Source organism: Caulobacter sp. DMC95 (genome assembly GCF_056313785.1).
This window is the reverse complement of record NZ_JBQUZP010000002.1, coordinates 670892-725657: the sequence shown is the minus strand read 5'-3', so window position 1 is coordinate 725657 and position 54766 is coordinate 670892. Positions and strand designations below refer to the sequence as shown.

57 protein-coding genes and 2 pseudogenes are annotated in these 54766 nt (G+C 67.4%); 24 read left to right on the top strand and 35 right to left on the bottom strand.

Annotated elements, in window-relative coordinates; translation table 11 throughout:
* Position 1 precedes the first annotated feature (1 nt).
* The 3 genes from ACT53N_RS07465 to ACT53N_RS07455 form a co-directional block, all read right to left on the bottom strand.
* A complete protein-coding gene (locus ACT53N_RS07465; RefSeq protein WP_476063297.1) occupies positions 2-1003 on the bottom strand; it encodes a glycosyltransferase family 9 protein in 1002 nt (333 codons plus the stop codon).
* A 71-nt stretch (positions 1004-1074) separates the two neighbouring features.
* A complete protein-coding gene (locus ACT53N_RS07460; RefSeq protein ID WP_476063296.1) occupies positions 1075-1998 on the bottom strand; it encodes an alpha/beta fold hydrolase in 924 nt (307 codons plus the stop codon).
* 3 nt (positions 1999-2001) lie between these two features.
* Positions 2002-2475, bottom strand: a complete 474-nt coding sequence (locus tag ACT53N_RS07455; protein WP_096052565.1) for a PaaI family thioesterase — start codon at positions 2473-2475, stop codon at positions 2002-2004.
* Between the two features lie 92 nt (positions 2476-2567).
* On the opposite strand from ACT53N_RS07455, the gene ACT53N_RS07450 reads away from it, so the two are divergent.
* Together ACT53N_RS07450 and ACT53N_RS07445 are read left to right on the top strand one after the other, a co-directional pair.
* Positions 2568-3068, top strand: coding sequence for an RNA polymerase sigma factor (locus ACT53N_RS07450; RefSeq protein WP_476063295.1), 501 nt, complete (start codon positions 2568-2570; stop codon positions 3066-3068).
* The gene (locus ACT53N_RS07445) at positions 3058-3645 is read left to right on the top strand and encodes a hypothetical protein (protein ID WP_476063294.1); all 588 of its coding nucleotides are present in this window, start codon (positions 3058-3060) and stop codon (positions 3643-3645) included. The genes ACT53N_RS07450 and ACT53N_RS07445 overlap by 11 nt, the downstream gene beginning before the upstream one ends.
* A gap of 40 nt (positions 3646-3685) precedes the next feature.
* Here the strand turns inward: ACT53N_RS07445 and ACT53N_RS07440 are convergent, their stop codons facing one another.
* The 3 genes from ACT53N_RS07440 to ACT53N_RS07430 are packed head-to-tail and all read right to left on the bottom strand — an operon-like array spanning position 3686 to position 7544.
* On the bottom strand, positions 3686-5044 hold the full coding sequence (locus ACT53N_RS07440) for an ABC1 kinase family protein (RefSeq protein ID WP_476063293.1): 1359 nt from the start codon (positions 5042-5044) through the stop codon (positions 3686-3688).
* Positions 5045-5050: 6 nt separating this feature from the next.
* Positions 5051-6841 carry a M3 family oligoendopeptidase gene (locus tag ACT53N_RS07435; RefSeq protein ID WP_476063292.1) on the bottom strand — a complete coding sequence of 597 codons (1791 nt, stop codon included), beginning with the start codon at positions 6839-6841 and terminating at the stop codon, positions 5051-5053.
* Between the two features lie 49 nt (positions 6842-6890).
* A complete protein-coding gene (locus ACT53N_RS07430) occupies positions 6891-7544 on the bottom strand; it encodes a hypothetical protein (protein WP_476063291.1) in 654 nt (217 codons plus the stop codon).
* Positions 7545-7841: 297 nt separating this feature from the next.
* Here ACT53N_RS07430 and ACT53N_RS07425 point away from each other — a divergent pair, with 297 nt between their 5' ends.
* Entirely contained in the window at positions 7842-9308 is a 1467-nt protein-coding gene (locus tag ACT53N_RS07425) for a sigma-54-dependent transcriptional regulator (RefSeq protein ID WP_476063290.1), read from the top strand.
* Entirely contained in the window at positions 9308-9409 is a 102-nt protein-coding gene (locus ACT53N_RS07420) for a hypothetical protein (RefSeq protein ID WP_476063289.1), read from the top strand. Before ACT53N_RS07425 ends, ACT53N_RS07420 begins: the two co-directional genes overlap by 1 nt.
* Positions 9410-9437: 28 nt before the next feature.
* On the opposite strand, the gene ACT53N_RS07415 is transcribed toward ACT53N_RS07420, so the two are convergent.
* From ACT53N_RS07415 to ykgO, 5 genes are all read right to left on the bottom strand, one after another.
* On the bottom strand, positions 9438-9902 hold the full coding sequence (locus tag ACT53N_RS07415; RefSeq protein WP_476063288.1) for a hypothetical protein: 465 nt from the start codon (positions 9900-9902) through the stop codon (positions 9438-9440).
* Between the two features lie 300 nt (positions 9903-10202).
* Positions 10203-10538: a hypothetical protein gene (locus tag ACT53N_RS07410; protein ID WP_476063287.1), complete on the bottom strand. Its 336-nt coding sequence runs from the start codon at positions 10536-10538 to the stop codon at positions 10203-10205.
* 47 nt (positions 10539-10585) lie between these two features.
* Complete coding sequence (gapR, locus tag ACT53N_RS07405) at positions 10586-10855, bottom strand: nucleoid-associated protein GapR (RefSeq protein WP_010921151.1); 270 nt, start codon at positions 10853-10855, stop codon at positions 10586-10588.
* Positions 10856-10956: 101 nt separating this feature from the next.
* Positions 10957-11574, bottom strand: coding sequence for an HAD family hydrolase (locus tag ACT53N_RS07400; protein WP_476063286.1), 618 nt, complete (start codon positions 11572-11574; stop codon positions 10957-10959).
* The gene (gene ykgO / locus ACT53N_RS07395; protein ID WP_004616427.1) at positions 11574-11699 is read right to left on the bottom strand and encodes a type B 50S ribosomal protein L36; all 126 of its coding nucleotides are present in this window, start codon (positions 11697-11699) and stop codon (positions 11574-11576) included. The genes ACT53N_RS07400 and ykgO overlap by 1 nt, the downstream gene beginning before the upstream one ends.
* Before the next feature lie 208 nt (positions 11700-11907).
* Here ykgO and ACT53N_RS07390 point away from each other — a divergent pair, with 208 nt between their 5' ends.
* On the top strand, positions 11908-13209 hold the full coding sequence (locus tag ACT53N_RS07390; protein ID WP_476063285.1) for a lytic murein transglycosylase: 1302 nt from the start codon (positions 11908-11910) through the stop codon (positions 13207-13209).
* On the opposite strand, the gene ACT53N_RS07385 is transcribed toward ACT53N_RS07390, so the two are convergent.
* A complete protein-coding gene (locus ACT53N_RS07385) occupies positions 13199-14044 on the bottom strand; it encodes an aldose 1-epimerase (RefSeq protein WP_476063284.1) in 846 nt (281 codons plus the stop codon). The genes ACT53N_RS07390 and ACT53N_RS07385 overlap by 11 nt on opposite strands.
* Before the next feature lie 119 nt (positions 14045-14163).
* On the opposite strand from ACT53N_RS07385, the gene ACT53N_RS07380 reads away from it, so the two are divergent.
* The 4 genes from ACT53N_RS07380 to ACT53N_RS07365 are packed head-to-tail and all read left to right on the top strand — an operon-like array spanning position 14164 to position 19880.
* A complete protein-coding gene (locus ACT53N_RS07380; protein ID WP_476063283.1) occupies positions 14164-15393 on the top strand; it encodes a winged helix-turn-helix domain-containing protein in 1230 nt (409 codons plus the stop codon).
* 55 nt (positions 15394-15448) lie between these two features.
* Positions 15449-16261 carry a response regulator transcription factor gene (locus ACT53N_RS07375; RefSeq protein WP_476063282.1) on the top strand — a complete coding sequence of 271 codons (813 nt, stop codon included), beginning with the start codon at positions 15449-15451 and terminating at the stop codon, positions 16259-16261.
* Positions 16228-17601, top strand: a complete 1374-nt coding sequence (locus tag ACT53N_RS07370; RefSeq protein ID WP_476063281.1) for a FecR family protein — start codon at positions 16228-16230, stop codon at positions 17599-17601. The genes ACT53N_RS07375 and ACT53N_RS07370 overlap by 34 nt, the downstream gene beginning before the upstream one ends.
* Positions 17598-19880: a CHASE2 domain-containing protein gene (locus ACT53N_RS07365; protein ID WP_476063280.1), complete on the top strand. Its 2283-nt coding sequence runs from the start codon at positions 17598-17600 to the stop codon at positions 19878-19880. Before ACT53N_RS07370 ends, ACT53N_RS07365 begins: the two co-directional genes overlap by 4 nt.
* Positions 19881-19950: 70 nt before the next feature.
* Here the strand turns inward: ACT53N_RS07365 and ACT53N_RS07360 are convergent, their stop codons facing one another.
* A complete protein-coding gene (locus ACT53N_RS07360) occupies positions 19951-20337 on the bottom strand; it encodes a hypothetical protein (protein WP_476063279.1) in 387 nt (128 codons plus the stop codon).
* A gap of 638 nt (positions 20338-20975) precedes the next feature.
* Here ACT53N_RS07360 and ACT53N_RS07355 point away from each other — a divergent pair.
* From ACT53N_RS07355 to ACT53N_RS07345, 3 genes are all read left to right on the top strand, one after another.
* Complete coding sequence (locus ACT53N_RS07355; protein WP_476063278.1) at positions 20976-21503, top strand: RNA polymerase sigma factor; 528 nt, start codon at positions 20976-20978, stop codon at positions 21501-21503.
* A gap of 85 nt (positions 21504-21588) precedes the next feature.
* Positions 21589-22566, top strand: a complete 978-nt coding sequence (locus tag ACT53N_RS07350; RefSeq protein WP_476063277.1) for a FecR family protein — start codon at positions 21589-21591, stop codon at positions 22564-22566.
* Positions 22567-22581: 15 nt separating this feature from the next.
* Positions 22582-24978: a TonB-dependent receptor gene (locus ACT53N_RS07345; RefSeq protein ID WP_476063276.1), complete on the top strand. Its 2397-nt coding sequence runs from the start codon at positions 22582-22584 to the stop codon at positions 24976-24978.
* A gap of 91 nt (positions 24979-25069) precedes the next feature.
* Here ACT53N_RS07345 and ACT53N_RS07340 read toward each other — a convergent pair whose 3' ends face one another.
* Both ACT53N_RS07340 and ACT53N_RS07335 read right to left on the bottom strand, forming a co-directional pair.
* Entirely contained in the window at positions 25070-25195 is a 126-nt protein-coding gene (locus ACT53N_RS07340) for a hypothetical protein (RefSeq protein WP_024265941.1), read from the bottom strand.
* A 113-nt stretch (positions 25196-25308) separates the two neighbouring features.
* Positions 25309-26736, bottom strand: coding sequence for a protein adenylyltransferase SelO (locus tag ACT53N_RS07335; protein WP_476063275.1), 1428 nt, complete (start codon positions 26734-26736; stop codon positions 25309-25311).
* 244 nt (positions 26737-26980) lie between these two features.
* Here ACT53N_RS07335 and ACT53N_RS07330 point away from each other — a divergent pair, with 244 nt between their 5' ends.
* Together ACT53N_RS07330 and ACT53N_RS07325 are read left to right on the top strand one after the other, a co-directional pair.
* Positions 26981-29494 carry a TonB-dependent receptor gene (locus tag ACT53N_RS07330; protein WP_476063274.1) on the top strand — a complete coding sequence of 838 codons (2514 nt, stop codon included), beginning with the start codon at positions 26981-26983 and terminating at the stop codon, positions 29492-29494.
* A 170-nt stretch (positions 29495-29664) separates the two neighbouring features.
* Positions 29665-32082: a M20/M25/M40 family metallo-hydrolase gene (locus ACT53N_RS07325; protein WP_476063273.1), complete on the top strand. Its 2418-nt coding sequence runs from the start codon at positions 29665-29667 to the stop codon at positions 32080-32082.
* Positions 32083-32086: 4 nt separating this feature from the next.
* Here the strand turns inward: ACT53N_RS07325 and ACT53N_RS07320 are convergent, their stop codons facing one another.
* From ACT53N_RS07320 to ACT53N_RS07305, 4 genes are all read right to left on the bottom strand, one after another.
* Positions 32087-33952, bottom strand: a complete 1866-nt coding sequence (locus tag ACT53N_RS07320) for an AMP-binding protein (protein ID WP_476063272.1) — start codon at positions 33950-33952, stop codon at positions 32087-32089.
* A gap of 90 nt (positions 33953-34042) precedes the next feature.
* Positions 34043-34318, bottom strand: a complete 276-nt coding sequence (locus ACT53N_RS07315; RefSeq protein WP_476063271.1) for a hypothetical protein — start codon at positions 34316-34318, stop codon at positions 34043-34045.
* A 46-nt stretch (positions 34319-34364) separates the two neighbouring features.
* Entirely contained in the window at positions 34365-35897 is a 1533-nt protein-coding gene (locus ACT53N_RS07310; protein ID WP_476063270.1) for a methyltransferase regulatory domain-containing protein, read from the bottom strand.
* Positions 35898-37021: 1124 nt separating this feature from the next.
* Complete coding sequence (locus tag ACT53N_RS07305; RefSeq protein WP_476063269.1) at positions 37022-38461, bottom strand: aldehyde dehydrogenase family protein; 1440 nt, start codon at positions 38459-38461, stop codon at positions 37022-37024.
* A gap of 88 nt (positions 38462-38549) precedes the next feature.
* Between ACT53N_RS07305 and ACT53N_RS07300 the strand changes: the two are divergent.
* Positions 38550-38697, top strand: a pseudogene (locus ACT53N_RS07300) (hypothetical protein); the annotation flags it as partial.
* Between the two features lie 6 nt (positions 38698-38703).
* On the opposite strand, the gene ACT53N_RS07295 reads toward ACT53N_RS07300, so the two are convergent.
* Together ACT53N_RS07295 and ACT53N_RS07290 are read right to left on the bottom strand one after the other, a co-directional pair.
* On the bottom strand, positions 38704-39174 hold the full coding sequence (locus ACT53N_RS07295; RefSeq protein ID WP_476063268.1) for an NUDIX domain-containing protein: 471 nt from the start codon (positions 39172-39174) through the stop codon (positions 38704-38706).
* Between the two features lie 56 nt (positions 39175-39230).
* A pseudogene (locus tag ACT53N_RS07290) lies at positions 39231-39318 on the bottom strand (hypothetical protein); the annotation flags it as partial.
* Between the two features lie 90 nt (positions 39319-39408).
* Here ACT53N_RS07290 and ACT53N_RS07285 point away from each other — a divergent pair.
* The 4 genes from ACT53N_RS07285 to ACT53N_RS07270 are packed head-to-tail and all read left to right on the top strand — an operon-like array spanning position 39409 to position 41237.
* Positions 39409-39489 (top strand): hypothetical protein, encoded by an 81-nt coding sequence (locus tag ACT53N_RS07285; protein WP_268068897.1) that lies wholly within the window; start codon positions 39409-39411, stop codon positions 39487-39489.
* 1 nt (position 39490) lies between these two features.
* On the top strand, positions 39491-40243 hold the full coding sequence (locus ACT53N_RS07280) for an SDR family oxidoreductase (RefSeq protein WP_476063267.1): 753 nt from the start codon (positions 39491-39493) through the stop codon (positions 40241-40243).
* Positions 40244-40284: 41 nt separating this feature from the next.
* Complete coding sequence (folB, locus tag ACT53N_RS07275) at positions 40285-40689, top strand: dihydroneopterin aldolase (RefSeq protein WP_310215175.1); 405 nt, start codon at positions 40285-40287, stop codon at positions 40687-40689.
* On the top strand, positions 40686-41237 hold the full coding sequence (locus ACT53N_RS07270) for a hypothetical protein (RefSeq protein ID WP_476063266.1): 552 nt from the start codon (positions 40686-40688) through the stop codon (positions 41235-41237). Before folB ends, ACT53N_RS07270 begins: the two co-directional genes overlap by 4 nt.
* Before the next feature lie 63 nt (positions 41238-41300).
* On the opposite strand, the gene ACT53N_RS07265 is transcribed toward ACT53N_RS07270, so the two are convergent.
* Positions 41301-41837, bottom strand: a complete 537-nt coding sequence (locus tag ACT53N_RS07265; RefSeq protein WP_310215181.1) for a fasciclin domain-containing protein — start codon at positions 41835-41837, stop codon at positions 41301-41303.
* A 234-nt stretch (positions 41838-42071) separates the two neighbouring features.
* Here ACT53N_RS07265 and ACT53N_RS07260 point away from each other — a divergent pair, with 234 nt between their 5' ends.
* The 3 genes from ACT53N_RS07260 to ACT53N_RS07250 all read left to right on the top strand — a co-directional run bounded on the left by ACT53N_RS07260 (position 42072) and on the right by ACT53N_RS07250 (position 43975).
* The gene (locus tag ACT53N_RS07260; RefSeq protein ID WP_476063265.1) at positions 42072-42443 is read left to right on the top strand and encodes a DUF4870 family protein; all 372 of its coding nucleotides are present in this window, start codon (positions 42072-42074) and stop codon (positions 42441-42443) included.
* Positions 42444-42446: 3 nt separating this feature from the next.
* A complete protein-coding gene (locus ACT53N_RS07255; RefSeq protein WP_476063264.1) occupies positions 42447-42845 on the top strand; it encodes a DUF4870 family protein in 399 nt (132 codons plus the stop codon).
* A gap of 152 nt (positions 42846-42997) precedes the next feature.
* Positions 42998-43975 (top strand): tetratricopeptide repeat protein, encoded by a 978-nt coding sequence (locus tag ACT53N_RS07250; RefSeq protein ID WP_476063407.1) that lies wholly within the window; start codon positions 42998-43000, stop codon positions 43973-43975.
* 31 nt (positions 43976-44006) lie between these two features.
* Here ACT53N_RS07250 and ACT53N_RS07245 read toward each other — a convergent pair whose 3' ends face one another.
* The 7 genes from ACT53N_RS07245 to ACT53N_RS07215 all read right to left on the bottom strand — a co-directional run bounded on the left by ACT53N_RS07245 (position 44007) and on the right by ACT53N_RS07215 (position 48640).
* Positions 44007-44648: an Isoquinoline 1-oxidoreductase subunit gene (locus ACT53N_RS07245; RefSeq protein WP_476063263.1), complete on the bottom strand. Its 642-nt coding sequence runs from the start codon at positions 44646-44648 to the stop codon at positions 44007-44009.
* A 40-nt stretch (positions 44649-44688) separates the two neighbouring features.
* Positions 44689-45393: a glutamine amidotransferase-related protein gene (locus ACT53N_RS07240; RefSeq protein ID WP_476063406.1), complete on the bottom strand. Its 705-nt coding sequence runs from the start codon at positions 45391-45393 to the stop codon at positions 44689-44691.
* A 20-nt stretch (positions 45394-45413) separates the two neighbouring features.
* Positions 45414-46667 (bottom strand): CCA tRNA nucleotidyltransferase, encoded by a 1254-nt coding sequence (locus ACT53N_RS07235; protein WP_476063262.1) that lies wholly within the window; start codon positions 46665-46667, stop codon positions 45414-45416.
* Between the two features lie 92 nt (positions 46668-46759).
* Positions 46760-47410, bottom strand: a complete 651-nt coding sequence (locus ACT53N_RS07230; protein WP_476063261.1) for a CoA pyrophosphatase — start codon at positions 47408-47410, stop codon at positions 46760-46762.
* A complete protein-coding gene (locus tag ACT53N_RS07225) occupies positions 47407-47970 on the bottom strand; it encodes a DUF1285 domain-containing protein (RefSeq protein WP_476063260.1) in 564 nt (187 codons plus the stop codon). Before ACT53N_RS07225 ends, ACT53N_RS07230 begins: the two co-directional genes overlap by 4 nt.
* 32 nt (positions 47971-48002) lie before the next feature.
* Positions 48003-48533, bottom strand: a complete 531-nt coding sequence (locus ACT53N_RS07220) for a GNAT family N-acetyltransferase (RefSeq protein ID WP_476063259.1) — start codon at positions 48531-48533, stop codon at positions 48003-48005.
* Positions 48534-48595: 62 nt separating this feature from the next.
* The gene (locus ACT53N_RS07215; protein ID WP_476063405.1) at positions 48596-48640 is read right to left on the bottom strand and encodes a hypothetical protein; all 45 of its coding nucleotides are present in this window, start codon (positions 48638-48640) and stop codon (positions 48596-48598) included.
* A gap of 97 nt (positions 48641-48737) precedes the next feature.
* On the opposite strand from ACT53N_RS07215, the gene ACT53N_RS07210 reads away from it, so the two are divergent.
* On the top strand, positions 48738-50006 hold the full coding sequence (locus tag ACT53N_RS07210; protein ID WP_476063258.1) for an MFS transporter: 1269 nt from the start codon (positions 48738-48740) through the stop codon (positions 50004-50006).
* 143 nt (positions 50007-50149) lie between these two features.
* On the opposite strand, the gene ACT53N_RS07205 is transcribed toward ACT53N_RS07210, so the two are convergent.
* Entirely contained in the window at positions 50150-50629 is a 480-nt protein-coding gene (locus ACT53N_RS07205) for an N-acetyltransferase family protein (RefSeq protein ID WP_476063257.1), read from the bottom strand.
* On the opposite strand from ACT53N_RS07205, the gene ACT53N_RS07200 reads away from it, so the two are divergent.
* A complete protein-coding gene (locus ACT53N_RS07200) occupies positions 50619-50966 on the top strand; it encodes a TfoX/Sxy family protein (RefSeq protein WP_476063256.1) in 348 nt (115 codons plus the stop codon). The genes ACT53N_RS07205 and ACT53N_RS07200 overlap by 11 nt on opposite strands.
* Before the next feature lie 116 nt (positions 50967-51082).
* Here the strand turns inward: ACT53N_RS07200 and ACT53N_RS07195 are convergent, their stop codons facing one another.
* The 5 genes from ACT53N_RS07195 to ACT53N_RS07175 all read right to left on the bottom strand — a co-directional run bounded on the left by ACT53N_RS07195 (position 51083) and on the right by ACT53N_RS07175 (position 54728).
* Positions 51083-51940 (bottom strand): SDR family oxidoreductase, encoded by an 858-nt coding sequence (locus ACT53N_RS07195; protein ID WP_476063255.1) that lies wholly within the window; start codon positions 51938-51940, stop codon positions 51083-51085.
* Positions 51937-52452 (bottom strand): hypothetical protein, encoded by a 516-nt coding sequence (locus tag ACT53N_RS07190; protein ID WP_476063254.1) that lies wholly within the window; start codon positions 52450-52452, stop codon positions 51937-51939. The genes ACT53N_RS07195 and ACT53N_RS07190 overlap by 4 nt, the downstream gene beginning before the upstream one ends.
* Positions 52452-53423: an SDR family NAD(P)-dependent oxidoreductase gene (locus ACT53N_RS07185; protein WP_476063253.1), complete on the bottom strand. Its 972-nt coding sequence runs from the start codon at positions 53421-53423 to the stop codon at positions 52452-52454. Before ACT53N_RS07185 ends, ACT53N_RS07190 begins: the two co-directional genes overlap by 1 nt.
* 94 nt (positions 53424-53517) lie before the next feature.
* Positions 53518-54288 (bottom strand): enoyl-CoA hydratase-related protein, encoded by a 771-nt coding sequence (locus ACT53N_RS07180; RefSeq protein ID WP_476063252.1) that lies wholly within the window; start codon positions 54286-54288, stop codon positions 53518-53520.
* Positions 54285-54728, bottom strand: coding sequence for a MarR family winged helix-turn-helix transcriptional regulator (locus ACT53N_RS07175; RefSeq protein ID WP_476063251.1), 444 nt, complete (start codon positions 54726-54728; stop codon positions 54285-54287). The genes ACT53N_RS07180 and ACT53N_RS07175 overlap by 4 nt, the downstream gene beginning before the upstream one ends.
* Positions 54729-54766: the final 38 nt, after the last annotated feature.

The following is a 54766-nucleotide window of genomic DNA, read 5'->3' as shown; positions in this document are numbered from 1 at the left end:
CTCAAGCGCGCGCATCGCCCCAGCGCTCGGCGACGAAGCGCGCGCGCACGGCCGCGACCGCTTCGTCGACGGTAATATCCGAAATCCGGCCCTGCCCGCCATCCAGACGCGACAGCCAGCGCGAGTAGGCCGGAACGGGCGCCGTGCCCATCAATCCGACGCAAGGCACGCCCACCGCAGCCGCCACGTTCAACGCGCCTGAGTCGTTGCCCAGGAAGCCGGCGGACAGCGAGATCAGCGCCGCCGACTGGTCGAGAGGCAGATCGCAAGCCACCACGTTTCCAGTCATGTCGCCGACAGCCGCCTTCGCCGCTTCCGCCTCGTGCGGACCGCCAATCCAGAACACCGTGCCGAAGAGGTCGGAGAGCCTTTGAGCCGTCTCGGCGAAGCGCAACGCCGGCCAGGTTCGGGCCGGTTCGCTGGCGCCGATCCCGAGGCACAACCACGGCCCGGGGCGGTCGGCGTACTTGGCTTTCACAGCCGCCAGGGCTTCGGGGTCAAGCTTCAGCGCCGGCTCCCGGCTGGCGACCACGAGACCATGCGCCTTCTCGAACGCCTCGAGCTTGTCGATCCGGTGCGCGGGCCGCATGACCTTGGGGAGGAAGGGCCCGGTCGTCAGAAAGCGCTCCTGGCCATGACCGAGGCCAAAGCCACGTCGCTCAGGCACCCTCGCAAGGGCCGCAGCGATTGCCGGGCGGTCGATCTTTTCCAAGATCCAGACCGCGCGCGGCTTTTGCGCCCGGCAAATCCGATAGAAGTCGAGCGTCTCACGGACGCCCTTCAGGCGATCCTTGTAGTGCGGTGCGTAGAGCACCCGTTCGACCGACGGCTCGACCTTCAGCACCTCGGCGGCCCGGCTCGACGGGCGCGCGACCAAGACCACCTTGTCTTCAGGCGTTGTGGCCGCGATCGCGCGGATCGTCGGCAAGTGCCACATCAGGTCGCCGATTCCGCGATCGGGCGCGTAGACGAGGACGGGGCCCTGGAACGGCGATACGGACAAGTCGGTTAGTCTCTCGGCGGCCTGCTCCGCGATTACCGGTCGCAGATCGCCTTGTCACCCGTCGCGAGACCTCAGGGCCAATTGGCCAGCAGACCGCGCAATCCTGCGACACAGGCGAGAGGCTGGTCCACCATGACGTGATGGTCGGCGTCCGGAATGGCGAGCTTCAGCACGGTCTCCGGCATGCGCCCCACCATGTAGGCGAGCGTCTCCTCGGTCATCAGGTTTGACCGCTCGCCCCAGGCCAAGGCGGTCGGGCAGGCGATCTGGGGCAACAGGTCGCCCAGGTCCGGCATCTTGAAATTGCGCCAGAGATCCGGATCGAACTTCCAGGTCCATCCCTCAGCAGTTTCCTTGAGCGAGCGCCTCGCGATGAAGTCCGCGATATAGAGGTTCTCACACCCCTGAGGCGGCGCCAGGCGAAAGCGCGTCAGGGCCTCTTCCAAGGTCTCATAGGCTGGCGCGCCCTTGCCCGAACGCGGCGGAGGCCCCTTCCAGCGCTTTTCGGGCGGCTGGATCGTGGTGTCGAGCAGGATGGCCCCGCGCAGGCGGTCGGCGTGCCGCGCGGCGCAATACAGCGTCGGGAAGCCGCCGAACGAATGGCCCACCACGATCGGCTTGACGCCGCCGGCCTCAAGACCCGCGGCTTCCACAGCCGCGAAGATCTCAGCGGCGAAGAGTTCGGCGGTGTAGGCCTCTCGCCAGTCGCTGCCCCCCATGCCCGACCACGAGATCGCCGCCACGCGCCAGTCCTTGGCGAAGAACGGCGCGATGAAGCTCCACCAGTCAGCGTGTGCGCCATTGCCATGCAAGAGCAGCAGACCCGGCTTGCCGACCTCGCCCCAGGTCAGAAGCTCGATATTCGCCCCCTCGACCGGGATCATCGTACGCTCAGGCGTTTGGTCGATCGCAGCGTCGAACCATGAGGGAGCCGGAGGCGGCGCGCCCATGAACGGCGCGAGCAGAGAGGCTGGCGCGGATTGGTCGTCGGCCATCGGTTAAGCCTCTTCCTTATAAGCCAGTTCGCCGGGCCGCGGCTTTCGCGGACTCAGCGCCTTGAAGACGCCGGTGCCGGTGATCAGGGTTCGATCGCCCGACCAGATCCGGCCGCGAACCGTGAACAGCAAGTCCTCCTCGCCGATCAATTCGCCCTCGCCCTCCACCCAGTCGCCGAGCTTCGCGCCGGAAAGAAAGTCGCACATCAGCCGCACGGTGACCCAGCTGTAGGACTTCTGCAGCGAGATGATCCGCCCCCAGGCCATGTCGGCGAAGCTCATCAGCATGCCGCCATGGCAGTTGCCCAGGCCGTTGGTGTGGTGCTCCTCCACGCGGAAGGCCAAGCGCGCCTGGCCGGGCCCCTCGCGATGCTCGAACAACGGCCCGATCTGTCGGCCAAAGCCGCGCGACCAATTGAGTTGAGAGAAGCCGTCCGGAATCGCGGCTGTCTGGGCGTCTGTCAGATCATCGGACATGCCGTCAGGCTAACAAGCGTTTGAAAAAAGGAAAGCCTTCCGTAAGGACGACGCTCCGGCCGGCGTCTAACCTTTCGAAACAGGGGGATGGCTTGGGCCGAGACCACGACAATTTCGCCGACTGGCTGGCGCCGCATCTGCCGATGCTGCACCGGACGGCGAGGGCGTTTGCCGAAGCGGCGGATCAGCACGATCTGCTGCAGGAGCTCACCGTGGCGCTCTGGCGGGCCCGTCCCCGCTTCCGCGCGGAGAGCGCGACCGGAACCTTCGCCCACCGGGTGGCGCACAACGCCGCCCTGACCTGGAAGCGAGGCGAGGTCCGCCGGCGGCTGCGCGGCGTGACGGTCGAGGCCGAACTGCTGGTCCGCGACGCCGGCGAGGATCCGCAAGGTCCGCTCCTGGAGCGGCTCTATGCGGCGATCCGCACCCTGGCCCCGGTCGAGCGGTCGCTGGTCCTGCTGTCGCTGGACGGCTTGCCCTATGCCGAGATCGCCCGGCTGCACGGGCTTTCGGAGAGCAATGTCGGCGCGCGGCTGACCCGCCTGCGCCAGCGGCTCTCGACCTTGGTGAAGGAGGACGCCGATGGACTTTGAGCGCCTCGAACAGGCCTGGCGGTCGGAGGCCAACCGCCCGACCGAAGACCAGCAGGCCCGATTGATGGAGGAACTGATGACGATGCTGAACGCCCGCCGCAGAACGGAATTCATGCTGGCGGCCATCCCCTTTGGGGCGATGATCGTGTTCACGGTCGTGGCCGGGGTGGCCGCCTCTCGAGGCGACGCCTTCGCGCATGATTGGCCGGGACTGGCGATGCTGGGCGTCTGCTGGGCGGCGCTGATCGGCGTATTCTGGAACGGCTTCCGAGCCCGCCGCCGCCACACCGGCCAGCCCATGCGCGACACCCTCGAAAGCCTTCTGGCCCGAAACCAGGCGGCGCGGCGAAACTTCAAGACCTTCTGCGCTTTGACGCCCGTGTTTCTGTTCCCGTTGTGGATAGCCCTCGATCACCTCAAGGACGACGGTCGTATGAGCGCCGCCGCAGGCTTCCAGGCCATGGCGCTTTGCGTCTTCGCCCTGGCGGCCAGCTATGGCTGGAACACCCTGCGCTTCTATTGGGTGATGAAGCCCGAGCAGCGGCGACTGGAGGAGCTTCTCCGGGCGTATGAGTAACCCTACTCCGCTCTCCCCGGCGAAAACCGCGGAGAGCGGATTATTGTATGCCAACTCTGGAAAGCGCCATCCGCTGCCTTTCGGCGACTGCCTCTTCGGAGAAGCCTTCCAGAGAGGCCTCGAACAGCTGCTTCCAGTTATGGCTGGCGCCCAGGTGCAGGAAGGCCGCCCCGAGACCGATGGCGGCGCGGTCCATGAACACGAACTCTCGCGGGATCGTAACGCCGCCGACGGCCTTGAGCGCCTGACGCACCTTGAAGGCCTCGCGGCGGCCGTATTCACCAGGGGGCACGTCATCGGCCACGGTGCGGACCCGGTCGTCCAGCAGAGGCCCATAGATGAACCGCGCCCAGACGTTCAGCGCGTCGACCAGAGGATCGCTGAGCCCCTGGAAGCCCCAGCTGCGATAGGCCTCGACCTGCTCGGCGCGATCATCGTTGGCCAGGGCGCGATAGAGCCTCACCACCCCAGCCACGAACTTCGGCGGAAAAATGCGGATGCAGCCGAAATCGAGAAGGTTCAAGTGCGCCGCCCCCTCGCCGCCGAAGGTGTAGTTCCCCAGGTGCGGGTCGCCATGGATGATCCCCAGATGAGTCATCGGGCTCCACCAGGCCTCGAACAAGAGCGCGGCGATGCGGTCGCGAACCTCTTGCGGCGCGGTCTTGAAGGTCAGCAGCCCATGACCCTCCAGCCAGGTCATAGACAGCAGCCGTCCGGTCGAAAGCTCCGGCACGGGCGACGGCGTCCGGATATCTGCGCGATCGGCGAAGAAGTTGGCGTAGACCGCCATCAGCTTGGCTTCGCGGGCGTAGTCCAGCTCCTCACGCAGGCGATCGCCGATCTCGACAATAGCCTCGGACGGGTCGAGCGCGCCATCCATTCGCTTGATGAGGGCGATCAAGGCGCGCAGTTGGCCAAGATCGCTTTCGACCGCGCTCTGCATGTCTGGATACTGCAGCTTCACCGCCAGGGCGCGACCGTCATGCGTCGTAGCGCGATGAACCTGACCCAGCGAGGCGGCGGCGGCGGCCTCGTGCTCGAAACTGGCGAACCGCGCCTGCCAATCCGCGCCGAGTTCGGCCGCCATGCGCCGGCGGACGAACGGCCATCCCATGGCAGGCGCATTGGTCTGCAGCTCGGCCAGCTCCTTGGCGAACTCGGGCGGCAGCAGGTCAGGCACCGTGGCGAACATCTGGGCCGCCTTCATCAGTGGCCCCTTCAAGCCGCCAAGCGCCGCCTTGAGCGCCTTGGCGTTACGCGCGTCGGCCTCATCGCCGCCGAACATCCGGTTGGCGCCGTATGACACAGCCGCGCCCGACAAGCCCGCGCCCACTTTGGCGAAGCGGGAAAGCCGGCCGGTCAGTCGGTCACGTTCGGGGTCGCGGGCGTCGTCGGCCATGTCACCTCACACCAGGGTTTCGAACTCGTCGACCAACCGCTCGAGTTGGGCGCAGCCGGCGGCCCAGAAAGCCTTGTCCCGCGGGTTCAAGCCAAAGGGCTTCAGCGCCTCCACATAGGTGCGCGTGCCGCCCGCCGCGAGGAGATCCTCGTAGAGCGGCGCGAAGGTTGCGGGATCCTCACGGCGCTTTTCCATCAGGCCTCGAACCAGGAGATCACCGAAGGCATAGGCGTAGACATAGAACGGGGCGTGGCAGAAGTGGCTGACATAGGCCCAGTAGTGCTCATAGCCGGCGTTCAGCTTCACCGCCGGCCCCAGGCTCTCGCCCATGACGTCCAGCCAGAGCGCGCCGATCTGGTCCGGTGAGAGCTCGCCGTCCTGACGGGCCTCGTGGAAGCGGCGCTCGAACCGATGGAAGGCGATCTGGCGGACGACGGTGTTGAGGCCGTCCTCAATCTTGCCCGCCAGCAGACCCTTGCGGTCCTCCGGCGTAGCTTCGGCCAGCAGGCGATCGAACACCAGGCCCTCGCCGAAAATGGATGCGGTCTCGGCCAAGGTCAGCGGCGTGTCGGCCAGCAGCGTCCCCAGAGGCTGGCACAGGGTCTGATGGACAGCGTGGCCCAGCTCGTGCGCCAGGGTCAGGACATCCCGGCGCTCGCCCATGTAGTTCATGAACACGAATGGGTGCCGATCGGCCGTCACAGGGTGCGCGAAGGCGCCCGATTGCTTACCCGGGCGCGGCCGGGCGTCGATCCAGGGCTTGTCGAAGAACACCCGGGCGGCGTCGGCGAACTTGGGCGCCAGGTCCTGGAAGCTGTCCAGCACCATGTCCTTGGCCTCGTCCCAGGCGTAGGCGCGCGGGGCGGCGGTGGTGAGGGGCGCGTTGCGGTCCCAGTAGTCCAGCGCCTGAACGCCCATGACCTTGGCCTTCAGCGCATAGTAGCGATGCGACAGGCGCGGATAGGCTTCAACCACCGCCTGCTCCAGGGCGTCCACAGCATCGGCGTCGACCTCGTTGGCGAGGTGGCGCGACTGGGCGGGCGTCTCGTAACGCCGCCAGCGGTCCTCGACCTGCTTTTCGAACGCCAGGGTGTTCAGCACCAGCGCTTGGGTCGACGCACGAGCCTCCAGCGCCGCAGCCAGACCGTCGGCGGCGGCCTTGCGACGCTCGACGCTGGGATCGGAGAGGCGATTGAGGGCTTCGGCGAGCGTGAGGGTCTCGTCACCGACGGTGGCGGTCAGCTTGGCCAGGGTCTCGTCGTACAGCCGCACCCAGTTGGCGACCGCTGGGGCCTTGTCGACGATGAAGCGCTCAAGCTCCGGCGACAGCTCGTGCGGCCGCGACAAGCGCACGCGGCGCAGCCACGGCGCCCAGCGCGCCGCCTCAGGATGCGCCACCAGCGCCTTGGCGATCTCGCTGTCTTCGAGCTGGTTCAACTCCAACGTGAAGAACAGGCTCTCGGCGGCGATCTGGGAGGAACGGGCCCGCAAGTCCGCCTCGAACTTGGCCCAGGCCGGATCGTCCCGCGCGACAGAGGCCGCCAAGCCCGCATAGGCGCCCACGCTCCACAGGCCGTTGGTCGCCTGTTCGTAGAGTGTGATCCCGCGATCCAGCAGTACGCCTAGCCGTTGAGGCTCCTTACGCGCCTCCAGGAACAGCCCCTCCAAAGACGCCAGCTCATCATTGGCGGCCTTGGCCGCGGCGAGGTCGGTCTCGATCCTCGGATCGTCACGGCCGCAGTAGAGGTCGGTCAGAGTCCATTCGGGCGGGGCGTCGGGTTTGAAGGGCGCGTTCATAGGTCAGCAGATAGGGCTCTCGCCCCCCAAGGCGCAATGCTTCGGCGCCCTAGGTTCGGTCTTTGCGCGCTCTGAACTCCGCGAGGAACGCCACGAGGCCCACGGCCAGATAGGTCGCGAGGGCCGAAGATCCGAGGCCGACCGGATCGTCGGCCAACGGCTTCAGCAGCGGGACGACCTGCAAGACAAGCAGAAAGCCCAGGAAGACCACGGCGCCGCCCCAGCCAAGCCCGTCCTTGCCACGCCGCCAGGCCCAGGCCGCGCCCGCTATCCCCAGGAGCCCCATCTCGACAGCCTGCTCCAGAACCGCGTGGTCCCAGAGGCCAAGCCCAACCTTGGGCCCGCTCCACAGAAGCGGCAGGTCAGGACGGTGGACCAGGAAGTCGAGCAGCCAATGCGAGAGCACAGCCAGGCCGATGAACAGGCCTGCGCGTCGGGGCAGTTTCAGGAGCAGGGCGAGCACCGTCGCCACGCCCACGGACCAGAGGACGGCGGCCGGAAGGCTATGGCTATACGGCATATGGGAAAGCACCAGCGCGCTCCCCGGCAGGCTGTGATCCACAGACACCTTCTCGACGCCTGCGATGATCAGGCCGCCCCAAGCGATGTCGACGGCCTGACAGGCGAGAACGTAGCTCCAGAGCGGCGCCCGGGGCTCGATCGCCTTGGCCACGAGCGCGCCTGCATAGTGTCCAACGAACATGCCTTCCCCCGCCCCTGGTTTGAGGCCCTGCGCTCCGGCAGGCCCAGCCCCACGATCCTCGTCGGCGCCCAGGAAGTCCAGCCGAGCCACGGCCCCGCCAGACGCAAGGCGCAGTCGTCACCCGCCCCTCCGTCACCGGGTCGTCAGCAGCATCGCCCCCGGAAGTCACTCTTAACTATAAGATTTAAGGTTCGCGACACCTCTGCGAAAGCCGGTGTTTACCCACGACCTGTATCACTCTGAACCAACAAGAGCCCTGCTCCATGTGGGCATGGCCGGTTCTGGTGGATGTGCCCAATGACCAAAACGGTCCTTGTCGTCGATGACGACCCGACACAACGTCGGCTGATTCAAGCGGTGCTCGAGCGCGATGGGTTCGCGGTCTCGCACGCTGAAGGCGGTGATGCGGCGATCGCGCACCTGACGTCGGGCGCCCCCGCTGACGTGATCCTGCTAGACCTCGTCATGCCCGGCCTGAACGGTCAGGACACGCTGAAGGAAATGCGCGCGCGCGGCTTCCAGCAGCCTGTGATCGTCCTGACGGCCAGCGGCGGCGTCGACACCGTGGTCAAGGCGATGCAGGCCGGCGCCTGCGACTTCTTCATCAAACCCGCCTCGCCCGAACGGATCACCGTGTCGATCCGCAACGCCCTGTCGATGGGCGACCTGAAGGGTGAGGTCGAGCGGCTGACCAAGCGCGCAGGCGGCAAGACCACCTTCGCCGACCTGATCGGCGCGTCGCCGGTGATGACCATGGTCAAGCGCATGGGCGAACGGGCCGCCAAGAGCGCCATTCCCGTGCTGATCACCGGCGAAAGCGGCGTCGGCAAGGAGTTGATCGCGCGCGCCGTGCATGGCTCGTCAGATCGCGCCGGCAAGCCGTTCGTGGCCGTCAATTGCGGCGCGATCCCCGAAAACCTCGTCGAGTCGATCCTGTTCGGCCACGAGAAGGGCAGCTTCACCGGCGCTACCGACAAGCACCTGGGCAAGTTCAAGGAAGCCGACGGCGGCACCCTGTTCCTCGATGAGGTGGGCGAGCTGCCGCTGGACATGCAGGTCAAGCTGCTGCGGGCCCTTCAGGAGGGCGAGATCGACCCCATCGGTTCGAAGCGCTCGATCAAGGTCGACGTCCGTATCGTCTCGGCCACCAACCGCGATCTGCAGCAGGCGGTCTCAGCCGGCCGCTTCCGCGAGGACCTCTTCTATCGGCTGAATGTCTTCCCGATCGAGGCGCCGTCGCTGCGCGAGCGTCGTGAGGACATTCCGGCCCTCGTCGAGGCCTTCATTCGCCGTTTCAATGTCGAGGAAGGCAAGCGCGTCATCGGCGCCTCGCCCGAGACGATTCAACTGCTGACCGCCTTCGATTGGCCGGGCAATGTCCGCCAGCTGGAGAACACGGTGTACCGCGCCATCGTTCTGGCAGATGCGCCCTACCTGCAGCCCTTCGACTTCCCGGCCATCTCGGGCCTCGCCGCGCCGATCGAGGCGGTCTCGGTTGCGCCTGCGCCGCCGCCAGCGGCCCTGCTGCAAGCTACTCACGCCGCCATGGCCGCATCCATCGGCGATGCGCCCGTACGCATTCTCGATGATCGCGGCCATCTGCGGACGCTGGAAGAGATCGAGCGCGACCTGATCCAGCACGCGATCGATGTATACGCCGGCCATATGAGTGAGGTGGCGCGCCGCCTCGGCATTGGTCGCTCGACCCTCTATCGCAAGGTTCGCGAGCAGGGCATCGAGGTCGACATGAAGGAGGCGGGCTGATGAGCCCGCTGATCCTTCGGCCGCTATCGCGCGAACAGCGCCTGAAGGCGCTGCTGAAACCTGCGCGCGCGAACCCCAAACAGGTTTCAGCCAAGACCTGAGAGGCCGGGGGTCCCGGCCTCCGCGATCTCAGTGGCCTGACGCGGCGAGAAAACTCTCCCCAGCTTCGTCACGGTCGGTCGGCTCTTCGACCCTGACCCACCCCGCACCGGAGCGCCTCACCAACCCTTCGATCTCAAGGGGTTCGAGTTCGCGTCCCACCAAAGCGGGCGTAATCGGGCGGCTCCAGCGGTGATCCAGCTGGCGGGCGATCTCCGTCTCGTTGAGACCTGGCGCCTGGGCCAACGTCATCAAGATCATGTCACGGGTCGAGCGACCGCGACGGCCGCGCTTGCCCGGCGTCGGCGGCGCGAAGGCGGGCGTCTCGCCGGTCGTCAGGCGCTCGGCCATGCCGGCCTGTCGCAGCGCGTCGAGCGCCAAGAGGATGGCTCTCAGTTCGCTTTCAAACGGGGCTTGAGCCCGCCGCTGAGCTTCAACCATGCGGGATTCCAGCTCCGCCTTGCGGCGCAGCAGATATTGATATGTGGTCGCCATTGTCCTTAGTTCCGAGACGTCGTGAGGACACGCAGCGCCCGCCGCTGGGGAACGCCCCGCGCGCTTCGATCCTGGAACCGCGTACCGCCCGCAGCCCAGAGCCTCACAACAAGAAAACCATTAACTCTTTACAATTGTTCACATTTTCCCCCCGAGCGGTTACCAATACCTTAACGCGGTTCAACGAACGGCAGTTTTTGGTAAGCCTTTGGGACGAAAATTCCAGATTGTGGGGACCGGCGTGTCGCACGGGTAAATTGCGCGCCGTGACACGCCGCCTAACGCCCGGAGGACGGCAGATCAATCGTCGTCTTGAGAGGTCGTGGCCGAAGCGCGGCCCGACTGTCCAAAGCCCTTGCCGCGCCTCATGGGCTTCTTCTCGCCCTTGGCCTTCCGGACGATTTCCTTGAGCTTGATCGTCTGGTTGCCAGAGAGGGCCTGGCCTCGAGCGCCCTTCTCCGGATCAGCGAAGGCGCGTCCGTAGGTCTCCACCCGCTGCGCGACGCTGCTCAGGAACTCGCCCTCCCACTCGGAGAGCTCTACGCCTGACTTTTCAGCCGCGCGGCGCGCACGCTTCAGGGCGTTCAGCGCGGCGCGTTTGGCTTGTTCCTTGGGGTCAGGCGGCTTGGCGCGCATGGCCGGAGACTATCCCGCACCCCGCACGCCAAAGCACGCTGAAAAATCTAGATTTCGCCGATGGCCGACAGATAGAGGTCCAGGATGGCGTCCTCTTCCTGGCGCTTGGCCCGGTCCTGCTTGCGTATACGAACGACCTTCTTCAGCACCTTGACGTCGAAGCCGTTGCCCTTGGCTTCGGCGTAGACCTCCTTGATCTGCTCCATGATCTCGGCCTTCTCGACTTCGAGACGCTCGACGCGCTCGATGATCGACTTCAGCTGGCCCTGGGCGGTCGAGTTCAGGACGTCGGTGTGGGGAATGGCGTCGTCGGCCATGGGAGCGTCTCGCGAAAGTCAGGAATTCAGGAGGCGCGGAACCTAGTGCGAAGGCGGCCTGCTGGGAAGCGCGATTCCGTCCAAGGCGGGACCGATTGCGCCTAGAGCAGGCCGTGGCCGGCGACCGCGTCACGCAAGGCGCCGGGCTCGGTGAAGTGATGGGTGTGAAAGCCCATGTCACGGGCTGAGGCGATGTTGGCTGCGCTGTCGTCGATGAACAGAAGATCATGCGCCGACAGGCCTGTGCGCTCGAGAACGATCTCGTAAATTCTGGCGTCGGGCTTGATCACCCCCTCGTCACCCGAAACCACAGCGTCCCGGAAGCGTCCGAAGTGCGCGGGCGAAATCGCCTGAACGATTGGCCACTTGCTTTGCGGCATGTTGGTGAGGGCGAACTGCGGCACGTCGCGAGCGGCCAACGCCTCGATGACCGCAGCCGTCTCGGGGATGGGCCCAGACAGCATCTCGTGGAAGCGCTCATCCCAGGCGCGGATGTGCTCGACATGTTCGGGGAAACGGTCGATCAGCGGCGCAGCGTTGTCGACGAACGAGACGCCGCGATCGTGCTCGACATGCCAATCCAGCGTGCAGACATGCGAAAGGAACCGGTCGAGATCGGCCGGCTCCTTGAAGATCTTCGCATACAGTGCGCGGGGGTCCCAGCGCACGATGACGTTGCCGACATCCCAGAGAACGGCTCTGGGACGAGGGCGCGTCATCAGCCTTGCTTGGCCTTGAAGCGCGGGTCGGTCTTGTTGATGATGTAGATCACGCCCTTGCGGCGGACCATCTTGCAGTCGCGGTGGCGACCCTTGAGCGATTTCAGCGAGCTGCGAACCTTCATGACCGTCTCTGTCTGTACTCAGCGGAGAGGTTCGGGCGCGCACAAGACGACGGCCGGAACGTCCGGGTGTTTCGGAGGCGGTGCGTATAGTCAGGACGCGGGCCCGAGTCAATGCGCTCTGGGTCTTTCGCGGCGTCGGACGGGAACTTCACGCGTCTGGCGCGCTTGTGATTGAAGCTTTCATACGAACCCCGGTAGCTTCCAGTCCATGGCCATGGATCGTCGCGTCTTTCTCGTTCTCCTGCTCGCTGGCTGCGCGGACACCTCTCCGCAAGGACCGCTGACCGCAATCAGCCCTCCGCCGCCGCCCGCGCCCAAGGCCGAGGCGGCCGCCGCCACCGCGCCGACGCCGCAGACGCCGGTCCCGGCCGGCGAACTGGCCTTCGACACCTGGATGCAGGACTTCCGCGGCCGCGCCCTAGCCGCTGGGCTGTCGGCGGATCTCCTCGACCGCGAGCTGGGCGGCGTGATTCCCGACCCCCGGGTGATCAGCCTCGACAGCCGCCAGCCCGAGTTCTCCAAACCTGTCGGCGACTACATCCGCGGCGTGATCAGCGAAGACCGCGTCGCTCTCGGCCGCAACAAGCGTGAACAGCTACCCTTCCTGGCGGAGATCGAGGCTCGATACGGCGTGCCGCGCGACATTCTCCTGGCGGTCTGGGCCATGGAGTCGGCGTTCGGACAGCTCCAGGGAAATTTCGACGTCGTGCGCTCGATGGTGAGCCTTTCGGCCGACGGCCGCCGGCGCGCGTGGGCCGAAGGTGAGCTGATCGCGGCACTCAAGATCATCGACTCGGGCGAGGTGACACGCGCTCAGCTTAAGGGGTCGTGGGCTGGGGCCATGGGCCAGACCCAGTTCATTCCGACCAGCTTCAGGGCTACGGCCGTTGACTTCGACGGCGATGGACGACGCGACATCTGGGGTTCAGACGCCGACGCCCTGGCCTCCGCCGCCAACCTTCTGACCCGTGGCGGCTGGAAGCGGAACGTGGGCTGGGCCAAGGAAGTGATCCTGCCGCCTGGCTTCGACTACTCCGTCACCGAAGGCCCTCGGGAGATTCCGGCCTGGTGGGAAGCCCGCGGCGTGCGGCGCGCCGACGGCCTGCCCTGGACGGCGCAGGACGCGGCCTCCCCGGCCATGCTGATCCTGCCGGCCGGCGCGGCGGGGCCGGCGTTCCTGGCCCTGCCCAACCACTTCGCGATCCGGACTTATAACAACTCCACGTCCTACGCCCTGGGCATCGGTCTGCTGGCCGACCGGTTCGCTGGCGGCGCGCCGCCCATCACGCCTTGGCCGGTGGAGACGCCGCTGTCGATGTCGGATCGGATGGCCGCCCAGATCGCCCTGGCGCGGGTGGGTTTCAACCCAGGCCCCGCCGACGGCGTGATCGGCGCAGGCACCCGCCGCGCTCTACGTGCGTGGCAGCAAAGCCAGCAGCTGCCCGCTGACGGCTACCTGTCCAACGATATGGTCGCCCGCCTTAAGGCGCAGGCGGGGATCAGCCCGTAACGATCTCCATCCAGATCGAGCGCCGCTCGCCGGGGCGCAGCGCCATCATGCCGGTCTCGCCCTCTCCGAATGGATTGGGGCGGCTGGCGCACGGCTCCACGCAGTAGTAGCCCTCGCCCGGCGGCACATAGATGTGCAGCCAAGCGCAGTCCGCCGAAGCCGTGATGATCGTGTCTGGCTGGCCCGGCGCGCTGAGCACCGCGCGCTGGTCCCAGCCGGTGTAGCAGTGATCGATCAGCGCGTGACCAGCCACAGGCGCACTGGCGGCCCAGTCGGGTCCCCACGGCCCCTCCTGGCGCATAGTCGGCAAGATGTCAGCGTCGATCAGCCAGACCCCGTCGTTGAGCGCCGCCAGGCGCTCGCCCGGCCTCGCAGGAAAATAGGGATGGAAACCCAGGCCCGCAGGCATGGCTTTCTCACCGGTGTTGATGACCGTTAGGGTGGCCCGAAAACCTGCTTCGCGCAGTTCAAAGACCTGCTCGGCGCGATACGACCAAGGCCAATCGCCGGCGATATGCTCAAGGGACAGGACAGCCTCTCCGTCCTCAGCCCTTTCAACGGCCCAGGGCGCGCGCCAGCCTTGGCCATGCAGCGGGTGCGGATGCCCCTGAAGGTTCGGCTGCAGGACCACTGTCCGGCCATCAAACACGAACTGGCCGTTCGGAATGCGATTGCAGAACGGAACCAGCGGGAAGCTCGCCGTCAGCAAGGCGTCTCTAGCCCCCGCCGCCATCGGCCGCAGTATGTTGCGCCCCTCGACTGTAAACGCCGCCACCGCGCCGCCGACCTGCGGCGCGAGCACCAGGCGTGCTCCGCCCTTCTCGATGGCGACCATTCTGCGCTCTCCCGGGAATTGATCATCGCATCGGTAGGGGGGTTTGGCGTTCAGGCCAAGCTTCATGGTAGCGGTCTCATCGCCTTGCGCCCCGGTAAGCGCCAAGCTCAACTGGCGCCATGGTCGAAACCCTCTCTCCTCAAGACGCGCGACGCATCGCGCTGGCGGCGCAAGGCTTCGGGCGCGCTCGCCCGAGCAAGCCAGGAAGGCGTCACCTTCTATCGACGATCGAGGCCCTCGGGGTGGTGCAGATCGACTCGGTCAACGTCGTCTCGCGATCGCACTATCTGCCGTTCTTCTCTCGCCTGGGGGCCTATGATCGCGCCCTGCTCGAAGACCTCGCCTGGGGCCGCAACCCTGCTCTCGCCGAGTACTGGGCCCACGAAGCATCTCTGACCCCGCTCGCCACCCACCCCTTGTTGCGCTGGCGGATGCAGGACGCGCGCGACGGCGCAGGCGTCTGGAAGAACGTGGCGAGCTTCCTGCGCAGCCACGCGGACTTCATCGACGAGGCCCTGCGAGCCGTCGACCAGCGCGGTCCGCTCGCCGCATCAGACCTGGAGCTTGGCGCGAAAGGCGCGGGCGGCTGGTGGGGCTGGAGCGAGGGCAAGCGCGCGATGGAGTGCCTGTTCTGGACCGGACGCCTGACCACCGCCACACGGCGCGGCGCCTTCGAGCGCGTCTACGACCTCCCTGAGCGGGTCTTGCCCAAGGCCATCCACGAAACTCCGACGCCTGAACGCGGCGAGGCTTGCCGCGCGCTGCTCAAGATCGCCGCCCGGGCGATGGGCGTGGCGACGGAACGCGACCTGCGCGACTATTTCCGCTTGAATCTGACCGATGCGCGCGAGGGCGTCGCCGCCCTAGCCGCCGAACGCGCCCTCGTCCCGGTTGAGGTGAAGGGCTGGGATCAGCCCGCCTATCTCTGGCCGGAAGCCCGTCGCCCGCGGTCGATCAAGGCCACCGCCCTGCTCTCGCCGTTCGACAACCTGATCTGGTTTCGCGAGCGCGCCGAGCGCCTATTCGACGTACGCGTGCGCCTTGAAATCTACACGCCGGCCCACAAGCGCACCCACGGCTACTATGTCCTGCCCTTCCTTCAGGATGAGCGGATCACGGCGCGCGTGGACCTCAAGGCCGATCGCAAAGCGGGACGGCTGTTGGTGCTTGCGGCCCATGCTGAGCCCCATGCCGACGAGGAGACACCCAGAGCGCTGGCGGCGGAACTGGCGCTCATGGCCCAGTGGCTCGGCCTTCGCACGGTCGAGGTCAGGCCTGTCGGCGACCTCGCCCCCGCCGTGGGTTTGGTCGTCGGCTCGCATGCCGAAGGTGGCTCGACCGGACTGTAAACCATTGTAAAAATGCCGCCTCAGGTCGAGCGTACAGGGGCGGAGCAAGGTACAGATGAAGAGCTGGACGCCTGCTTGTCGCCCCACCGACGGCGAGTCGCCCGCGGCGCGTTCCGCTCCCCCGCGGGACGCGCCACTTCCCAGCTTAAGTGAGCTTATGAAAGTCGCCCTGCTCGACGACGACCAAAGTCACAATTCGCTCGTGGCTTCGGTTCTGGACCCCGCCGGCTTTGTCTGCACCAGCTTCACCTCGCCGTCGCGCCTGCTGGCAGAACTACGCAAGCAGACCTTCGATCTGATCATCCTGGATTGGAACATGCCCGAGCTGTCGGGCGTGGAGACGCTGAAGCTTCTCCGCGAAGATCCCTTGACCGCACCGCCGGTCTTGCTGCTGACCAGCCGCTCGGTGGAGGCTGACCTTGTGGAGGGCCTGAACGCCGGCGCGGACGACTACATCGTCAAGCCCTTGCAGCCGCAGGTGCTGCTGGCGCGTGTGAACGCCGTGGTTCGCCGCATCCATCGCCCGCCGTCCCAACCCCAGGCCGAACAGTATGGTCAGTATCGCCTAGACCCCGGCGCTCAAACCGCCAGTTGGAACGGCCATGTCGAAGCCCTGACGCCCAAGGAGTTTCAACTGGCCTCGCTGCTGTTCAGCAATTTGTCGCGCCCCCTGTCGCGCGAATACCTGTTGCGGCGGATCTGGGGACAGAGGCCTGACCTCGAAACACGCACCCTCGACGCCCACGTGTCACGACTGCGCTCAAAGCTGCATCTGCGCCCCAGCAACGGATTCCGGCTGAGCACAGTCTACGGTTTCGGCTATCGTCTTGAGGCATGCGACCCGGATACGGTGGGCGGGGGAGACTGAGCATGATCAAGGCCGCAGGCGCGAGTCTCCTGGTTCTGGCGCTGTTGGGCGCGACGAACGCCTGGGCGCAGGTCCCGCCGGCCGAACCGCCCGTCTCCTATGTAGTCAAGCCCGGCGACACCTTGATAGGCCTGGGTCAGGCCTACCTGAACCGGCCCAGCGACTATCGGCGGGTTCAGAAAGCCAATGGCGTCCAGGAGCCGCGGCGACTGCGGCCAGGCTCGCGGCTGAACATCGACCCCAACCTCCTGAAGTCGACGCCGATCGCCGCGACGCTATCGGCCTTCACTGGCCCTGTGCAGATCGAGACGAACGGCCAGAGAGCCCCGGCGCGGGTCGGCATGCCTCTGTCGGAAGGTCAGTGGATCATCACCGGTCCCGGCGCCTTCGCCACCTTTGAATTAGAAGACGCCTCCCGCGTCACCTTGCCCTCGAATACGCGGGTGCGGATCGCCAAGCTGCGCCAAGTGCTGATCAACAACGCCCCCCAGCGGGTGTTCCAGCTGGAGCAAGGCAAAGGCGTCATCTCAGCGACCCCGACACCCACGCCGGGCGCACGCTTCGAGGTCCGCACCCCGGTGTCAGTCTCGGCGGTCCGCGGCACAGAGTTCCGCGTTGGCGCCGCCGCCGACAGGGCGCAGACCGAGGTCTTGAAAGGCGCCGTCGGCGTCGATGCGGGCGTCACCGCAACAGAGGGCGCGCCCATCGAGGCCGGCTTCGGCGTCAGCGCCTCAACCGACGGCGTCAGCGCGCCGGTCGAGCTTCTGCCGGCGCCGAAGCTGGGCGCCGGCGGCCAAACCCAGAACGACGCCCTTGTCCGTTTCAGCCTGGAGCCCGTAGAGGGCGCGGCGTCGTACCGCTTGCTGCTGGCCCGCGACGCCGGCTTCATCGACATCTTCGCCGAGGCGACGACCCAGACCACCTCTCAGCGGAATCCGGTCGCCGACTTCGGTCAGGTGGCGAATGGCACCTACTTCGTGCGCCTGACCGCCATTGATCTAGGCGGCCTGGAAGGTTTCCCGGCCGACTACAGCTTTGATCGCGACCTGAACACGCTGGACGCCGCGCCGCCCAGCGACAGCCGCGACGGCAAGCACCGCAAGTTCCTGTTCCGTTGGAGCGCCTCGGGCGACGGCGTCAGAAACTACAGGTTCCAGATGTTCGCCGCTGGCGACGAGAAAACCCCGGTGGTCGATCAGCCTGGCCTGACCGAGCCGCTCCTCACGCTCACCGATCTGCCGCCCGGCGCCTATGCGTGGCGGGTGACCGCGCTGCGCTTCAAGGACGGCGTGATGACCGAGAAGCAGGGGCCGCTGCAACAGCTGCAGATCGGGAGGTGAAGCCGTTCGCCTCCCGGCCGTCGCCCCCCAACAAGCGTCGGCTGTCTTGGCTCTGGCTGGCGATCGCCGCCAGTCTGGTGTTCGCCTTGCTGGCGGTCAGTCCGCCCAGTCGGGTCGACAACGTCCTCTATGACGTCCTGGCGCGCGCCAATACACGGCCTGCCGACGACTCCATCCTCATCGTCGATATCGATGATCGCAGCCTCGCCCGAATGGGGGCCTGGCCCTGGGCGCGCGACACCCATGCGCGAATGATCGACCAACTGAGCCAGGCGGACGCGCGCGCCATCGTCTATGACGTGCTGTTCAGCCAGCCCGCGCAGGATCCTGCGCAGGACCGCGCCCTGGGCGAGGCCATCGCCCGGTCCGGACGCGTGTATCTCCCGGAATTCCTGATTGATGAGGGTCAGGACGCGCCATCGCGCATCGTCGGTTCGATCCCCGAGATTGCGCGGGGCGCCGCTGGCGTAGGCTTGGCGCACGTTCGCTTCGACGACGACGGCGTCGTCCGCCGGGTGGCGCCATTCGAGGCCAACGGGCCGAATCTAAAGCCCGACCTGATGACCGTGGTTCACCGGGCTACACGTCCGACGGGCTCACCAGACGTGACACGGAGCGACGACCAGACGCTTCTGATCTCGTTCGCTGGCCCGCCGTCGATCTACCGCCATGTCAGCTTCGCGAGCGTGCTCGACGGCGAGGTCCCTCGCGAGCTGATCGCCGGGCGCACGGTGTTCGTCGGCTTGACCGCGCCGGGCCTTGGCCCAGCCTTCCCCACGCCGGTCACACCGGACGCCGCCAGCATGACCGGCGTGCAGTTGCAGGCCAGTATTCTGGACGCGCTGCGCCATGGCCGGATGATCAAGCCCGCCGGCCCATGGAGCCGAGCGGCCTTCAGCCTGACGCTGCTCTGGCTGCTGATGATCGGCTTTCTGGCTCTGCCGCCGCGCGCCAACCTCCTGCTGACCATCGGCCTTTGCCTGGTGGGCCTAGGCTACTGCGCCGCCCTTTTTTGGCTGGGCCATATCTGGCTTTCGCCCATCGCCACGGTCATCGGGCTCAAGCTTGTCGCTTTGCTATGGGGCTGGGGCCAACTGGGGCGGGTCAACGACTTGATCGGGCGCGAGCTCGCGCGCGTCCGGTCCGTCGTGCGCGGACGGGGCGCCCCCTCCCCCGCTTTCACCGACGACGTCGTCACGCGCCAGGCCTCCAGCCTTGGTGAGGCCATCACGCATATGGACGACCTGCGCCGCTTTTCCGCAGACGCCCTGTTCAGCCTGCCGGACGCGACGCTTGTCGCGGATGAGCGGGGCCGGGTCATCGCGGCGAACGCTGCGGCCCAGACGCTGTTCAGGCCCCAACAAACAGCCCTGAATGGGGCGTCTATGGCGGACCTGATCAATCTTCTGGACCCTCTTGGTCGGCGCTTTGAGCTGGATTGGCCCCACGCCACGGATCGTCATGACCCGATCGACCTTCACCTGCCCGACGGACGAGCCTTCCAGCTGCAGACGGTGTTTCGGCGCGACGAGCGGGGCGCGCCGGCGGGATGGATCGTACGCCTCGCCGACATATCGATCCTCACCGCCGCGATGCGCCAGCGCGAACAGGCGCTGCAGTTGCTGACCCACGACATGCGCTCGCCGCAAACCTCGATCCTGGCCCTGCTGGCGACGACGCCCGACTTGCCCCAAGAAACGGCCGATCGCATCGCCGCCTACGCCCGCCGCACGCTCGCCCTGGCCGACGGCTTCGTGCAACTCGCGCGCGCCGAAGTGACGCCGGTGTCGCTGGAGCCGCTGGATCTGGCGGATGTGGCGGTCGAGGCGATCGACGAGGTATGGCCCCAATCTCTGCAGCGAAAAATCCGGATCGAACAGATTGGCGGCGAGGCCCCCCTGATGGTCCTGGGGGATCGGAGCGTCCTGGCGCGAACCCTGGTGAACCTGCTCGGCAACGCGGTGAAATATAGCCCGGCGGAATCGACGATCACTGTCACCCTGTCCGAGCAGCCTTCTCCCAGCGGCCCTCTCGTCAGCGTCGCCATCGCCGACCAGGGACCAGGGTTCTCGCGTGAGGAGGCCGCTACGGCCTTCCGCCCCTTCCAGCGCTTCGAGCGCCCGGGCCACGCGCTGACAGGCAATGGCGTCGGCCTGGGCTTGGCGTTCGTGCAGGCGGCTGTCGCTCGACATGGCGGCGAGGTGTCATGCCGCAGCGAACCGGGCGTTGGCGCGGAGTTCACGGTGCGGCTGCCACGGCACGGCGCGCCCGCCTCCTAAATCCGCCAAACAGATCGACGGTCGAAAGGCCCGTCAGCTGCTTACCGTCCAGCGCTGGATTCGAATGTCCCTAGAGCTTGGGAGCGCTAGCCAGGGCTTTGAGCAGACGCTCGGCGATGATCTCGGGCGGCTCGTCACGGACCTCTGCGGAAGACCACGCGATGGTCTTGCCATTTCGCGTATCGACCACAGCCATCGTGACGGCGCGCTTGCTTTCTGGCCTCACCCAGAAGCGCCACCAGGGGTCGGTGTCACCCGCGCTACGCCAAGCCTGAAGGTCCGATACGTCAGCAGCGCTGGATACGCCGACCCCGGGAAGCGAACGGGCGACGCCGACTTGCACAAGAAAAGGAGCCGCGCCATGGGTTTGGGCCGCGCCTAGCTGATCTAGAACACCCTTCTCGACTGCGCGCGCATAGGCGTCCTCCGGGCTCGTGGCGAGACCGCCGTGGGCCATCGCGGACGCTCCCATTACGGCCGTCAAATCCCCTCGCCCAATCGCGCGCGGCGAGGCGCAGCCGCCTAACAAACCTGCGCATAGAAGCAAAAGAACGATCGGTTCACGCATTGTCTCTCGCCCCATCATGCGGGCTGGACGATAGCACAGTTGCGAGATCACCTCAGCAGCAGCCTCAACACCGACCAACCCCAAGCGATACCACCCCAAAGCGCCAGAGACGCAACCACGCTGACAAGCGCCAAGCCGCGGCGGGAGAGATCATACCCTGGCCGGCCATCAACGGAGGGGGATCTAGAGGGTCCTCGCCGGGCGATCTTGCCGCTCGTCGAGCTCATTTCCTGGCGCGCCATTAGCGCCAGTAAGAGCGGCCGGGCGCTTATCCTGCTCCGCGTCATGGCGTTCTCCCAAAACCCGAGCCATGGTTAAAGGACAGGAACACTCGCCCGACCAGGGATCGCGACGTCCATTTTACAATACATTACATTGCTCCAGCGCTGGCCGCCCTGAGCGCCGGAGGCTTAAGACGCCGAGCGAGGCATGCGCTCGCGCGCAAGTTTGTATCTTCTTTCGGCCAAAAAGATGGATATTGCTGCGCTTCGAGGGGATGGCGATGGTTGCCGAACGTGAGTGATCTCTTGAGCGACACGGACGCGCCCAAGGCCGTGTTGCTAAGTCTGTATGCGGAAAAGCGCGCCAATCTGGTGCGCTTCTTCACCGCGCGCCTGAACTCGCGTGCGGAGGCCGAGGATCTGGTCCAGGACCTCTATCTTCGCATCAGCGGAATGGAGATCGCCGGTCCAATCGAAAGTCCGGCCGCCCTGCTTCATCGCATTGGCTCGAACCTCATGCTGGACCGGCTGCGCAGCCAGAAACGCGCCGGCGCTCGCGACACCGACTGGCGCGACGCCAATATCACGGTCCTGGCGGGACAGGACGTCGCCGACCAGCCCGCAGCGGACGAGGTCGTCGACAGCCGTCAGCGGCTGCGCGATCTTGTCGAAGCCGTTGCGGACCTTCCGGAGAAAACGCGGTGGGCGTTCACCTTGCACAAGCTGGAAGGGCTTGGGCACGCGGAAACAGCCCGCCGAATGAACATCACCGTCAGTACGGTCGAAAAGCATATCAGTTCGGCCCTAGCGACGCTGACGAGGCGACTGCGTTGATTTATGCACTGTCACATGGGGGACGGGCCTCTTTGGCGACGTCGAGCCTTTTGGGGATGATGGATCCTCGTTGGAGCCACACCGGATGAGCCGGTCAGCGCAACATCTGCAAGAGGCGGCCGACTGGTTGATCCGATTGCAGCGCCCGGAGGCAGGGGAGGCCGACTGGCTTGCGTTCGACACCTGGCTCAGCGAGCCCGGCGCTCAGGCGGCGTATGACGCTGTTCAGGCTGTCGACGAGGAAATCTTCCAGCGAGGCGCGGCGGTGCGGGGGGCGCTGTCCGAGCCAAGGCGCGCCGCAGCCAAGCGGCCGTTCCGGATCGACTGGCGCTGGCTGGGCGGTCTGGGAACGGTTGCGGCTGCGGCCGCCGTCGCGTTGGTCCTGGCGCCCTGGGGGGAGCTCTTGCCCCAGCCAGACACGCTCTACACCACGGCTAAGGGCGAAAGCCGGACCATCCAGCTCGCGGACGGCAGTCGGATCGACCTCAACACGAACTCTCATCTTTCCGTACGTTTGGAAGAGGACGCTCGCCGGGTGACCGTTCACGACGGCCAGGCCCTGTTCGAGGTGGCGCGCGATCCAAACCGCCCGTTCCTGATCTCCGCCGGGGACGACACTGTTAAGGTCATCGGCACGAAGTTCGATGTCCGGCGGCGCGACGGCCAGCTGTCGGTCACGGTTCTGCGCGGCTTGGTGGAGGTGTCCGCTGAAGGCGCGGATAAGCCGGTCCAGGTGCGGCCTGGCCAGATGCTCGAACATCGTGAGGGCGCCAAAGGCGTCGTCGTACGCGCCGTGTCAGCCGAGGATCAGTTAGGTTGGCGCTCGGGGCGTCTAGTCTATCGCGACCAGCCTCTCGGACGGATTGTCAGCGACCTAAACCAGTATTTCGACCGCCCCCTGCGCCTGGAAGGCGAAGGCGCGTCCCGTCTGAGATTCTCCGGCGTATTGATCGTCGACGACCAGGATGCCATGGTCCGCCGCCTCTCTAGCCTCCTGCCGATTTCGGCGACGCCGACTGATGACTCGATTGTTCTGCGCGGAAGGCCGTCTCCGACAAACTAGCGCCCAGCGCTCGGTTTGATCCTGCGAGGCGTCGGCTTCCTCTTCGCCGCCAGCGTTCTGGGTCTGGGCGTAAGCACATCCGCGACGGCGGCGGAGCCGCGCGCGCGGCTCGACATCCGCAAGCCAACCACTGCTGAAACCTTGATTGAGCTGGGCCTTAGCATGGGCGTCAGCATCGGGGGCGTTGAAGCCTGCGCGGGGCCAGGCATTCCCCTCGTCGGGACTTTCGCGCTGCATGAGGCGTTGGATCGGGCGATCGCGGGAAGGCGCTGCGCCTATACCTTCGTCGACGCCCGAACCGTAAGGTTCTCGCCGCGCCCCTCGACGACGGTTCTGCGGCCGCGATCACCAGACCCCACGCGATTGGCCGAGTCGGTCGCCTTGCTCGCCCCCCTGACCGTCAACGCCGGCAAGCGACCGCCACGCCTGGGTAGCCTGCCCGGCGGCGTTAGCGTCATCGAAGCGACGCGACTGCAGGACTCGGGCGCAACCGACACCAGCGCGGTGGCCCGTCAAACGGCAGGCTTCATAACGACAAATCTCGGGGCGGCCCGAAACAAGATCCTGCTGCGCGGGCTGTCCGACGGGACATTTACGGGACGGACCCAATCGACCGTCGGCACCTATCTCGACGACATACCCGTCAACTACAACGCGCCTGACCCGGACCTGCGACTGATTGATGTGGACCGGGTCGAGGTCCTGCGCGGCCCCCAAGGCGCGCTCTACGGGGGCGGTTCGCTGAGCGGAATCTATCGGATCGTGACCCGCGCCCCTGAACTTGGGGTGTTCTCCGCATCAGCAGGCGCTACGGCCGCCAGCACAGAGTCCGGCTCGCCCAGCTATCGCTTCGAAGGCGTAGTCAATGCGCCAACCAGCAAAGCCTCGGCCGCCCGAGTGGTGATCTATAACGACAGGGACGGGGGCTATCTCGACGACGTCAACCTGCGCCTGTCCAATGTCGACACGACCGCGCGACGGGGCGCTAGGGTGGCTTGGCGACTGGATCAGGGAGACTGGCGGATCAAGCTGGGGGCCGCTCGGCAAAGCGTTTCCTCGAAGGACACTCAGTACGTCACGCTCGCGGCTGGGGGGCCGCGCCGGGCCAATCAGGTCCGCGAAACCCACCGAAATCAGTTGGGGCAAATCTCACTGAAGATCAGCGGCTCGGGCGATTGGGGCTATTTCGAGTCGGTGACCGGCTATGTCAGCCACAACTACGCCAGCCGCTATGACGCCACGCTTTCCCTGAGCCAGTTCTCGGAAGGGGCCCTGGAACTCGGGCTTTACGATGAGAGCGCACGGCTTCGCATGGCGGTCGAAGACCTGTTCTACACGGGTCCGGCGATCGGCCGGCTCCGCTGGATGCTGGGCGCGTTCACCGCGACCACCGTCGAGGAGAGCGCATCCGAACTGCGCGCGCGCGCCGGCGCCGTGTCCCTCGGGCTCTACAACGAAGACCGCAAGGACCGCCTGAACGAGTACGCGCTTTACGGCGAAACCACGTTCGATCTGGGCGACGGATGGAAGGCTGCGCTGGGCGGTCGCGCGTTCAAGACGACCGCTCACACCCGCTCAGGCGTGCTCGTGCCTCCCCCAGGGCAATCGCGCGATCTGGATCAACGGGCTTCCTTCAGCGGCTTCTCGCCAAAACTCTCCCTGCAGCGAGACCTCGAGGGGGGCGGGCTAATCTACGTCCTGACCTCGGAAGGATACAGGGCGGGCGGCTTCAACTCGGGCGGCTTGCTGAAGCCGAGCGAGGCGCGCCGGATGTTTAGGCCGGATCACTTGCGCAACTACGAGATCGGACTGTCGCTGGATCCTTGGCGCGGCCGCGTGAACGTTCGAACCGCTCTCTTCCTGGTGGACTGGCGCGACATCCAGACAGACCAGTACTTCGGGTCCGGCCTTTCCTACACCGCTAACATTGGCGATGGTCGCAACCGCGGCGTCGAGGTGGAAGCCTCATGGCGGATCACGCCGCGCCTCACAATCAGTGGCAACGCGCTGTTCAACAGGCCGAAGCTCACGCGTATCGAACCCGGCTACGGAATTAGCGACACCGCCCGGCTCCCCGGCGTACCGGACGTGTCGTTCGGCGGTCTCGCCATCTACCAAAGACCGCTGTCGCCCTGGACCTCGCTGATGCTGACGGCCGAGACGGGCTATGTCGGAAAGTCGCAGCTGACCTTTGATCCGAGGTACTCGCCCTCGATGGGCGGCTACTACACCGGCAAGCTATCGGCGCAGATCCTGGCCCAGGGCTGGAGGGCCGCGCTTTTCGTCAGCAACCCCTGGAATAGCTCCAGCGACACCTTCGCCTACGGCAACCCCTTCAGTTTCGGCCAAGTTCGCCAGGTCACGCCTCAGCGCCCCCGCACCTGGAGCCTTAGTCTGACGGCGGAATTCTGACGCGGATCGCGAAAGCCCTCGGATCGAACTCCAGAGCGCGAGATCCCAGGTCCGCCCGGAGCCTTCGTCACCTACCCATAGCGGGCTTGCTTTAAGCCGGCTCCGCCCGATCACGGAGGCATTCGCCGATCGCCCGCGCGCACCCTGGAATGCCCAGAGCGCCGACGAACGACATGGCTACGGCGCAAACCAGCATGATCGGTTGGAAGATGCGCATCGGGTTGGTCTCCACGCGGCGTTCGTCTGGAGGCAGTGTGCCGCAGTTGTAAGACGGAACCTTGACGGTTGTTCCGCGCTCGAACGAAAAAAGTTCCGAATACGTCGGCGCACCTAACTCAACCCAAGCCCATAGGCCTGTCTCGTCGCTTCGATCCGGGCAAGCTTAGCGTAGAGCGGCGCCCAGTCATCCGCTTCGGCGATGGGCGACCAGAGAGCCTCGACCTCGTCGATGATCAGCTCCTCCGGGTCGTCGCGTTCGAAGGCGGCATGCGCCAGACGCTCCGGTCGATCGGGCTCAAAAGCTGCCAGCTTTCTGCGCAGGTCGACGAAGGTCTCGCGCCCGTAGAGCGCCGCACGAGGCCCTCGCAGGGCTCGCGCCTCCGACGCCGCGCCGCCGAACCAATCAAAGAAGAACGGCTCCCAGCGTAGCGTCTCGCCACCGTCCGCCAAGGCGCGGAAGGCGGCGTTGACAAGGTCGACATCGGCTTCGACGTCGCGGCTTTTCACCCCGAGGCGATCCAACATCGCGTCGCGCAGCGTCGCGCGATAGAGATCGGAGAAGCTGTTCAGGGCGTTGAGCAGCGCGGCTTGGTCCGTGACAAGGCTGAGACAGCCCGCCAGCTGCTGGAGGTTCCAGAAGACCGCCTCAGGCTGCCGCCCGAAGCTGTAGAGGCCAGAATGGTCGAAATAGGCCGCCACGAAGTTCGGATCGTTTCGCGGTAGAAAACGCCAGGGGCCGTAGTCGAAGCTTTCGCCCGTAACCACCATGTTGTCGGTGTTGAGCACGCCGTGCACAAAGCCGGCCGTCATCCAGCGTGAAAGCAGGCGCGCACTGGCCTCTACCACCGCCTGCATCAGGATGGCCGGACGATCGGCATGGTCGGCGAGGCCGGGAAAGTATGTCTCGACGACATGGTCGACCAGCTGAAGCATCAGGTCTCTGCGATCGAAATAGGCGAGACGCTGGAAGGTCCCAAACCGGATATGACTGTGCGAAAGCCGCGTCAGGACCGCTGATCGCGTGGGGCTTGGCTCGTCGCCCCGGACCAGGGCCTCGCCCGTTTCCACGAGGGAAAAAGCCCGAGACGTGGAAGTTCCCAAGGCCTCGAGGAAGCTTGCGGCGAGGATTTCGCGAACCCCGCCCTTCAGGGTCAGGCGTCCATCGCCGGCGCGCGACCAGGGGGTCTGGCCGGACCCCTTGGTCGCAAGGTCCAGAAGCCGGTTGGATCCCGCCTCCCGCACCTGGGCGAACAGGAACCCACGTCCGTCGCCGAGGTCGGGATTGTACACGCGAAACTGATGCCCGTGATAGCGCATCGCCAGGGGAACGGACTGGTTCTCCGGCAAGGGCTCGAAGCGTCCGAAGCACCGCAGCCACTCGTCGTCGCTCAAGGTCTCCAACCCGATCGTGGCCGCAGCCCGGTCGTTCCGGAAGCGCAGAAGCGTCTCGGGAAAGGCGGCCGGCTCCACCCGATCGGCGAACGCGTCACCCAAGGCCTGGAAACGAGGATCGGGGCGGTAGGCGGGCGAGAGGCTCATGCACGCCACATGAGTCCGGCGCTCGTACGGCGCAAGCCCCTTTCGAATATCGATGACGGCGCTTCAACGCTGTCGCTTCCCAGCAACAGAGCGTCCCGGAACCCTTCATTACAAGGGATTTCACTTGCCGACGCCGGGGATGGCGCCTAACCCTTGGCTATCCATTCGAACAGTCGTTCGACGGAACAACGAAAAACAAGCCGGAGGCGGGCAAGCGCTTTCGGCCAATGAACCGAGGTAGGAAATGCGCTTTTCCCAGGTGCTTTGCGGCACTGCGTCCGCTGTTGTCCTCGCCGGTCTTGGCGTCACGAGCGCCGCGCAGGCGCAAGAAGCCGATGCCCAGACCGTCGACAGCATCATCGTCACTGCCCAGAAGCGGGAACAGAACCTGCAGGACGTGCCGGTTGTGGTCACCGCCGTTGGCGCCAAGCTGCTGCAAGACACCGGCGTAAAGGACATCAAGGATCTGACGATCCTGACCCCCGGCCTGACCGTCACCTCCACCTCGTCGGAAGCTTCGACCACCGCCCGCGTGCGCGGCGTCGGGACGGTGGGTGACAACCCCGGCCTGGAAAGCTCGGTCGGCGTGGTGATCGACGGCGTCTATCGGCCCCGCAACGGCGTCGGCTTCGGCGACCTGGGCGAAATGGAGCGCATCGAAGTGCTGAAGGGGCCGCAAGGGACCCTGTTCGGCAAGAACACCTCGGCTGGCGTGATCAACGTCGTCACCAAGGAGCCCGAGTTCGGCTTCGGGGCCAACGCCGAAGTCACGATGGGCAACTACGACGCCAAGGGCGTGGCCGCTTCGGTCACCGGCCCCCTGATGGGCGACAAGCTGGCCGGTCGCCTGTACGTCGCCGCTCGCGAGCGTGACGGCTACAACGATGTGATCGTCGGCAACGGCCCGTCCAGCCGCAAGCAGGACGCGGACCAGAACTTCTACACCGTGCGCGGCCAACTGCTCTTCGTTCCGGATGACCAGGCGACCTTCCGCGTCATCGCCGACTACAGCCGCCGCGACGAAAACTGCTGCGGCGCCGTGCAGATCCGCACCGGCCCGACGGCTGGCATCCTCGGCCTCGTCTCGGGCGGGACCGCGCTAGCTCCGACCGCCAACCCCTTCGACCGCGTCGCCTACTCGAACCGCGGCGCGCCGGCCAAGATCGAAGACAAGGGCGTCTCGCTGCAAGGCGACATCGACCTGCCGATCGGCACCCTGACCAGCATCTCGGCCATTCGCCAATGGCGCACCGACAACGGTCAGGACGGCGACTTCACGACCGCCGACATCACCTATCGCAACAAGGACGGCAGCAACTACTCGCAGTTCACGACCTACAGCCAAGAACTGCGTCTGGCCGGCAAGTCGGACAAGTTCGACTGGATGTTCGGCGCGTTCCTGGCCGACGAGCGCCTTGAGAACCGGTCCAACTTCCTGTTCGGCAATCAGTACGAACAGTATCTGGGCCGCCTTCTGTCCCGCTCGGCCGCCAACCCGGCCGGCGTCTCGAACTTCATCGCTCTTCTGCTGAACCGCGCGCCGAACACCTCGTTCACGCCGGGCCAGGGCCTGTATGACCGCTATGACCAGCGCGCCACGACCGTGGCCCTGTTCACCAATGACACTTGGCACGTGACCGACGCGTTCGAAATCACGGCGGGTCTGCGCTACACGGCGGAAAAGAAGGAACTCGACACCTTCCAGACCAACAGCGACGGCGGCGTCGGCTGCGGCACGGCCCTGTCGGCCGCCGGTCAGGCCCGCATCGCCGGCATTGTCGGCGCGGCCCTGACCCCGACCATCATCGGCAACCTCTGCCTGCCCTGGGCCAACCCGCTGTTCAACGGCCGCGGCACCAACCAGGAGCGCACCGACAAGGAGTGGAGCGGCACCATCAAGGCGTCGTACCGCTTCTCGCCGGAAGTGTTCACCTACGCCTCGTTCGCCCGCGGCTATAAGGGCGGCGGCTTCAACCTGGACCGCACCCAGTCGTCGAACGGCTTGCCCTCGGGCGGCTCGGGCGTGACGCCGATCTATGACACCTCGTTCCCGGCCGAGTTCGTCGACAGCTACGAACTGGGCATGAAGAACACGCTCTTCAACCGGACCGTTCTGTTCAACGTCAGCCTCTTCCAGCAGAAGTTCACGGACTTCCAGCTGAACACCTTCCTGGGCACGTCGTTCGTCGTGCGCTCGATCCCCGAGGTGACCTCGAAGGGCGTCGACGCCGACTTCATGTGGTTCACGCCGGTGCGCGGCCTGGTCGTCCAGAGCGGCTTCACCTACGCCGACACCAAGTACGGCAAGCAGCCGATCCCCAACGATCCGGGCAACGCCCTGGCGCTTCTGCCCGGCAGCAACCTGTCGCTGGCGCCGAAGTACTCCGGCTCGGCTTCGGTGACCTATGAAACCCCGGTGGGCGACAACCTGAAGGCGCGCTTCAACATCGGCGCGAAGTACTCCTCGGAGTACAACACGGGCTCCGACCTGTTCCCGCCGAAGGTTCAGAAGGCCTACACGGTGGTCAACGGCCGCGTGGCCCTGGGTCGCGACGACGACCGCTGGACCGTCGAACTCTGGGGTCAAAACCTCCTGAACGAGAAGTACATGCAGGTGGCCTTCAACGGCCCGCTGCAAGGCTCCTCGGGCCTGAGCGCCACCCAGAAGACCTACAACGCCGCGCTGGACACCATCACGTACAACGCGTTCCTCGGCGCTCCGCGCACCTACGGTGTGACCCTGCGCTCGAAGTTCTAGTTCTGCCGGGAGGGGGACCGGCGGCGCCAGCCGCACCGCCGGCTTTCGGAAGAAGGAAGGGCGATCCGCGTGGCGGGTCGCCCTTTTTCATTGTCCGGAGGGGTTTCGGATCGTCGCGTCTCGCCGCAGCATGCCTCAGGGGATTCGCTTTCCAGCCCGGAGACACGCCGATGAAGACCATTCGCTTCTTCGGATTCTGGATCTGTCTGGCGCTCGGGCTCGTTCTCGGCGCCCTGAGCCAGCGACCTCCCGCGCCAGTTCCCGTCAGCGCGCCTGAGACCCTGTTCTCGGCGGATCGCGCCATGGCGGACGTTGCGGCCATCGCCCAGAGGCCTCACCCCACGGGCTCGGCGGAGATCGCCAAGGTCCGCGACCATCTGCTGTCTCGGATCAACGCGTTGCGTCTAGAAGTCTCGGTCCGCCCCGGCGAAGGATTCTCCCAGCATGGTCAGGAGGGGCGCGCGCTGAGCGCCGCCGCAGTCCAGAACCTTGTCGGCGTGCTGCCAGGACAAGACCGGACGCTGCCGGCGATCCTGATCATGAGCCACTATGACTCGGTGCATAACTCCCCCGGCGCCGCCGACGACGCCTCCGGAACCGCTGCGGCCCTCGAGATCGCCCGCGCCCTGAAGGCCAGCGGCCCGCACCTGCGTGATGTGATCTTCCTGTTCACCGACGCCGAAGAGGCCGGCCTCCTGGGCGCGGACGCCTTCTTTTCCCGCGACCCCAGCCTTTCGCGCGTCGGGCTCGTGGTGAACATGGAGGCGCGCGGCGACGCCGGTCGTGCGGCGATGTTCCAGACCGGACCCGGCAACGGCGCGCTGATCGGCGTCTTCGGTCGCGATGCCAAGGGCGCATCCGGCAATTCGATGGCCTCGACCGTTTACGAGAAAATGCCCAACGACACCGATTTCACCCACGCGGTGAACAAGGGCCTGCCCGGACTGAATCTGGCCTTCATCGACAATCAGCTCGCCTATCACACGCCACTGTCGCGGCCGGATCACCTGCAGCGGGGCAGCCTGCAGCACATGGGCGATCAGGTCCTGCCGACCGTGCGGGCGCTGGCGAACGCAGCAGAACTGCCGGCCAAGGCGGAGAACGCGATCTATTCGGACGTGCTAGGCCTGTTCATGATCCGCTACCCGCCGGCCGTCGGCTGGGCGCTGCTGGCGCTCGCCGCCGCCCTGGTCGGCTTTTCGGCCTGGCGCGCCCTGGCCGGACGCGGCGCGACAGGCTGGGAGATCGCCCGCGGCGCGGCGGGGCTGCTGCTGACCGCCGCCAGCGCCGGCTTGGTGCTGCATCTGCTGGGCCGGCTCCTGATGATCGACGGCGTCCAGCGCTACTACGGCTTGCTGACGCGCTTTGACTTTCTGCTGTGGGGCGCGGGCCTGCTGGCGGCGGCGGCGGGTCTCGGCGTGGCCACGGCTCAGGCGCGGGGCGCCCGACGGATCATCCCGTGCGCGATCGCCTTGGCGCTGGGCGGCGCCTGCAGTCTGGTCGGAGGTTTTGATCCTGTGGGCTTGGGTCTGGGTCTGGCGGCCTGCGTTTTCGCGGCGCTCGCTCTGGGCTTCCGCACCGAGGTGCTCGGCGCGTGGATCGGCGGCATGATCGTGGTCCTGCTGCTGGCGATCGCCGCCCAGGTCCTGGCCCCCGGCGCGACGGTGATGCTGACTTGGCCGCTGCTGGTCGCCGCCGTCGGCGCGGCGCTGGTCATCGGGATCGGTGGGACACGGGACAAGCGGGTCGCCATGGCCTTGACCGCCGTCGTCGGCGTTCTGGCGATTCTGTCGACGGCCCAGCTGGCCGCTTGGGGAGCCTGGACCTTTGCCGGCGTCGGCCTGATGGAGCCGGCCGTGCTGGCGCTCTTCGCCATGCTGGCCGCGCCAGCCCTGTCCCCGCTGGCCCATGACTTCGCCGCGACCCGCTGGGCCTGGCGCGCCGCGGGAATCATGGCGCTGGTCGGCCTGGGGCTCACGGCCAACGCCGCGCGACTCGGCGGAGAGCCCGCCCGTCCGGCGATCACCCAGGCCCTGCATCTGGCCGACCTTTCCACCGGCAAGGCCTGGCGCGTAGCCGGCCTGACCAAGCTGGACGCCTGGACGCGGGCCACGCTGCCGGACGACGGCGGATCTGAACCGCGCCAGCAGGCCTTGGCCCCGTTCTGGAAAAACCCGGTCTGGATGTCTGAGACCCGGGTCACGCCCGTCGCCAGCCCGCAGCTGACCGTCGACCGCGCCGAGGATCGCCTGCTGGTCCGCCTGATCCCCGCGCCTGGCGCTGAAATGGTGAGCCTGCGCGTTCGGCCCAGCGCTGCGCTGAGCCAGCCCCGCCTCAACGGCCGCCCGATCACCCTGGCGACCAAGGCCGGCGAGTGGTCCAGCCTGACCTATCATGCGCCGGATCCCAACGGGATCACGCTGAGCTTCACAACCGCCGGCTCCGGCCAGGTCGAGGTCGCCGCGCTCGAGCACCACGACGGCTGGCCCGCCCTGGCCAAGGCCCCACCGCCCAAACCGGCCGACCTGATGGCCTTCGGCATGTCGGACAAGACCGCCGTTCTGGTGCGCGCCGGCCTGTCCTGGTGAGCGTCTAGACTGTGAAGACCCCCTCGCCCGGCGTCTTGGCGTAGAGCGCCTCGACGCGATCGGCGCGGCGCTCGAGCACGCAGCGCTGGTTGACGTAGCCCTTGTCGGTGATCTCGCCAGCGTCGATCGACGGCGGCTCGGTCAGCAGGGTAAAGCGGGCCACGCGGCGTGAGGAGCCCCCAGCGGCGGCGTTGAACGCGGCCAGCCGGTCCTTGAGGATCGCGACGAGCTTCTCCAGCGGTGTCCCCGGGCCCGGATCGGCCACCAGGGTCGCGAGCCCCGTCGGCGAGGGCCAGAGCATGGCGCCGATGAACGGCTTGTCCTGGCCGGTGATCACTGCGTCGTGGATGTAAGGGCTGCAGGCCGCCACCAGATCGGGCCGCAGCACCCCGACGCTGACCCAGGTGCCGCTGTCGAGCTTGAAGTCTTCGGTCACCCGGCCGTCGAAGACGAGGCCCTTGGCCGGGTCCTCCGGATCGACGAACCGCGCCGCGTCGCCCAGCTTGTAGAAGCCCTCCTCGTCGAAGGCCGCCGCCGTGCGTTCCGGGTCCTTGTGATAGCCGGCCGCCACGGTCGGGCCCTTCACGCGGACCTCGTACTTCGACCCGCTGGGCGACAGCTTCAGCTGGACGCCCGGCAGCGGCAGGCCCACCAGCCCGACCCGCTCGGTGATCCAGTGGGTGACGGTGATGCCTTGCGTCTCGGTCGCGCCGTACATGGTGGTCAGCGGGATGCGGTGACCGGTTTCGGCCACGGCCAGGGCCTGGATGCGCTCATAGACGTCGTTGCTGAGCGTCGCGCCGCCATAGCCCATGTAGCGCAGGTTCTTGAAGAACGCGCGCCGCAACACCGGGTCGTTCTCCATCGCCTCGGCCAGCATCGAGAAGGCGATCGGGGCAGAGCCGAACACGATCGGCGAGACCTCGTAGAGGTTCTTGATCGTGGTCTCGAACATCCCCGGCAGCGGCTTGCCCTCGTCGATGTGCAGGGTGCCGCCCCCCCAGATCACGGCGTTGAAGCCGATATTGCCCGCCGAGATATGGCTCCAGGGCATCCATTCCAGGCTCTGGGGGACGTCTTCGGTCGGCGTGTCGGTGCGCAGGCCCTCCTGGCCCGCGATCACCCCGGCCATCATGCCATGGGTCTGGGGCACGGCCTTGGGCAGGCCTGTCGAACCGGACGTGAAGAGATACTTGGCCACGGTGGTGGGACCGACAGCCTCGCGCGCCGCCGCAACGGCGTCGGTGGGCGCGGTGGCGGCCACCTCGGCGAAGGCGATTGCGCCCTCGCCGGCCCCATCGGCGGTGACCACCAGCAGGCTAGGATCCAGCGCCCTCAGCGTCGCGAGCGCCCCGGCGAACATCGCGCCGCTCTGGGCGAAGACGACGCGCGGCGCGACCTTTTCGAAGCAGTGCTTGAGCTTGGCGTGGTCGGTGGAGATCAGGCTGTAGGCCGGACTGATCGGCGCGGCCGGCACGCCGGCGGTGTAGGCGCCCAGGGTCATCAGGGCGTGTTCGATCGAGTTGCCCGACAGGATCATGACGCTGTCGTGGGGGGCAAGCTTCTGGTCGATTAGCCACTGGGCGATCCCCTCGACCGCCCGCAGCGCCTCGCCGTAGGTGACGCCGCGCCAGGGGCCGTGGCCCGGCTCACGCTGCTTCAGGTAGGGCCGCTCGGGATGCTCGGCGGCCTTGGCGGCGATCAGGTGGGCGATCGAGCGCGGTCCCTCGCCCGGCGCATGGTTGGAGGTGATGACGATCGAGCCGTCCGGTCGCCGGTCGACCGAGACCTCGGGGCCTTTCATGGCCAGCGGCTTGAACGGAGCGCTGGAGACGTCGCGCGGAGGCGACGCGCCATCGGGCGGCGTCATGGTCTCACTCCCTAGGTTATCATTGTTCTGTTGGGAGCGACGTTAGCTGAACCCCGCCGCGCGGCAAGGTTGATGTTGCGAAATCGCCCTTCAGGCGCGCGGTCGTCGTCGCGCCGCGCGGGCTGCCGTCTCGGCGGCGGTGACCTGGGCGGCGAAGGTCGCGAGGTCGACCCCGAAGCGTTCGCCGCAGTCGCAGTCGATAACGGGCAGCATCCGCACCGCTGCGATCCGGGCCGGCGCCTGGCCGCCGCAGTGCGGGCAGGTGAAGCCCAGTTCAACGCCACCCACGTCCAGACCAGCCATGTCGGTCGCTCGCGCTTTCGGTCCCGACTCAGAGGAGACCACGAGGACGATGACAGTCGCCACCTAGGCTGCGCCATGCGGCGCTTTGTCCGAGGGGGCGCCCGGCCGATCACGCGATCCCCAGGCCCCGCCAGCAGGGCAGCACGGTGTCGGCGAAGCTCACGGCTTGGCCTTGCAGCGCCGCGATCGCCGCCTCGCCGCCCAGCGGCGCGCCATCGACGACCAGGGCCTGGCCCTGCTGCGCCAGCGTGTTCGCCGCGAAGCTGGCCCACTCGCGCGGCCCGCCGCCCTCCTGCATCGCCAGCCAGAACATCTGGTGGAAGCGCGAGGCGCCGACCGAGCCGCCGGTGGCGGGCGCGGCCAGAAAGCCCAGATCCGTCGCCTCGGCCGCGCGGCGGGCCAGCTCGCGATTCAGGGCCCGGGCGGTCCCGGCGGCGCGGGCTGTGGCGTCGGCCGACTGGGCCGGCTGCACGGCGCCCTGGCTCATCAAGAGGATCAGGGCCGTGGTCAGCTGCGGCAGGGTCGAGCCCTCGGGCAGCGCCGCCTCGAGATCGCCGATCGTCCGGGGCTGACCGTCGGCCAGGAGGTCGCGGATCGCCTCGTGGGCCGGCCCGCCCATGACCATCTCGGCATAGGTTCCGCGCGCCTTGTCCGGCCACTCCGCCGCCGGACGGGCCAGAGCCACGCGCTGGTCGCGGATCGCCCGGCGCTGGTCGGCGGCGGCCAGCATCGAGGCCCCCCGCAGCCAGTAGTCGCGGCGAAACTGCGCCTGCACCGCAAAATCGCGGAACGTCTCGCGCAGCGACGGATCGGGCAACTCGCGCAGGAAGCCGATCATATCGGGCGAAAGGTTCAGCTCGTCGACGTGGTCCGACGCATAGGCCGAGGCGGCGAACGACAGCTTGGCCGTCGACAGCCGCCCCTCGACCTCGGCGAACCACATCGGGACCCAGTCGCGGTTCATGTATTCGTGGACCAGATAGGCGCGGTCCTGGCGCATCACCGCCGCCAGCCGGTCGGTGACCCCCGAATTGATCCGCGAATAGACCGGATCGAGGTCGAAGAACCGCTTCATCGTCGTCAGCGCCGCGTCGAGATTGGCGGCCGGGCCCAGGCCCGGTGCGCCCAGGGTCTCGGCGTGGCGCTTCATCAGGTGGCGCAGCGGCCCGGCCAGGGCCCAGCCCGGCTGGGTGTTGTAGGAGATGTAGACGAGGCCACCGGGCTTCAGTCGCCGGCGCAGGAAAGCGACGATCTTCTCCCGCGCCGCGTCATTGACCCAGCTCCACACCCCATGCAGCGCCACAAAGTCGAACTCGGGCAGGCCCGGCCGCTCGGCGAACTCGTCAAAGGCGTCGTCGAAGAAATTGGCCCTAGCCCCGCTGGCGGCCACCAGGTCGCGGGCGAACACCGCCTGGGCCGGGGCGAAGTCGCAGCCCCACCATTCGATGTCGGCCTGCGTCGCCGCATGCACCGCCGCCGAACAGCCCTGGCCAAAGCCCAGCTCGCAGGCCGTCTCGATCTTCGGCGCCCGAAAGCCCTTGGTCAGCAGCGGCAGCGCCGCCCGCACCGGGTTCAGCTCGGGATAGCAGCCAAAGGTGTAGCCGGTCTCGACCACATAGCCGGCGCTCCAGTCCTCGTTCATGCGTGCTCCCCCGAGTCGTTAGGCGACGGTGAGCCGGGCGGGCGGTGGGGGCAAGGGGACTTTCATTTGCCCCCTTCCCCTCGATGGGGAAGGGTCGGGGATGGGGTGACTGCTGAGGCGTCATTGCAGCGCCCCCTCCGTCACGAGGCTACGCCTCGCGCCACCTCCCCCGTTGCACGGGTGAGGAGGAGGCCGTCATCCTCCCCCGCGTGCGGGGGAGGTGGATCGGCGCGGATACGCGACGAGACGGAGGGGGCGCTCTGGGCGTGACTGGGCGACCTCACGCGATCACTCGCTGAAGGTGCTGGGGAGGCGACGGAGCGGCCGGGCGAACCCGGAGTACCGTGAGGTTTGATTTGCGTTTCGGCTCGACTGTCCGCTCCGCCAGGTTGTTCTTGCCCGTGAGGATGGGGGGCGTGAGCGTCTTTCAGCTCGGGACCCCAGGAGCCCCCGGACGGGCGCGGACCAACTGGAGCGGCGACTTCCGTGTCCAGCCCGACGATCCACGATAGGCGGCTTGTACGATCACCGCCCTGTCGCTCCGCGCTCGCCCCTCCACGGTCCCTTCCGGGATCCCGGATCTATCCAACGAACAGACCCCGGTCGAAACCGCTTCGAGACCACGCGGCCCCGCTCAACCTAGCCCCGCCGCCGTATTGGGCCGGATCCAAACGCCCTCCCCCGCGACGGAGATGGCTATGATTGTGCGGGAGGATTTAGCGCCGGGGATAAGTTGGCGCGCAAAAGTGAGAAGCGATTGATTTCGTTGGGGTCGTCTTCGCCAGTTCCGAGCGTTCACGCCCGCCAATCCCCGTAAAATCCTCCCCCCAGCGGGGGAGGTGTCCGCGCAGCGGACGGAGGGGGAAGTCCTGCCGACCCCGCCTCTTCCCCCTCCGTCGTCTCTTCGAGCCGACACCTCCCCCGCTCGGGGGAGGATTTCTGAGCCGATCGCCCCACGGCCTAGCCGGGGGAACCAAAAGGCCGGTTCCCTCTCCCCATGGGAGAGGGTGTGCGCGAGCCTTGACTGACCTGGTCAGTCCGGCACGCTGTGCAAATATCACTTAATCAAAAAGGCGGAGCCTCTCGGCCCCGCCCTCTCCAAATCCAGCTAGCTCAGCGCAAACCTACTCTGCCGCCACCTTCGGCGCGTAGCCGAGGATCGCCTTGGTCTCCAGGAACTCGCCGAAGGCGTGGTCGCCCCATTCGCGGCCGTTGCCGCTCATCTTGTAGCCGCCGAACGGGGCCATCATGTCGGGGCTGGCGCCGTTGAGGTTCACCTGGCCGGCGCGCAGCTTCGACGCCACCTTGCGGACCGCGTCCTGGTCGCCGCCCGAGACATAGGCCGCCAGGCCGTACTCGGTGTCGTTGCCGACGGTGACGGCTTCCTCGACGGTGTCGTAGCCGAGGATCGAGACGACCGGGCCGAAGATCTCTTCCTTGGCGATGGTCATGTCGTTGGTGACATTGGCGAAGACGGTCGGCTTCACATAGTAGCCCTTGTCCAAGCCTTCGGGACGCCCCGTCCCGCCAGTGACCAGGGTGGCGCCCTCGTCGATGCCCTTCTGGATCAGGCCCTGGATCTTGTTCCACTGGGTCTCGGAGACCACCGGGCCCATCTTGTGGTTGCCGTTCGGGTCGCCGACCGTGTGGGCTTCGGCGGCGGCCTTGGCGATGGCGATCACTTCGTCCATGCGCTGGCCCGGCACCAGCATGCGGGTGGGGGCGTTGCACGACTGGCCCGAGTTCATCATCACCGAGGCCACGCCGCCGGCGACGGCCTTCTGGAAGTCGGCGTCGTCAAGGATGATGTTGGGGCTCTTGCCGCCCAGCTCCTGGTGGACGCGCTTGACGGTCGGGGCGGCGTTCTTGGCCACCTCGATACCGGCGCGGGTCGAGCCGGTGAACGACACCATGTCGACTTCCGGATGGCTCGACATCGCCGCGCCGACCGTGGGGCCGTCACCGTTGACGAGGTTGAACACCCCGGCCGGAACCCCGGCGGCGTGCAGGATCTCGGTCCAGATATAGCCGCTGAACGGCGCGATTTCCGAGGGCTTGAGCACCATGGTGCAGCCGGTGGCGATGGCCGGACCGACCTTGCAGGCGATCTGGTTCACCGGCCAGTTCCACGGCGTGATGAAGGCGCAGACGCCGATCGGCTCTTTGACGATCCGGGTCGTGCCGCGGTCTTCCTCGAACTTGTAGCTCTGGAGCACGGCGGCGGCGGTCTGGACGTGGCCGATGCCCATGGCGGCCTGGGCGCGCTGGGCCAGCCACGCAGGGGCGCCCATCTCCTCGGTGATGGCCTTGGCCATGTCCTCGAAGCGCTTCTGGTACTCGGCGATGATGCGCTCGAGGATGTCGATGCGCTCTTCGCGGCTGGTTTGGCTGAAGCTGGCGAAGGCCTTGCGGGCGGCGCGGACGGCCTTGTCGACGTCGGCTTCCGAGCCCATCGAGATGACGCCGCAAACCTCTTCGTTGGCCGGGTTGATGACGTCCAGCGTCTTGGGCGCGACCGGGTCGACCCAGGCGCCGTCGATATAGAACTTCGTGTACTCGCGCATGCCTTCGCTCCTGCCCTGGGGGTCCGCTCTTAGTTGGGAGACGCGGCGGACGGTTTCAAACAGCCATTTAATGTGATCGGCGTTCAGGTGGGAAGGGGGAACAAGCGCCCCCTCCGTCTCGTCGCGTATTCGCGCCGATCCACCTCCCCCGCGCGCGGGGGAGGAAGGGCCTATCCTCCTCACCCGTGAAACGGGGGAGGTGGCGCGATGCAAAGCATCGTGACGGAGGGGGCGCTAAGCCCTCACCACATCGGATCTGTCTCATCCCCGTGCAGCGCCTCGGCGATGCGCTTGCGGGTCGCGCGGGTGGTCTCTTCGGGCAGGTCGAGGGGATCAAACCAGCCAACGGCGTGGATCTCGCCGGCGGCGTCCGAGGGACAGGGCTCCCAGGCCTCGACGCGGTAAAGCAGCACGTGGTCGCCCGGATGCAGCACCTCGTTGCTGTGGGCCGAGACGAGGCGCGGCCGCGAGAGGGCGCGCACGCCGGCCTCCTCGGCCAGCTCACGGATGACGGCGGTCTCGGCCGTCTCGCCGCGCTCGACCCCGCCGCCGGGCAGGTACCAGCCCTTGATATAGGTGTGCTGGATCAGGAGGACCTTGCCGGCCTCGTCGGCGACCACGGCCCGCACCCCCAGTGTCAGCCCCCGCGCCAGGCGGAACCAGGCGTAGACCAGCGGGCGGGTGAACGGTTCGATGCGGCGGCGCCAGAGCATGGGGAGGTTTAAATCCTGCCTCAGCCATCGTGTCATCCCGGAAGCCTCGTAGAGGCTATCCGGGACCCAGGGGCCGCTCGCACGGCGCTCCGTCACACCCTGGGTCCCGGCGCTGCGCGCTACGCGCTCCGGCCGGGATGACACCGTGAGAAAATACGCGGACTCCCGTGCTTGCGGTCGGCGGCCTGCGCCTTTAAAGGCCAAGCATCTGCTTTCTCTTTCCGGAGCCGCGCCATGATCGCGATCGGTGTCATCGCCCTCTTCCTGGCCGTCGTCATGGGCCTGAACCTGACCGAGTTCGGCCGCATCGACTAAGATGACCTCGCGCGGCGCGGCCCTGGTCACCGGCGCGGGACGCCGGATCGGCCAGGTCCTGGCCCTTGAGGCCGCGCGCGCCGGCTACGACGTCGCCATCCACTACCGCGCCTCGGCTGACGAGGCCGAAGAGACCGCGCGCGCCATCCAGGACCTGGGCCGCAGCGCCGTGCTGGTCCGCGCCGACCTGTCGGACGAGGACGAGACCCGCAGCCTCATCGCACAGGCCGCGCCGCTCGGCCCGCTCACCCTCCTGATCAACAACGCCTCGGCCTTCGAGGACGATCGCGTCGGCGGCCTGTCGCGGACGACCTGGGACCGCCACCTCGAAACCAACCTGCGCGCGCCGATCGTGCTGGCCGAGGCGATGGCGGGGGCGCTGCCGGCGGACCGTCAGGGGCTGGTGGTCAACCTGATCGACCAGCGCGTCTGGCGGCCCAATCCGCAGTTCTTCAGCTACACGCTCAGCAAGGCGGGCCTGTGGTGGGCCACCCAGACCCTGGCCCAGGCCCTGGCGCCGCGTATCCGCGTCAACGCCATCGGTCCGGGTCCGACCCTGCCGTCGGTGCACCAGGCGCCGGGCGAGTTCGAGGCCGAGGCGGCCGGCGTGCTGTTGCAGCGACGCGCCAGCCCCGAGGAGGTCGCCGCAGCGTTACGCTATCTGATTGACGCGTCCTCGGTCACGGGACAGATGATCGCCGTGGACGGCGGCCAGCACCTGGGCTGGAAGACGCCCGATATCGTTGCTCCGTAGGGCCTCCGCAGGCCCGACCAAGTTCAAAGAAAGGCCGCGCCTTGGCCGCTTCGCCCCTCGCCGACCCCGCGCCCGCCGCCGACATCGCCCGCATCATCGTGACCAAGGTATTCGTGCGCGGCCTCAAGGTCGACGCCCAGATCGGCGTCTATGACCACGAGCATGGCCGCCTGCAGCCACTGGTCGTCGATGTGGAGCTGGACGTCGCGGCCAGCCACTGCGAACGCCTGGGCGACACCGTGAACTACGAGACCATCGGCGAGGCCGCCCGCGCGATCGTCGGCGAAGGCCATATCGATCTCGTCGAGACCTTCGCCGAACGCCTGGCTCAGGCCTGCTTCGCCGATCCCCGCGTCACCCGCGCCCGGGTCCGGGTGGAAAAGCCCTTGGCCCTGGCCCCGCACGCCGCCGCCGCCGGCGTCGAGATCACCGCCGTCCGCGCGTGACCAAGATCACCTTCAGCGCCCGGCTCGCCCCCTTCCAGCCCGAAACGGTCTGGACCCTGGAGGCCGGAACGCTGATCGAGACGCGCGGCCGGCTCGAGCGTCGCTTTCCGCTGTCCGGCCTGAGCCGTTACAGCCTGTCGCTGGCGCCGGACGGACGGCGGCGGGTGCTCTTGCTGGTGTTCGGCCGCCGCCGCCTGCTGATCCCGTCGCAGAGCTATGCCGGTCCCGGTCGGTTCGAGGACCGGCTGGCCACCTTCTCGGTCCTGGCGCGCGCCATCGCGGCCGTGGGGGCGGACCTGGCGCCCCGCGCGCGCTTTGGCCTCGCGCGGCTGGAGGCCCGCACGGCCCTGACCTTCATCATGGGCCTGCTGGCCTTCGGCGCCGCCGCGACCCTGCTGTTCTCGCTGACCGCCGGCATGGTCGCCGTCGGCGTGGACATGGCCTCGCGGATGGCCTTCGTGCTGATCCTGATGGTGGCGGCCCTGCCCTGGCTGTCCAGGCCCGCCGACTTCGACCCGCGCGACCCGCCCGCCGACCTGTTGCCCTGAAACGCAAAGAGCGCCCCGACCTTGCGGCCGGAGCGCCCCTTCTGGGAGACCTGAAAGGGTCTATCAGCGCGGCATCAGCACGCTGTCGATGACGTGGATGACGCCGTTGCTGGCGCCGACGTCGGTGGCGGTGACGGTGCTCTTGCCGCCCTTCTCGTCGGTGATGACGACCTTGCCGCCTTCGACGGCGGCCTTGAAGGCGCAGCCGCCGACGGTGTTGATCGTGTAGCTGCCGCCGTTCGCCTGGATGGCGCCCAGCAGGGTCTTGGCTTCGACCTTACCGGCCACGACGTGGCAGGTCAGGATCTTGGTCAGGGTGGCCTTGTTCTCAGGCTTCACCAGGGTCTGGACCGTACCGGCCGGCAGCTTGCCGAAGGCGGCGTTGGTCGGGGCGAAGACCGTGAACGGACCCGCGCCCGACAGGGTGCCGACCAGGTCGGCGGCCTTCACGGCGGTGACCAGGGTCGAGAAGTCCGCATTACCGGCGGCCACGCCGACGATGTTCGGCTTGGCGCCGTGGTGGTCAGCGAGGGCGGGACCGGCCACGGCGGCGGCGGCCAGGGCCAGCACGGCGGCCCGGCGTTGCATCGAACGCATCATCTTATGAAACCTTCCATCAAGTCTTCGGGTTGGGGGAACTGAAGAGGTCGACGGCGCGCGGTCTGATCAGGATTACGGCCCGATCGCGGGCCTGGATCGATCCGGACGGATGACTTTTTTGTAAGGTTCGAAAGATGCGCCGAACGTGACATCGCCTTCATGACGCCACCTTCATTTGCATCGCGGCCTGATCAGCGCGACCATCTGGATGACAACGTTATTCCAGGCTCAACCGTGACCGACCCCACATCAGACACCGCTGTCCCGCCGACGCTGCAGGACGACAAGGCCCTGCCGATCGCGATCTATGCGTTGCATATCGCCGGCGCCGTAACCGGCGGCTTCACCTGCCTGATCGCCGCGATCCTGGCCTATATCAGCCGCAAGGGCGCGCCCGACTGGCTGGCCAGCCACTACGAATTCCAGATCCGCACCTTCTGGCTGGCGCTGCTGTTCGGCCTGTTCTCGGGCCTGCTCACCGTGGTCGGGATCGGCGTCGTATTGATGGTCGCGGTCGGCCTCTGGGTCATCGTCCGTGCTGTCGTCGGCCTTTCGCACCTGCTGAAGGGCCAGCCCTATCCCACACCCAAGAACTGGATGCTCTAAGCCATGACCGACGCCGCCATCACGCCTCGCGCTGAGGAAGACAAGATCCTGCCCGCCGTCGTCTACGGGCTCTATCTGCTGGGCTTCACCAACGGCCTGACCTTCTTTGTGGGCCTGATCGTGGCCTATGTGAACCGCGACGCCGCGGGCCCGATCAATGCGAGCCACTACACCTTCGCGATCCGCACCTTCTGGCTGGCCATCGCCTGGTTCCTGATCGGCCTGATGCTGACCATCTTTGGCGCGCCGCTGAGCCTGCTCCTGGTGGGCATTCCGGTGCTGTTGGCCGGGATCGCGATCATGGGCGCCGTGGGCATCTGGTTCGTGGTTCGCTGCGTGCTGGGAATCTACTATCTCACCCGCGGCGAGGCGTATCCGCGCCCGCGTAGCTGGTTGATTTAGAGGCGCCTTCTCCGCCCGGCGCCCGTCCACGGATCATTCGCGCGGCTCCATTCCCCTGCCGGTTGAGACGGCTCGACGGGGTCGGGGCCGCCGGATGACTAGTGCGGCCTGGCGGAGGGACGCCCGTGGTGGGCGCCACGATGGGTGTACGTCTGGGGGACGCGATGTTGGCGCGACTGGTTGGGATCATCTTGGGGCTGATCCTGGCGTCGTCGGGATACGTGGTGGCGGGCTGGGGCTCGCTGGGGACATGGGCCACGAACCTCGACCTTGGTCCGTTCGAACCGCATCGACCCTCTGTCGGCGTGGCGGCGGCGATCGTGGGCGGGGTGCTCATCGTCGCCGCCCTGCTTCCGCGCCCAAAGCGAAAGCCGCGCAAGACCGCGCCGGCGACTCTGGGCCTGGAGCTTGCGGACGAGGCGCCGCCGATCGCCAGCCCGGCCGTAGCGCCCGCGCTCAACGCCGAACCCGTGGCGGCTCCGATCCCCCACGCGGCGCCGTCGCAAGCTGCGCCCGCCTCAGCGCCCGCGCCCCAGCCTAAGACCTTCGCCGAGATGCGCGCGCGCCTGATCACGCTCAGCCGGGAGGACTCCTGGGGCGAGTGCGCCCGCTTGCTGGCGGCGATGAAGCGCGCGGCCCATACCGACGAGGAACTGGCCATCGTCCATCGCGACCTCGGCGACTTCGCCCGCGCACAGGGCCAGCTCGATGACGCCGGCGAGGCCTATGAGACGGCGGTGGCCTACGCCCGCCAGGTGCGCCAGTCGCGCCCGACCGACGCCAGCACCGACCTTCTGGCCGGGGCGCTATCGGGCGTCGGGGATGTCGCCGAGGCCGAAGGACGCCTGGACGCGGCCCTGTCAGCCTTCGAAGAAGCCCTCGCCCTGCGCCGCTCCCGCGGCGGCCGCGAGGCTGGCGACGCCAACGCCCAGCGCGCCCTGTCGGTCAATCTGGAGCGTCTCGCCGATCTGCGCGAGGATCGCGGCCACCGCATGCGGGCGCTGGATCTCTACCGTGAGAGCTACGACATCGCCGGACGTCTGGCCGCCGCCGATCCGGCCCGCTTCGGGCCGGACCTAGCGGCGACCCGCGCGCGTCTAAACGAGCTGGAAGCGCGCATCTCGACCTGATTTCAGCGAGACCGCGCCGGCGCCCCAAGCCTCAGGCTTTGGGACACTTGGCGCCGGTATCGATCCACGCCTTGATCAGCGCGCCGAACTGGGCCTGGGTCCCCGGTGCTGGCGTTCGGCCTGCGCCCGGTTTCCAACCCCAGCCCACGAGATGATCCTCGGCCATGTGGTGATGGATCTGGGCCAGGGTCTTGCCCCCATTGGTGGCGGGGTTCTTGATCTGTGCGCAGATCGCTCCCAGCGACTTGCCCTGCCAGGCCATTTCTGCGGGCGCCAACGCCCACTTCGGGTCGCCCGGAATGCTCTTGATACGATCCCCCCAGGCCGGAACGTTCGCGGCGGTGTGGCAGGAGAAGCAGGGCAGACTCGCCGGACCATGGCCGCTGTCCCCCGCGACCATCGGGGGGTTGTGCGGACGCAGGCTGTCGCCTTGGGTGGGCGCACGCTCGACCGGGTGACAGTTGAGACAGCGCGGGCTCTGGATCACCTTACCCGCCTCTTCGAAGAGAGCGAGCGACCGCGCGGTGGGATCCGTGATCGATTGGAAACTCGCGACGCTGCGAAGGGTCGCAGGGTTGGCTGGGGCGACCTGAGGGGCGGCGACGCCAGCAGCGACGACAGCGCCCGCCGCCGTCAAACCTCCGACGACGATGGCGATCATGGCGATACGCATGGCGTTCCCTCCAGCAGTGCTGGAGACCGAACGCCTCAGCTTAGCGTGCGGTTTCCTGAGCCAGGAACCGCCTGATCCAGTCGGCCATCCGCGCCCGATCGTTGGGACCGTCCAGACTGGCGATCGCCGCGTCGGCCTGAGGATCGGTGTAGCGCGTCCCGCGACGCGCCTCGATCAAGGCCTTGGCGTAGTCGGGCGTGAACTCGGGGTGGAACTGCATCGAGATCGCCCGTTCGTTCTCGTAGGCCAGGATACCGTAAGGCGTGAACGCGCTGCCGGCCAGAACCTGCGCCGTGGGCGGCAGATCCACGACCTGGTCTTGATGCGACCCTGGCACGGCCACCTCTGCGGCCTCATCCATCCAGGCGGCGCGCTCGGCCACGGCATAGGCTTGCAGGCCGACGCCCCAGCCCTTGGGTGACTTTTCAACCTTGCCGCCGAACGCCTCGGCCATGACCTGATGACCAAAACAGACCCCGACCAAGGGCGTCTCGCCACGGGCGGCGCGCAGAAAGCCCTTCAGCGGTTCGATCCACGGCAACGGGTCATAGACGCCCGCCGAGGAGCCGGTGATCACATAGGCGTCGTTCTCGCCCGGATGCGCCGGCAGCTCGCCGCGCTGGACGTCATAGGCGCGGTAGCTGTGCGCGTCGCCCAACAGGACCTCGAACATCGCGCCATAGCCGCCATAGGTCGCCTTCAGCGGGCCCGGCGGCTCGCCGGTCTCCAGCAGTCCGATCTTCAGCCTGCGCGTCATCACGGCGATCAGTAGACCATGCCCTGGGCCACAGCCTTCAGGCGCTCGATCGCGCTGAACTTGTCCTCGATGAAGTCCTGGTCGATCCACCAGAGTTCGATCTCGCGCATCACCTCGCCGACCATCGGCCCCTTAGGCACGCCGGCCTTCATCACCTCCTCGCCCGACAGCGGGAAGGCCGGCGGAGTCCAGGTCTCGGCCAGGGCCAGCAGGGCCCGCCACTGCGGGGCGGTGGAGTCGCGGCCAGAGCCGGCCCAGGCCAGCTTGACGCGATCACAGAAAGTGCGGGTTCCCAGACCATAGACCGCCCGGCGCGCCTCGCGCGGGCTCATCCACGAGACGACGCGCGGGTTCTTGCCCACGGCCTCGACCAGACGGTCCCGCACATTGTTGGGCAGACGCAGGCGCTCGGCCAGCTGCTCGGCGACCTTGGGATCGTCGGGGATCAGCGCCGCCAGGCGCAGGTCCGGATCGTTCTCGAACAACTGCTCGGTCTCGATGCCGACGAGGGCCTCGAAACGCGCCAGCGACTTCACCGACGGCAGGATCGAGGACAGCACGCTGGTGGCGGCCATCAGTCGGAAGGCCGGACGCGGATCGTCCGCCGCCAGCATCTTCATCAGTTCCTTCTGGGTGCGCTCGGCGGCGCGGCCCGAGACCATGCCCTTCAGCGCCTTGCAGGCGGCCAAGGCCTTCTGGTCGGGCTCGCCCCGGCCGTACCAGGCCTGGAAGCGGAAGAAGCGCAGGATGCGCAGATAGTCCTCGCGGATGCGGGTCATCGGGTCGCCGACGAACACCACGCGCCCCTCATGCGCATCACGGATCCCCTCGCCGGTCGGATCATAGATCCGGCCTTCCGGATCGGCGTAGAGGGCGTTGAAACGGAAGTCGCGCCGCTCGGCGTCCTGGTTCCAGTCCTGGGTGAAGGCCACCACCGCACGGCGACCGTCGGTGGAGACGTCCTTGCGCAAGGTGGTGATCTCATAGGGACGACCGCCGGACACCGCCGTGATGGTGCCGTGGTCGACGCCGGTCGGAATGGCGCGCAGGCCCGCCTGCTCAAGGGCGTCGATCACCAGATCCGGCGTCAGGGTCGTGGCGATGTCGATGTCGTCGACAGGCTTGCCCATCACCGTGTTGCGGACGCAGCCGCCGACGAACCGCGCGCAGCCGGCGTAGCCGCGCGTTTCCAGCGCGGCGATGACCGCCTTGGTCTCCGGAAGCGCGATCCAGGGCGCGTCGCCGATCGTTTCACTGCTCAACGCCTGACTCCCACTCACGCGTCCGATCCCCTCCAGCGAAGGGGCGACATTGTTAGGCCAGGAAGCCCTGGCTTCGCCAGACAAGAAATGCCCTATTCGGAGGGGGTCCGTCCGCTTTCGTCATGGAGGGCCTCGTAGAGAGAGCGCAGCATGCCCGCCGTCGCCCCCCAGATGAACCGATCGTTCCACGGCATGGCGTAGAAGTGACGGCGCGCGCCGCCCGGAACCTCGCGGTGCTGGCGCTGGTGGTTGGCCGGATCCATCAGGAAATCGAATGGCGTCTCGAAGACGTCGGCGACCTCTTCAGGACTCGGGATGAAAGTAGCCTTGGGATCGATGAAACCCACGACGGGAGTCACATGGAAGCCGGTCACGGTCTGGTAGCCATGCAGCAGGCCGGCGACCGTCACGAGGGCGGGATCCAGCCCAACCTCCTCCTGCGCCTCACGCAGCGCCGTGCCCCACGGCGTCTCGCCGGGATCGCAGCGACCGCCCGGAAAGGCGATCTGGCCGGTGTGGCTGCGCAGGGTGTCGGACCGCCGGGTCAGCAAAATAGTGGGGCCATCGTCATGCTCGACCAGGCCCACCAGCACAGCGGCGGGACGCAGAGCGTGCGGATTGTCGACCTTCAGGCCCGGATTGAGGTCGAAGTCCGAGCGCAGCGGATTGGCCAGGCTGGGATCATAGTCGGCGATCGGATGCAGGCGGCTGGTGATCCAGGCGCGGCGCTCCTCGCGGGTCATGCCAGACCCTTGCCCGGCGCGGCGATCGGGAAGAACGCGCCGCCCGAGCGCACGCCCCAGACGCCGTCCTCTTCCACCGCCAGCTCAGCCAGCTCGTAGAACACCGAACGCGCGATCAAGGCCTCCAGGCCGCGGCGGACGTGGACATAGGGGCGAGGCTCGCCGCTCTCTTCGTCTATCGTGACGCGGATCGGATTGTCGGCGCTGGCCGTGACCGTGTCGCCGACATTGGTCTGGAAAACGAGGTCCTCGCCCTCGCGGTCCACGCGTACGGCGATGAACGGCGCGTCCTCGACGGTGATCTTCATCTTCTCGACCGGCGTCACCAGGTGGTAGCCGTCCGGGTCCAGGCGCAGCACGGTGGAGAACAGCCGCACCAGCGCCTCGCGGCCGATCGGCGTGCCCTCGTGGAACCAGACGCCGTCCTTGCGGATGCGGATGTCGATCTCGCCGCAGTGCGGCGGGTTCCAGAGGTGGACCGGCGGCAGGCCGCGTTCGCCCGCCGCTTTCGCGGATTGAGCGACGCCATCCAGGCCAGACTTGAAGGGCGTGTCGGTCATGCCCGTTCAGTTAGGCCGTCCGACGCTCCGGCTCAAGCGCGAGGGTCAACGGCCACGAGGCCGCAGAGCCCCTGGTCCCCGCCCTCACGCAGCGGCAACAGCAGCACGCGGCGCTGATCCACGGGTCCTGGCATGACGACCCCGGCCGTGTGGGCGTTGGAAAAGCCGACGCGGCCGAAATAGGGGCCGTCGCCCACCAGCAGCACCGCCCGCCACCCGGCCGCGCGCGCGGCCTCGCAGGCGGCCTCGACCAGGGCCTGGCCCAGACCCGCGCTGCGCTCGTCGGGATCGACGGCCAAGGGCCCCAGGAAGGCGACGGGCTCCCCGCCGATCGTCACCGGCCACATCCGCACGCAGCCGACGGGCGCGCCGTCACGCAGCGACACGAACGAGCAGTCGGCCAGCAGGGTGTTGCCCTCGCGCAGGCGCTCGGACGACTTGGCGAATCGGCCAGGGCCAAAGACCCGGTCAATCAATGCGGTCACAGCAGCCTCCATCGCCGGGGTCTCGTGGACCAGCGGCGGATAGGGCTCGGGGGAAACAGACTTGTGAACGGAGGTCATCGGCCTTCGGGAAATGCGAAAGGGCGTCGGGGGCTCCCGACACGAAGGCGCGCGGGAGGGGTTCAGGTCGTGGCGCGTTCGCGCTTCATTCGTCGCAGGCGTCGCATGCCTGAAATCCTCCAGGAGATGCGCGCGCTGTAGGGCCAAGGCTTTCTTAGGTCAACAACGTTGCGGTGCGACGACTTGGCCTTATGGTCGGCGGCCATGTCCGACACCGCCACTCCGCCGTCCGAGCCCGTGCTCGAGAACCCTACCCGCGCCCTGTTGCGGGAGCGTGACTTCCTCCTCTTCTGGGCGGCGCGGTTCGTCTCGACCCTGGGCGTGCAGATCCAGTCGGTGGCGCTGGGCTGGCAGGTCTACGCCATCGCCCGCCTGACAAAGTCGGTCGGCGAGTCGGCCTTCCTGGTCAGCATGATCGGTCTAGCGCAATTCCTGCCGCTGTTTCTGCTGACGCTGGTGGCGGGCGAGACCGCTGACCGGCGAACCCGCAAGCTGATCGTCGCCGCCACCCTGGCCCTGGACGCCATCAGCGCCGGGGTGCTGCTGGTCCTGGCCCTGATGGGCTCGCACCAGCTTTGGCCGATCTTCGCGATCTCGGTGCTGTTCGGCGCCAGCCGCGCCTTCCTGTCGCCGGCCAGCAGCGCCATGGGCCCGATGCTGGTGCCGCGCCCGCTGCTGCCCCGCGCCATCGCCTGGCAGTCGCTGTCCTGGCAGGCCGGGTCGATTGGCGGACCGGCGCTCGGCGGCCTGCTGCTGATCCACTCGCCGGCCCTGGCGTTCGGGGCCGCATTCGGCCTCTATCTGGTGGCGGCCCTGCTGGCGCTGGCCATCCGCAAGCCCACGAAGCCCGAGCAGCAGCCCGGCTCACGGGTCGAACTGATCAAGGAGGGGCTGTCCTACGTCTGGAACAACAAGATCGTGTTCGGCTCGATCTCGCTGGACCTGTTCGCGGTGATCCTCGGCGGCGCGACCGCGCTGCTACCGGTGTTCGCCAAGGACGTGCTGCACATCGGCCCTGGGGGTTTTGGCCTGCTGCGCGCCGCGCCGGCGATCGGCGCCTGCCTGGTGGGACTGTATCTGGCGGCCAACCCAATCCGCCGCCACGCCGGCAAGATCATGTTCGCCGGCGTCGCAGTCTTCGGCCTCGCCACGGTGGTCTTTGGCCTCTCCAAGCTGGTCTGGCTCTCGGTCGCGGCCCTGGCGGTGCTGGGCGGGGCCGACATGCTCAGCGTCTATGTCCGCCAGACCCTGGTGCAGATCGTGACCCCCGACGCCATGCGCGGCCGGGTCGCGGCCGTCTCGGGCGTGTTCATCAGCGCCTCCAACGAGCTGGGCGAGGTCGAGAGCGGCGCGGCGGCCTGGCTGCTTGGCCCGATCGGCGCGGCGGTGTTCGGCGGCGTTGGGGCCATGGCGGTCACGGCGCTCTGGGCCTTCCTATTCCCCGAACTGCGCAAGGCCGACCGGCTGGAGTAGTCCTCCTCACCCGTAAAACGGGGGAGGTGGCGCGACGCCAAAGGCGTCGTGACGGTGGGGGCGTCCTCCGTCTCCAGGGCCCCCTCCGTCACGGCGCGTATCCGCACCGCGACACCTCCCCCGCTTCGCGAGGGAGGAAGACCTCAGAGCCCCGCCAGTTTCCGCAGCGGCTCGCCTGTCATGCGGCGGATGATCCACTCATCCATCGCGGCCGCGCCAAGGCTGTCATAGAAGGCGATCGACGGAGCGTTCCAGTCCAGCACCGTCCACTCCAGGCGACCAAGGCCCTCGTCAAGGCAGCGCTTGGCCAGGTTGGCCAGCAGCGCCTTGCCTGCACCCGAGCCGCGCGAGGCGGGTCGCACGAACAGGTCCTCCAGATAGATCCCGTGCCGGCCGACGAAAGTGGAGTAATTGTAGAACCACAGCGCAAAGCCGACCGGCTCCCCGTCGATCTCGGCGATGTCGGCGAAGGCGCGGGCCTTGTCGCCGAACAGGGCCGCCGCCGTGTCGCCTTCAGTCGCCTGGACGGTGTCGAGCAGCTTTTCATACTCGGCCAGATCAAGGATGAACTGGTGGATCAGGCCAGCATCAGCGGGCGTGGCGGGGCGGACGGTGACGGGCATGGCGGTATCCGACGACTACAGGGACTTCGTTCTGGAGCAGCTGGCCCCGTTGGGACAGGTCAGCGCGCGGCGCATGTTCGGCGGAGTCGGCGTCTATGCGAACGGCCTGTTCTTCGCCCTGATCGCCGACGACGTGCTCTATCTGAAGGGCGACGAAGCCCTGAAGATCGAATTCGAGGCGGCCGGCTCGCAGGCCTTCGCCCCGTTTGAGGAGGGCAAGACCATGGCCTACTGGACCGCCCCCGCCGAGGCCCTGGACGACCAGGACATCCTGCTGGATTGGGCGCGCAAGTCGCTGGCCGTGGCGGCGCGGGCGGGCGCGAAGAATAAGCGGTGAGGTCTAGCGTCCTTCGAGGCTCGGCTTCGCCTCACGCCTGGGGATGAGGGCTTCAATAAAGCCGTCCTCATCATGAGTTGCGCGCTCCTGAGCGCGCCTCGAAGGACGCGAACCAATCACCCGATCTTCACCCCCGGCGGCGGCTCGCTGCTCTCGGGCACGAAGAAGTCCGGCATCAGGCTGGCGGTCGGGTCGACCTTGTAATGGTCGAAATCGCGCACGCCCTCGCCATAGAGGAAGGTGTCGTCGATCAGGAAGTTGCCGCTGAAGTCCCGCGACGGCTTGTTGAACACCGCATAGGCCGCGTCGGCCATGATCTCGGGCGTGCGGCAATGGCGCAGGCCCTCCTCGCCGGTCAGGGCGAACTGGATGGCCGCCGTGGCGATGCCGGTGCGTGGCCACAGGGCGTTGAAGGCGATCCCGTCGGGCTTGAATTCCTCGGCCATGCCCAGCACGCACATCGACATGCCGAACTTGGCCATTGTGTAGGCCACATGCGAGCCGAACCAGCGCGGCGACATGTCCAGCGGCGGCGACAGCATCAGCACGTGCGGGTTCTCGGCGTTCTTCAGGTGCGGGATGCAGGCCTTGGAGGTGACGAACGTGCCGCGCGTATTGATCTGGTGCATCAGGTCATAGCGCTTCATGTCGGTCATCAGGGTCGGTGTCAGCGAGATGGCCGAGGCGTTGTTGACGCAGATGTCGATGCCGCCGAACTGGGCCACAGCCTTGTCGACCGCGTCCTGGACGCTGGCCTCCTCGCGCACGTCGACGACCAGCGGCAGGGCCTTGCCGCCCGCGTCGTCGATCGCCTTGGCGGCGGTGTAGATGGTGCCCGGCAGCTTGGGATGGGCCTCGGCGGTCTTGGCCGCGATCACCACATTGGCCCCGTCGCGGGCCGCGCGCACGGCGATGGCCAGGCCGATGCCGCGCGAGGCGCCGGTGACGAACAGGGTCTTGTTCTTGAGGCTCATGCGGACTCTCCACGCGCTTTGAACAGTTGAACGCCGACGGCAGCGAAGCCGAGCAGGAAGGTCATCTTGGCCATGTGCGCGACGGGACCGTGATCCTTCAGCGCCAGGCCGACCAGCCCGACGACCAGGGCAGCGATCCAGAAGCCCGCCGCTAGCCGCAGCACGCGCGCTCGCAAGAGGCCCACGGCCCAGACCGCCATGCCGATCGACCACACGGCCGAGGCGATCATGTACGACGCCTCTCCGAACACCTCGGCTGACGAAGTCCGCACCAAGAGGACGCCCAGGATCGCCAGGACAAAGCCCGTAAGGCCCACAAATCCCGTCGCGCGGGCGCTTAGGGCTCGCGCGCCCAGCATGCCGATCAGCAAGAGCAGATCGATCAGCGTGTAGACCAGATGCGGCTGAGGCTCGACCAGACGCGGATAGATCAGGAAGGGCGCGACGACGTCGATCGCCACGCCCAGCAACACCGCCACGCCCGCCAGGCGCAGCGTCGAGGCGCGCTCCATCAGCCGCCGGCCCCGACGATATCCACCGACAGGTCCCAGAGCCGATCAGCGGCCTCCGGATCCAGGGCGTGAGGCATGACGCCGGTCCAGGGGTTGTCCTTGCTCCAGGGCAGCGCCTGGTTGCAGTCCTCAAGGTAGAGGCCGCCGACGCCCTCCAGCTCGGCGCCGACAGCCGCCCAGACGCTAGTCGCCGCGCCCTGCTCGGTCGTCTTGAAGCCCTCGCGCGGCTGGTCGTTCTCATCCAGCCAGCCCAGGGCGCGCTGCTCCTCGATCGGCAGATGGCGCTGCAGCGGGGTCAGGATGCCGCCCGGCATCACGGCGTTGGCGTGGACGCCCTGGTCCTTGAAGCGCTTGTCGAAGCCCACCGCGAACAGGCTGTTGGCGGTCTTGGCCTGGCCATAGGCCTCCCACTTCTCGTAGGGGCGGGTGTTGTAGTTGGGATCGTCGAAATGGATTCCCGACCGGCGGTGGCCGATCGACGACAGCGAGACCAGGCGGGACGGCTTGCCGCTGGCCTTGGCGCCGGCGATCAGGTTCGGGGTCAGCAGCACCGACAGTAGGAAATGGCCCAGGTGATTGGTGCCGAACTGCATCTCGAAGCCGTCGGCGGTGCGCATCAGCGGACTGGCCATGACGGCGGCGTTGTTGATCAGGATGTCGATGCGGCGATCGCCCCACACGTTCGCGAAGTGACGGATGGCCTCCAGGCTGGACAGATCCAGCATGCCGAAGCTGACCCGCTTGGAGCCGGCCTCCTCGTTTATGGCGTTGGCGACCTCTTCGCCGAGCTCGGGCTTCCGGGCGGCGATGATGACTTCGGCGCCGGCCAAGGCGAGTGCGCGCGCTGTTTCCACGCCGATGCCGGTGGCGGCCCCGGTGACGATGGCCACGCGACCGGAAAGGTCATGACCCGCTACGATCTCGCGCGCCGTCGACTTGGCCCCGAAAGGCGATGTGATCCGTCCGCTCATGCCCGTTTCCTCCCGCTATGTTGTTCTGTCGGCCACGCTACATCCGGATCGCGCCAGTCCGCAAAGACATCGTGCGGGCTGAGCTTGGAACGACCTAGCCGACCTTGCTGAAGTCGGGCGCGCGGCGCTCGGCGAAGGCCATGAAGGCTTCGCGGGCTTCGGCTGTCTGCAGGCGCGCAGCGAACTCCGCGCCCTCGGTGTCCATCAGGGCGGCGATCTTCTCGGCGTCGCGCATCAGGCGCTTGGTGACCGTCAGGGCGCCCAGCGGACGCTTGGCCAGCTGGTCGGCGGCGGCCCGGGCGCGGGCCCGCAGCGCATCGCCCTCCGCCAGGCCGTTGGCTAGGCCCCAGGCCACCGCCGTCGCCCCGTCCACCGCCTCGCCCAGGGCGAACATGGCGTAGGCGCGGGCGTGGCCGATGCGGGCCGGCAGCAGCCAGCTCGACGCCGCCTCCGGCACCAGGGCCAGGTTGACGAACGGCGTCGTCAGGCGCGCGTCGGGGCTGACGAAGACGAGGTCGCAGTGCAGCAGCATGGTCGTCCCCACCCCGACCGCCTGACCCTGCACGGCGGCGATCAGGGGGCGGGTGGCGTGGGCCAGGGCTTTCAGGAACCGCGTGACGTGACGCTCGCCGCTGAAGGCGCCGGTGGCCTGGGCGGCGAAGTCCTGAAGGTCGTTGCCGGCGGTGAAGCTGTCGCCGTCGCCCTGGAAGACCACCACGCGGATGGCTGGGTCCTTCTCGGCCGCCTCCAGGCTGTCGGCGAGCACCCCGTACATCGCGTTGGACAGCGCGTTCTTTTTCTCGGGTCGCGCCAGGGTGAGAGTCATCACACCGGCGTCGATCTGCACCTTCACATGGTCGGTCATTGCGGGTCTCCCTTGGGGAACTTGGTCTGCAGACTGGTCAGCCAGCGCGAGACCACGCTGATTTCCGCGTCCGTGAAGCCTTCGGTCAGTTGAGCGTTGACACCGCGCAGACCGGCCTTGGCCGTATCGCGGGCGATGCGGCCCTTGTCGGTCAGGTGCAGGCGCATGGCTCGCCCATCTTTCGCATCAGCGCGGCGCTCGACCAGTTCGGCCCGCGCCATGCGGTCGATCAGGCCGGTCATGGCCGAGGGGGCCAGATCGAGGGCGTCAGCCGCCTCGCCGATCAGGGCGCCGTCGCGCTCGCCGAGGAAGAACAGCACGCCTGATTGAGCTGCCGTCAGCCCGCCTTCGGCCGCCATCCTGCCTTCGATCCAGCGCTGCACGCGCCGGTGGCCGGCGTTCAGCAGGAAGACCAGTCGACGGTTGGGCGGCGTGGACATGCGCCAACCGTATATTTCACATGCGAAATGTCAAACGC

Excerpts from the sequence above, each read along its gene's own strand:
- ACT53N_RS07190 (WP_476063254.1), bottom strand. The coding sequence starts at position 52,452 with ATGGAGCGCGCCTCGACGCTGCGCCTGGCGGGCGTGGCGGTGTTGCTG.
- ACT53N_RS07285 (WP_268068897.1), top strand. The coding sequence starts at position 39,409 with ATGATCGCGATCGGTGTCATCGCCCTCTTCCTGGCCGTCGTCATGGGC.
- ACT53N_RS07435 (WP_476063292.1), bottom strand. The coding sequence starts at position 6,841 with ATGAACGCGCCCTTCAAACCCGACGCCCCGCCCGAATGGACTCTGACC.
- ACT53N_RS07425 (WP_476063290.1), top strand. The coding sequence starts at position 7,842 with ATGACCAAAACGGTCCTTGTCGTCGATGACGACCCGACACAACGTCGG.
- ACT53N_RS07305 (WP_476063269.1), bottom strand. The coding sequence starts at position 38,461 with ATGCGCGAGTACACGAAGTTCTATATCGACGGCGCCTGGGTCGACCCG.
- ACT53N_RS07280 (WP_476063267.1), top strand. The coding sequence starts at position 39,491 with ATGACCTCGCGCGGCGCGGCCCTGGTCACCGGCGCGGGACGCCGGATC.
- ACT53N_RS07455 (WP_096052565.1), bottom strand. The coding sequence starts at position 2,475 with ATGTCCGATGATCTGACAGACGCCCAGACAGCCGCGATTCCGGACGGC.
- ACT53N_RS07380 (WP_476063283.1), top strand. The coding sequence starts at position 14,164 with ATGGTCGAAACCCTCTCTCCTCAAGACGCGCGACGCATCGCGCTGGCG.
- ACT53N_RS07375 (WP_476063282.1), top strand. The coding sequence starts at position 15,449 with ATGAAGAGCTGGACGCCTGCTTGTCGCCCCACCGACGGCGAGTCGCCC.
- ACT53N_RS07430 (WP_476063291.1), bottom strand. The coding sequence starts at position 7,544 with ATGTTCGTTGGACACTATGCAGGCGCGCTCGTGGCCAAGGCGATCGAG.
- ACT53N_RS07415 (WP_476063288.1), bottom strand. The coding sequence starts at position 9,902 with ATGGCGACCACATATCAATATCTGCTGCGCCGCAAGGCGGAGCTGGAA.
- ACT53N_RS07255 (WP_476063264.1), top strand. The coding sequence starts at position 42,447 with ATGACCGACGCCGCCATCACGCCTCGCGCTGAGGAAGACAAGATCCTG.
- ACT53N_RS07295 (WP_476063268.1), bottom strand. The coding sequence starts at position 39,174 with ATGCTCTGGCGCCGCCGCATCGAACCGTTCACCCGCCCGCTGGTCTAC.
- ACT53N_RS07390 (WP_476063285.1), top strand. The coding sequence starts at position 11,908 with ATGGCCATGGATCGTCGCGTCTTTCTCGTTCTCCTGCTCGCTGGCTGC.
- ACT53N_RS07370 (WP_476063281.1), top strand. The coding sequence starts at position 16,228 with ATGCGACCCGGATACGGTGGGCGGGGGAGACTGAGCATGATCAAGGCC.
- ACT53N_RS07180 (WP_476063252.1), bottom strand. The coding sequence starts at position 54,288 with ATGACCGACCATGTGAAGGTGCAGATCGACGCCGGTGTGATGACTCTC.
- ACT53N_RS07460 (WP_476063296.1), bottom strand. The coding sequence starts at position 1,998 with ATGGCCGACGACCAATCCGCGCCAGCCTCTCTGCTCGCGCCGTTCATG.
- ACT53N_RS07400 (WP_476063286.1), bottom strand. The coding sequence starts at position 11,574 with ATGACGCGCCCTCGTCCCAGAGCCGTTCTCTGGGATGTCGGCAACGTC.
- ACT53N_RS07245 (WP_476063263.1), bottom strand. The coding sequence starts at position 44,648 with ATGCGTATCGCCATGATCGCCATCGTCGTCGGAGGTTTGACGGCGGCG.
- ACT53N_RS07220 (WP_476063259.1), bottom strand. The coding sequence starts at position 48,533 with ATGACCTCCGTTCACAAGTCTGTTTCCCCCGAGCCCTATCCGCCGCTG.
- ACT53N_RS07335 (WP_476063275.1), bottom strand. The coding sequence starts at position 26,736 with ATGAGCCTCTCGCCCGCCTACCGCCCCGATCCTCGTTTCCAGGCCTTG.
- ACT53N_RS07340 (WP_024265941.1), bottom strand. The coding sequence starts at position 25,195 with ATGCGCATCTTCCAACCGATCATGCTGGTTTGCGCCGTAGCCATGTCG.
- ACT53N_RS07310 (WP_476063270.1), bottom strand. The coding sequence starts at position 35,897 with ATGAACGAGGACTGGAGCGCCGGCTATGTGGTCGAGACCGGCTACACC.
- ACT53N_RS07420 (WP_476063289.1), top strand. The coding sequence starts at position 9,308 with ATGAGCCCGCTGATCCTTCGGCCGCTATCGCGCGAACAGCGCCTGAAG.
- ACT53N_RS07195 (WP_476063255.1), bottom strand. The coding sequence starts at position 51,940 with ATGAGCCTCAAGAACAAGACCCTGTTCGTCACCGGCGCCTCGCGCGGC.
- ACT53N_RS07325 (WP_476063273.1), top strand. The coding sequence starts at position 29,665 with ATGAAGACCATTCGCTTCTTCGGATTCTGGATCTGTCTGGCGCTCGGG.
- ACT53N_RS07205 (WP_476063257.1), bottom strand. The coding sequence starts at position 50,629 with ATGCCCGTCACCGTCCGCCCCGCCACGCCCGCTGATGCTGGCCTGATC.
- ACT53N_RS07385 (WP_476063284.1), bottom strand. The coding sequence starts at position 14,044 with ATGGTCGCCATCGAGAAGGGCGGAGCACGCCTGGTGCTCGCGCCGCAG.
- ACT53N_RS07230 (WP_476063261.1), bottom strand. The coding sequence starts at position 47,410 with ATGACCCGCGAGGAGCGCCGCGCCTGGATCACCAGCCGCCTGCATCCG.
- ACT53N_RS07440 (WP_476063293.1), bottom strand. The coding sequence starts at position 5,044 with ATGGCCGACGACGCCCGCGACCCCGAACGTGACCGACTGACCGGCCGG.
- ACT53N_RS07350 (WP_476063277.1), top strand. The coding sequence starts at position 21,589 with ATGAGCCGGTCAGCGCAACATCTGCAAGAGGCGGCCGACTGGTTGATC.
- ACT53N_RS07210 (WP_476063258.1), top strand. The coding sequence starts at position 48,738 with ATGTCCGACACCGCCACTCCGCCGTCCGAGCCCGTGCTCGAGAACCCT.
- ACT53N_RS07225 (WP_476063260.1), bottom strand. The coding sequence starts at position 47,970 with ATGACCGACACGCCCTTCAAGTCTGGCCTGGATGGCGTCGCTCAATCC.
- ykgO (WP_004616427.1), bottom strand. The coding sequence starts at position 11,699 with ATGAAGGTTCGCAGCTCGCTGAAATCGCTCAAGGGTCGCCACCGCGAC.
- ACT53N_RS07410 (WP_476063287.1), bottom strand. The coding sequence starts at position 10,538 with ATGCGCGCCAAGCCGCCTGACCCCAAGGAACAAGCCAAACGCGCCGCG.
- gapR (WP_010921151.1), bottom strand. The coding sequence starts at position 10,855 with ATGGCCGACGACGCCATTCCCCACACCGACGTCCTGAACTCGACCGCC.
- ACT53N_RS07360 (WP_476063279.1), bottom strand. The coding sequence starts at position 20,337 with ATGGCCCACGGCGGTCTCGCCACGAGCCCGGAGGACGCCTATGCGCGC.
- ACT53N_RS07330 (WP_476063274.1), top strand. The coding sequence starts at position 26,981 with ATGCGCTTTTCCCAGGTGCTTTGCGGCACTGCGTCCGCTGTTGTCCTC.
- ACT53N_RS07185 (WP_476063253.1), bottom strand. The coding sequence starts at position 53,423 with ATGAGCGGACGGATCACATCGCCTTTCGGGGCCAAGTCGACGGCGCGC.
- ACT53N_RS07265 (WP_310215181.1), bottom strand. The coding sequence starts at position 41,837 with ATGATGCGTTCGATGCAACGCCGGGCCGCCGTGCTGGCCCTGGCCGCC.
- ACT53N_RS07445 (WP_476063294.1), top strand. The coding sequence starts at position 3,058 with ATGGACTTTGAGCGCCTCGAACAGGCCTGGCGGTCGGAGGCCAACCGC.
- ACT53N_RS07175 (WP_476063251.1), bottom strand. The coding sequence starts at position 54,728 with ATGTCCACGCCGCCCAACCGTCGACTGGTCTTCCTGCTGAACGCCGGC.
- ACT53N_RS07320 (WP_476063272.1), bottom strand. The coding sequence starts at position 33,952 with ATGACGCCGCCCGATGGCGCGTCGCCTCCGCGCGACGTCTCCAGCGCT.